The sequence below is a fragment of the Tistlia sp. genome, from assembly GCF_040905785.1.
Lineage (GTDB): Bacteria > Pseudomonadota > Alphaproteobacteria > Kiloniellales > DSM-21159 > Tistlia.
This window is the reverse complement of record NZ_JBBDQW010000025.1, coordinates 3,261-56,792: the sequence shown is the minus strand read 5'-3', so window position 1 is coordinate 56,792 and position 53,532 is coordinate 3,261. Positions and strand designations below refer to the sequence as shown.

Annotated in this window: 60 protein-coding genes and 1 riboswitch (1 of these 61 cut by a window edge); of the genes, 41 read left to right on the top strand and 19 right to left on the bottom strand. The window is 72.9% G+C overall.

The window, feature by feature from the left end:
- The 5 genes from WD341_RS06340 to WD341_RS06320 all read left to right on the top strand — a co-directional run.
- Positions 1-522, top strand: the 3' portion of a protein-coding gene (locus WD341_RS06340) for a phasin family protein (RefSeq protein ID WP_368424593.1). 6 nt of this gene lie to the left of the window's left edge; the window shows 522 of its 528 coding nt (coding positions 7-528); the start codon falls outside the window, past its left edge; its stop codon occupies positions 520-522.
- Positions 523-818: 296 nt separating this feature from the next.
- Positions 819-983 carry a hypothetical protein gene (locus WD341_RS06335; RefSeq protein WP_368424592.1) on the top strand — a complete coding sequence of 55 codons (165 nt, stop codon included), beginning with the start codon at positions 819-821 and terminating at the stop codon, positions 981-983.
- Between the two features lie 303 nt (positions 984-1,286).
- Complete coding sequence (clpS, locus tag WD341_RS06330) at positions 1,287-1,613, top strand: ATP-dependent Clp protease adapter ClpS (protein WP_368424591.1); 327 nt, start codon at positions 1,287-1,289, stop codon at positions 1,611-1,613.
- A gap of 8 nt (positions 1,614-1,621) precedes the next feature.
- Positions 1,622-4,018, top strand: a complete 2,397-nt coding sequence (gene clpA, locus WD341_RS06325; RefSeq protein WP_368424590.1) for an ATP-dependent Clp protease ATP-binding subunit ClpA — start codon at positions 1,622-1,624, stop codon at positions 4,016-4,018.
- A gap of 1 nt (position 4,019) precedes the next feature.
- Positions 4,020-5,183, top strand: coding sequence for a CaiB/BaiF CoA transferase family protein (locus tag WD341_RS06320; RefSeq protein WP_368424589.1), 1,164 nt, complete (start codon positions 4,020-4,022; stop codon positions 5,181-5,183).
- Positions 5,184-5,207: 24 nt separating this feature from the next.
- On the opposite strand, the gene WD341_RS06315 is transcribed toward WD341_RS06320, so the two are convergent.
- The 5 genes from WD341_RS06315 to WD341_RS06295 form a co-directional block, all read right to left on the bottom strand.
- Positions 5,208-6,371, bottom strand: a complete 1,164-nt coding sequence (locus WD341_RS06315) for a GNAT family N-acetyltransferase (RefSeq protein WP_368424588.1) — start codon at positions 6,369-6,371, stop codon at positions 5,208-5,210.
- 119 nt (positions 6,372-6,490) lie between these two features.
- Positions 6,491-7,249 (bottom strand): CbtA family protein, encoded by a 759-nt coding sequence (locus tag WD341_RS06310; protein ID WP_368424587.1) that lies wholly within the window; start codon positions 7,247-7,249, stop codon positions 6,491-6,493.
- 9 nt (positions 7,250-7,258) lie between these two features.
- Positions 7,259-7,441, bottom strand: a complete 183-nt coding sequence (locus WD341_RS06305; RefSeq protein ID WP_368424586.1) for a CbtB-domain containing protein — start codon at positions 7,439-7,441, stop codon at positions 7,259-7,261.
- A 39-nt stretch (positions 7,442-7,480) separates the two neighbouring features.
- Positions 7,481-7,709: riboswitch (cobalamin riboswitch) on the bottom strand.
- A gap of 95 nt (positions 7,710-7,804) precedes the next feature.
- The gene (locus WD341_RS06300) at positions 7,805-9,931 is read right to left on the bottom strand and encodes a CHASE2 domain-containing protein (protein WP_368424585.1); all 2,127 of its coding nucleotides are present in this window, start codon (positions 9,929-9,931) and stop codon (positions 7,805-7,807) included.
- Complete coding sequence (locus WD341_RS06295; protein ID WP_368424584.1) at positions 9,909-10,544, bottom strand: FecR domain-containing protein; 636 nt, start codon at positions 10,542-10,544, stop codon at positions 9,909-9,911. Before WD341_RS06295 ends, WD341_RS06300 begins: the two co-directional genes overlap by 23 nt.
- 637 nt (positions 10,545-11,181) lie before the next feature.
- Here WD341_RS06295 and WD341_RS06290 point away from each other — a divergent pair.
- On the top strand, positions 11,182-11,775 hold the full coding sequence (locus tag WD341_RS06290) for a hypothetical protein (RefSeq protein WP_368424583.1): 594 nt from the start codon (positions 11,182-11,184) through the stop codon (positions 11,773-11,775).
- Positions 11,776-11,927: 152 nt separating this feature from the next.
- Here WD341_RS06290 and WD341_RS06285 read toward each other — a convergent pair whose 3' ends face one another.
- The 10 genes from WD341_RS06285 to WD341_RS06240 all read right to left on the bottom strand — a co-directional run bounded on the left by WD341_RS06285 (position 11,928) and on the right by WD341_RS06240 (position 19,011).
- Positions 11,928-13,082 (bottom strand): hypothetical protein, encoded by a 1,155-nt coding sequence (locus WD341_RS06285; protein WP_368424582.1) that lies wholly within the window; start codon positions 13,080-13,082, stop codon positions 11,928-11,930.
- On the bottom strand, positions 13,001-13,342 hold the full coding sequence (locus WD341_RS06280; RefSeq protein WP_368424581.1) for a helix-turn-helix transcriptional regulator: 342 nt from the start codon (positions 13,340-13,342) through the stop codon (positions 13,001-13,003). The genes WD341_RS06285 and WD341_RS06280 overlap by 82 nt, the downstream gene beginning before the upstream one ends.
- A 156-nt stretch (positions 13,343-13,498) precedes the next feature.
- A complete protein-coding gene (locus WD341_RS06275) occupies positions 13,499-13,654 on the bottom strand; it encodes a hypothetical protein (RefSeq protein ID WP_368424580.1) in 156 nt (51 codons plus the stop codon).
- 8 nt (positions 13,655-13,662) lie between these two features.
- Complete coding sequence (locus WD341_RS06270) at positions 13,663-13,881, bottom strand: hypothetical protein (protein WP_368424579.1); 219 nt, start codon at positions 13,879-13,881, stop codon at positions 13,663-13,665.
- 1 nt (position 13,882) lies between these two features.
- Positions 13,883-14,158: a hypothetical protein gene (locus WD341_RS06265; protein WP_368424578.1), complete on the bottom strand. Its 276-nt coding sequence runs from the start codon at positions 14,156-14,158 to the stop codon at positions 13,883-13,885.
- Positions 14,155-14,712: a hypothetical protein gene (locus WD341_RS06260; protein WP_368424577.1), complete on the bottom strand. Its 558-nt coding sequence runs from the start codon at positions 14,710-14,712 to the stop codon at positions 14,155-14,157. Before WD341_RS06260 ends, WD341_RS06265 begins: the two co-directional genes overlap by 4 nt.
- The gene (locus WD341_RS06255) at positions 14,709-14,942 is read right to left on the bottom strand and encodes a hypothetical protein (RefSeq protein WP_368424576.1); all 234 of its coding nucleotides are present in this window, start codon (positions 14,940-14,942) and stop codon (positions 14,709-14,711) included. The genes WD341_RS06260 and WD341_RS06255 overlap by 4 nt, the downstream gene beginning before the upstream one ends.
- Complete coding sequence (locus tag WD341_RS06250) at positions 14,939-15,136, bottom strand: hypothetical protein (RefSeq protein WP_368424575.1); 198 nt, start codon at positions 15,134-15,136, stop codon at positions 14,939-14,941. The genes WD341_RS06255 and WD341_RS06250 overlap by 4 nt, the downstream gene beginning before the upstream one ends.
- Complete coding sequence (locus WD341_RS06245) at positions 15,136-18,165, bottom strand: ParB N-terminal domain-containing protein (RefSeq protein WP_368424574.1); 3,030 nt, start codon at positions 18,163-18,165, stop codon at positions 15,136-15,138. Before WD341_RS06245 ends, WD341_RS06250 begins: the two co-directional genes overlap by 1 nt.
- 312 nt (positions 18,166-18,477) lie before the next feature.
- On the bottom strand, positions 18,478-19,011 hold the full coding sequence (locus WD341_RS06240) for a helix-turn-helix transcriptional regulator (RefSeq protein ID WP_368424573.1): 534 nt from the start codon (positions 19,009-19,011) through the stop codon (positions 18,478-18,480).
- A gap of 57 nt (positions 19,012-19,068) precedes the next feature.
- Here WD341_RS06240 and WD341_RS06235 point away from each other — a divergent pair, with 57 nt between their 5' ends.
- The 14 genes from WD341_RS06235 (at position 19,069) to WD341_RS06170 (ending at position 27,500) form a co-directional block, all read left to right on the top strand.
- Positions 19,069-19,410, top strand: a complete 342-nt coding sequence (locus WD341_RS06235) for a hypothetical protein (protein WP_368424572.1) — start codon at positions 19,069-19,071, stop codon at positions 19,408-19,410.
- A gap of 4 nt (positions 19,411-19,414) precedes the next feature.
- On the top strand, positions 19,415-19,732 hold the full coding sequence (locus WD341_RS06230; RefSeq protein WP_368424571.1) for a hypothetical protein: 318 nt from the start codon (positions 19,415-19,417) through the stop codon (positions 19,730-19,732).
- Entirely contained in the window at positions 19,729-20,121 is a 393-nt protein-coding gene (locus WD341_RS06225; RefSeq protein ID WP_368424570.1) for a hypothetical protein, read from the top strand. The genes WD341_RS06230 and WD341_RS06225 overlap by 4 nt, the downstream gene beginning before the upstream one ends.
- Positions 20,118-20,429, top strand: a complete 312-nt coding sequence (locus WD341_RS06220) for a hypothetical protein (RefSeq protein ID WP_368424569.1) — start codon at positions 20,118-20,120, stop codon at positions 20,427-20,429. Before WD341_RS06225 ends, WD341_RS06220 begins: the two co-directional genes overlap by 4 nt.
- Complete coding sequence (locus tag WD341_RS06215) at positions 20,429-20,827, top strand: hypothetical protein (protein ID WP_368424568.1); 399 nt, start codon at positions 20,429-20,431, stop codon at positions 20,825-20,827. Before WD341_RS06220 ends, WD341_RS06215 begins: the two co-directional genes overlap by 1 nt.
- Positions 20,828-20,841: 14 nt before the next feature.
- Complete coding sequence (locus tag WD341_RS06210) at positions 20,842-22,053, top strand: hypothetical protein (protein ID WP_368424567.1); 1,212 nt, start codon at positions 20,842-20,844, stop codon at positions 22,051-22,053.
- On the top strand, positions 22,050-22,550 hold the full coding sequence (locus WD341_RS06205) for a hypothetical protein (RefSeq protein WP_368424566.1): 501 nt from the start codon (positions 22,050-22,052) through the stop codon (positions 22,548-22,550). The genes WD341_RS06210 and WD341_RS06205 overlap by 4 nt, the downstream gene beginning before the upstream one ends.
- Positions 22,550-22,993, top strand: coding sequence for a MazG-like family protein (locus tag WD341_RS06200; RefSeq protein WP_368424565.1), 444 nt, complete (start codon positions 22,550-22,552; stop codon positions 22,991-22,993). Before WD341_RS06205 ends, WD341_RS06200 begins: the two co-directional genes overlap by 1 nt.
- Before the next feature lie 79 nt (positions 22,994-23,072).
- Positions 23,073-23,390 carry a hypothetical protein gene (locus tag WD341_RS06195; RefSeq protein WP_368424564.1) on the top strand — a complete coding sequence of 106 codons (318 nt, stop codon included), beginning with the start codon at positions 23,073-23,075 and terminating at the stop codon, positions 23,388-23,390.
- Positions 23,383-23,769 carry a hypothetical protein gene (locus WD341_RS06190; RefSeq protein ID WP_368424563.1) on the top strand — a complete coding sequence of 129 codons (387 nt, stop codon included), beginning with the start codon at positions 23,383-23,385 and terminating at the stop codon, positions 23,767-23,769. Before WD341_RS06195 ends, WD341_RS06190 begins: the two co-directional genes overlap by 8 nt.
- On the top strand, positions 23,766-25,616 hold the full coding sequence (locus WD341_RS06185) for an SNF2-related protein (protein WP_368424562.1): 1,851 nt from the start codon (positions 23,766-23,768) through the stop codon (positions 25,614-25,616). The genes WD341_RS06190 and WD341_RS06185 overlap by 4 nt, the downstream gene beginning before the upstream one ends.
- The gene (locus tag WD341_RS06180; RefSeq protein ID WP_368424561.1) at positions 25,613-26,635 is read left to right on the top strand and encodes a hypothetical protein; all 1,023 of its coding nucleotides are present in this window, start codon (positions 25,613-25,615) and stop codon (positions 26,633-26,635) included. The genes WD341_RS06185 and WD341_RS06180 overlap by 4 nt, the downstream gene beginning before the upstream one ends.
- Positions 26,632-27,234, top strand: coding sequence for a hypothetical protein (locus tag WD341_RS06175; protein WP_368424560.1), 603 nt, complete (start codon positions 26,632-26,634; stop codon positions 27,232-27,234). Before WD341_RS06180 ends, WD341_RS06175 begins: the two co-directional genes overlap by 4 nt.
- A gap of 53 nt (positions 27,235-27,287) precedes the next feature.
- Complete coding sequence (locus WD341_RS06170; protein ID WP_368424559.1) at positions 27,288-27,500, top strand: hypothetical protein; 213 nt, start codon at positions 27,288-27,290, stop codon at positions 27,498-27,500.
- Here WD341_RS06170 and WD341_RS06165 read toward each other — a convergent pair.
- Positions 27,467-28,267, bottom strand: a complete 801-nt coding sequence (locus WD341_RS06165; protein ID WP_368424558.1) for a hypothetical protein — start codon at positions 28,265-28,267, stop codon at positions 27,467-27,469. The genes WD341_RS06170 and WD341_RS06165 overlap by 34 nt on opposite strands.
- Positions 28,268-28,489: 222 nt before the next feature.
- Between WD341_RS06165 and WD341_RS06160 the strand changes: the two genes are divergently transcribed.
- The 4 genes from WD341_RS06160 to WD341_RS06145 all read left to right on the top strand — a co-directional run bounded on the left by WD341_RS06160 (position 28,490) and on the right by WD341_RS06145 (position 31,829).
- Complete coding sequence (locus WD341_RS06160; protein WP_368424557.1) at positions 28,490-29,362, top strand: DNA adenine methylase; 873 nt, start codon at positions 28,490-28,492, stop codon at positions 29,360-29,362.
- Positions 29,359-29,730 (top strand): hypothetical protein, encoded by a 372-nt coding sequence (locus WD341_RS06155; protein WP_368424556.1) that lies wholly within the window; start codon positions 29,359-29,361, stop codon positions 29,728-29,730. The genes WD341_RS06160 and WD341_RS06155 overlap by 4 nt, the downstream gene beginning before the upstream one ends.
- A gap of 178 nt (positions 29,731-29,908) precedes the next feature.
- Positions 29,909-31,024 carry a helix-turn-helix domain-containing protein gene (locus WD341_RS06150; protein WP_368424555.1) on the top strand — a complete coding sequence of 372 codons (1,116 nt, stop codon included), beginning with the start codon at positions 29,909-29,911 and terminating at the stop codon, positions 31,022-31,024.
- Positions 31,025-31,061: 37 nt separating this feature from the next.
- Entirely contained in the window at positions 31,062-31,829 is a 768-nt protein-coding gene (locus tag WD341_RS06145; RefSeq protein ID WP_368424554.1) for a hypothetical protein, read from the top strand.
- A gap of 136 nt (positions 31,830-31,965) precedes the next feature.
- Here the strand turns inward: WD341_RS06145 and WD341_RS06140 are convergent, their stop codons facing one another.
- Positions 31,966-32,778 carry an endonuclease gene (locus WD341_RS06140; RefSeq protein ID WP_368424553.1) on the bottom strand — a complete coding sequence of 271 codons (813 nt, stop codon included), beginning with the start codon at positions 32,776-32,778 and terminating at the stop codon, positions 31,966-31,968.
- Between the two features lie 383 nt (positions 32,779-33,161).
- Between WD341_RS06140 and WD341_RS06135 the strand changes: the two genes are divergently transcribed.
- Both WD341_RS06135 and WD341_RS06130 read left to right on the top strand, forming a co-directional pair.
- The gene (locus tag WD341_RS06135) at positions 33,162-33,827 is read left to right on the top strand and encodes a hypothetical protein (RefSeq protein ID WP_368424552.1); all 666 of its coding nucleotides are present in this window, start codon (positions 33,162-33,164) and stop codon (positions 33,825-33,827) included.
- Positions 33,817-35,796, top strand: coding sequence for a phage terminase large subunit family protein (locus tag WD341_RS06130; RefSeq protein ID WP_368424551.1), 1,980 nt, complete (start codon positions 33,817-33,819; stop codon positions 35,794-35,796). Before WD341_RS06135 ends, WD341_RS06130 begins: the two co-directional genes overlap by 11 nt.
- A gap of 99 nt (positions 35,797-35,895) precedes the next feature.
- On the opposite strand, the gene WD341_RS06125 is transcribed toward WD341_RS06130, so the two are convergent.
- Entirely contained in the window at positions 35,896-36,984 is a 1,089-nt protein-coding gene (locus tag WD341_RS06125; protein WP_368424550.1) for a DUF4238 domain-containing protein, read from the bottom strand.
- 129 nt (positions 36,985-37,113) lie between these two features.
- On the opposite strand from WD341_RS06125, the gene gpW reads away from it, so the two are divergent.
- The 13 genes from gpW (at position 37,114) to WD341_RS06060 (ending at position 47,478) form a co-directional block, all read left to right on the top strand.
- On the top strand, positions 37,114-37,323 hold the full coding sequence (gpW, locus tag WD341_RS06120; protein ID WP_368424549.1) for a gpW family head-tail joining protein: 210 nt from the start codon (positions 37,114-37,116) through the stop codon (positions 37,321-37,323).
- Entirely contained in the window at positions 37,323-39,044 is a 1,722-nt protein-coding gene (locus WD341_RS06115; RefSeq protein ID WP_368424548.1) for a phage portal protein, read from the top strand. The genes gpW and WD341_RS06115 overlap by 1 nt, the downstream gene beginning before the upstream one ends.
- Before the next feature lie 82 nt (positions 39,045-39,126).
- The gene (locus WD341_RS06110) at positions 39,127-40,131 is read left to right on the top strand and encodes a S49 family peptidase (RefSeq protein WP_368424547.1); all 1,005 of its coding nucleotides are present in this window, start codon (positions 39,127-39,129) and stop codon (positions 40,129-40,131) included.
- A 61-nt stretch (positions 40,132-40,192) separates the two neighbouring features.
- A complete protein-coding gene (locus tag WD341_RS06105) occupies positions 40,193-40,804 on the top strand; it encodes a hypothetical protein (RefSeq protein ID WP_368424546.1) in 612 nt (203 codons plus the stop codon).
- A gap of 96 nt (positions 40,805-40,900) precedes the next feature.
- Positions 40,901-41,551 carry a head decoration protein gene (locus WD341_RS06100; RefSeq protein WP_368424545.1) on the top strand — a complete coding sequence of 217 codons (651 nt, stop codon included), beginning with the start codon at positions 40,901-40,903 and terminating at the stop codon, positions 41,549-41,551.
- Between the two features lie 104 nt (positions 41,552-41,655).
- The gene (locus tag WD341_RS06095) at positions 41,656-42,678 is read left to right on the top strand and encodes a major capsid protein (protein WP_368424544.1); all 1,023 of its coding nucleotides are present in this window, start codon (positions 41,656-41,658) and stop codon (positions 42,676-42,678) included.
- Positions 42,679-42,796: 118 nt separating this feature from the next.
- Complete coding sequence (locus WD341_RS06090) at positions 42,797-43,165, top strand: hypothetical protein (protein ID WP_368424543.1); 369 nt, start codon at positions 42,797-42,799, stop codon at positions 43,163-43,165.
- A gap of 26 nt (positions 43,166-43,191) precedes the next feature.
- Entirely contained in the window at positions 43,192-43,857 is a 666-nt protein-coding gene (locus WD341_RS06085) for a hypothetical protein (RefSeq protein ID WP_368424542.1), read from the top strand.
- Complete coding sequence (locus WD341_RS06080; protein ID WP_368424541.1) at positions 43,854-44,291, top strand: hypothetical protein; 438 nt, start codon at positions 43,854-43,856, stop codon at positions 44,289-44,291. Before WD341_RS06085 ends, WD341_RS06080 begins: the two co-directional genes overlap by 4 nt.
- Before the next feature lie 131 nt (positions 44,292-44,422).
- A complete protein-coding gene (locus WD341_RS06075) occupies positions 44,423-44,668 on the top strand; it encodes a hypothetical protein (protein WP_368424540.1) in 246 nt (81 codons plus the stop codon).
- Between the two features lie 93 nt (positions 44,669-44,761).
- Entirely contained in the window at positions 44,762-45,928 is a 1,167-nt protein-coding gene (locus tag WD341_RS06070) for a hypothetical protein (protein ID WP_368424539.1), read from the top strand.
- A gap of 276 nt (positions 45,929-46,204) precedes the next feature.
- Positions 46,205-47,011 (top strand): hypothetical protein, encoded by an 807-nt coding sequence (locus WD341_RS06065; protein WP_368424538.1) that lies wholly within the window; start codon positions 46,205-46,207, stop codon positions 47,009-47,011.
- A 164-nt stretch (positions 47,012-47,175) separates the two neighbouring features.
- Complete coding sequence (locus WD341_RS06060; RefSeq protein ID WP_368424537.1) at positions 47,176-47,478, top strand: hypothetical protein; 303 nt, start codon at positions 47,176-47,178, stop codon at positions 47,476-47,478.
- Positions 47,479-47,505: 27 nt separating this feature from the next.
- Here WD341_RS06060 and WD341_RS06055 read toward each other — a convergent pair whose 3' ends face one another.
- The gene (locus WD341_RS06055) at positions 47,506-48,063 is read right to left on the bottom strand and encodes a hypothetical protein (RefSeq protein WP_368424536.1); all 558 of its coding nucleotides are present in this window, start codon (positions 48,061-48,063) and stop codon (positions 47,506-47,508) included.
- Positions 48,064-48,173: 110 nt separating this feature from the next.
- Between WD341_RS06055 and WD341_RS06050 the strand changes: the two genes are divergently transcribed.
- Both WD341_RS06050 and WD341_RS06045 read left to right on the top strand, forming a co-directional pair.
- A complete protein-coding gene (locus WD341_RS06050) occupies positions 48,174-52,412 on the top strand; it encodes a hypothetical protein (RefSeq protein ID WP_368424535.1) in 4,239 nt (1,412 codons plus the stop codon).
- A gap of 3 nt (positions 52,413-52,415) precedes the next feature.
- On the top strand, positions 52,416-53,532 hold a 1,117-nt coding region (locus WD341_RS06045; RefSeq protein WP_368424534.1), incomplete at its 3' end, for a hypothetical protein.

The window sequence follows — 53,532 nt, the reverse complement described above, 5'->3', positions numbered from 1 at the left end:
GCCAAGAAGACCGCCCAGCAGGACGCCCTGGCGCCCGTCGAAGCCGCCGTCAATGCCGGCAAGGAGACCGCGGAAGCCGTGATGAAGGCCGGCACGGAGGCCTACGCCCGGCAGTACGAGCAGACCGCCACCCTGACCCGCGACCAGGTCGAGAAGACCTCGGCCGCGGTCTTCCAGAGCTACGACGAGCTGGTCAGCCTGAACAAGGCGAACCTCGACGCCGTCGTCTCCACCACGACGACCTTCGCCAAGGGCTTCGAGACCCTGGCCAAGGAGATCATGGGCTTCACCCAGATCAACGTCGAAAGCGGCATGACCGCCACCAAGAAGGTGCTCGGAGCCAAGAACCTGCAGGAGATGCTGGACTTGCAGAGCGAGTACAGCCGCACGCTGTTCGACAGCTGCATCGCCGAGAGCGCCAAGGTCGCCGAGATGTCGATGAAGACCGCCAACGAGGCCTTCGCGCCGCTCCAGGAGCGCGCCCAGGTCACGGTCGAGAGGATCATGAAGCCGGCGGCTTAAGCCCCTCTTCATCCCTTCCGAGCGACCTTGACGGCCCGGCGGTGAGAACCGCCGGGCCTTCTTTCGTTGTCGCCGGGGCCGCGCGCCTTCGCCCTGCTGCGGCGACTCCTTAGGCGTGTTAGCCTTCGCGCCGAAGACACCATGGGGAGCAATGCCCATGTCGGGTTCGCGGAGCGGTACGGCGTCGAGCGCCACGGCGCCGCACGGCACCGGGGGCGCAGGAGCGCGCCGCCGGGTTCAACGGCAGCTGCCTGCCGGAGAGCGGGACTCGCATCTCGTTCCGCGACCGCGGCTTCATGGACGGCGACGCGGCGCAATCCTTCCGCGGCCGCAACACCGGCGCGGTGCAGCCGGGGATCGCCCGGAAAAGCGTGAACGATCTCCCTTCGGCACTGGGAATCCCGGTCGAGGAGACCGATCTAGACCCCTACGACGTACTGACCGCGGAGGAAGGCTCCTGACATCGACAGGTCTCTGCCTCTCTCCGATCCGCTCGATCGACGGCCGGCCGCGCGGCGCCGGCCGGTTGCCGGGCGCGGTCGCGGAGCGGCTGGCCCGGGCCTTCGCGGAGAGTGTGCAGTTCGATTTCGCCGGGCAGTATCTAGCCCACTTGGCGCAGTGAGAGGGGGAAGCCTTGGCCCACCGCCCGGCCGCCCCCTTGACGGAAGGCTCTCCGCCGCAACCTAATTCAACAGGGCGGAGCCGTAGCGCGCGGCGCTCCGCCATGACCAGGCGCCCGGACCCGAGCCGGGAAAATGAGGACGATGAGCGACGACGACAGCAAGCGGAGGGGCGGCAACTCGACCGGCGTAATCGTGCGCACCCGGACCAGTACGAAGAAGCCGTCGATGTACAAGGTCCTGATGCTGAACGACGACTACACGCCGATGGAGTTCGTCGTCCATGTGCTGGAGCGCTTCTTCGGCAAGAGCCGGGAGGAGGCGACGACCATCATGTTGCACGTGCATCGACGCGGAGTCGGCGTCTGCGGCGTTTACACCTACGAGATCGCCGAAACCAAGGTGACGCAGGTCGTGGAGTACGCTCGCAAGCACCAGCATCCGCTGCAGTGCACTTTGGAAAAGGAATGATGCGCTAGATGCTTTCGGCCAACCTCGAGAAGACGCTGCATCGCGCGCTGGCCTTCGCCAACGAGCGGCGCCACGAGTACGCCACGCTCGAGCACCTGCTGCTCGCTCTGGGAGAGGACAGTGACGCCGTCGCCGTCATGAGGGCCTGCGGGGTCGACGTCGACAAGCTCAAGGGCGAAGTCGGCGACTACATCGACAACGAACTCTCGAACCTGATCAACGCCCACGCCGGGGAGGCCAAGCCGACCGCCGGCTTCCAGCGCGTCCTCCAACGCGCCGCGATCCACGTGCAGTCGTCCGGGCGCGAGGAGGTCACGGGCGCCAACGTCCTGGTCGCGATGTTCTCCGAGCGCGAAAGCCACGCGGTCTATTTCCTGCAGGAGCAGGACATGACCCGCCTGGACGCGGTCAACTACATCAGTCACGGCATCGCCAAGGTACCCGGGCACGAGAAGCCCCGGACCGTGCGCGGCGCAGAGGAACAGCCGGAGGCCGCCGCCACGGACAAGGATTCGAAGAAGGGTCGCGAGGCGCTCGACGCCTACTGCATCGACCTGAACGAGAAGGCCCGCAAGGGCAAGATCGATCCGCTGATCGGGCGCGAGCACGAGATCGAGCGCACCATCCAAGTGCTCTGCCGCCGGACCAAGAACAACCCGCTGTACGTCGGCGATCCCGGCGTCGGCAAGACCGCGATCGCCGAGGGCCTGGCGCGGCGCATCGTCGACGGCGAGGTGCCCGAGGTCCTGAAGAACGCGACGATCTTCGCGCTCGACATGGGCGCCCTGCTCGCCGGCACCCGCTACCGCGGCGACTTCGAGGAGCGGCTGAAGGCGGTAATGAACGAGATGGAGCAGCAGCCGCACGCGGTGCTGTTCATCGACGAGATCCACACCGTGATCGGCGCCGGCGCCACCTCGGGCGGCGCCATGGACGCCTCGAACCTGCTGAAGCCGGCGCTGCAGGCCGGCGGCCTGCGCTGCATCGGCTCGACGACCTACAAGGAATACCGCAACTACTTCGAGAAGGACCGCGCCCTGGTCCGCCGCTTTCAGAAGATCGACGTCAACGAGCCCTCGGTCGAGGACTCGGTCAAGATCCTGCGCGGCCTCAAGCCCTACTACGAGAAGCACCACGGGGTGCGCTACACCAACGAGGCGCTGCGCACCGCGGTCGAGCTGGCGCACCGCTACATCAACGACCGCAAGCTGCCTGACAAGGCGATCGACGTGATCGACGAGGTCGGCGCCGCCCAGACGCTGCTGCCCGAGTCCCGGCGCAAGAAGGTGGTCGGCGTCAAGGAGGTCGAGGCGGTGGTCGCCAAGATCGCCCGGATCCCGCCCAAGACCGTCTCGTCCGACGACAAGGAGGCCCTGCGCAACCTGGAGCGCGACCTCAAGACCATGGTGTTCGGCCAGGACCAGGCGATCCAGGCGCTGGCGAGCGCCATCAAGCTGGCGCGCGCCGGCCTGCGCGAGCCGGAGAAGCCGATCGGCAGCTACCTCTTCTCCGGACCGACCGGCGTCGGCAAGACCGAGGTCGCCCGCCAGCTCGCCCACTCGCTGGGCATCGAGCTGACGCGCTTCGACATGTCCGAGTACATGGAGCGCCACTCGGTCAGCCGCCTGATCGGCGCGCCGCCGGGCTATGTCGGCTTCGACCAGGGCGGGTTGCTGACCGACGCCGTCGACCAGCACCCGCACTCGGTGCTGCTGCTCGACGAGATCGAGAAGGCCCACCCGGACCTCTTCAACATCCTCCTGCAGATCATGGACTACGGGAAGCTGACCGATCACAACGGCAAGCACGTCGACTTCCGCAACGTCATCCTGATCATGACGACCAACGCCGGCGCCGCCGACATGGCCAAGCCGGCGATCGGCTTCGGCCGGCAGAAGCGGGAGGGCGAGGACCAGGAGGCGATCAACCGGATGTTCACCCCCGAGTTCCGCAACCGGCTGGACTCGATCATCCCCTTCGCCGGCCTGACCCCCGAGACGCTCCAGCGCGTTGTCGACAAGTTCGTGATCCAGCTGGAGGCTCAGCTCGCCGACCGCCACGTCACCATCGAGCTGACCCCCGCCGCGCGCGGCTGGCTCGGCGAGCGCGGCTACGACGAGAACTTCGGCGCCCGGCCGCTCGGCCGGGTCATCCAGGACCGCATCAAGCGGCCGCTCGCCGAGGAGCTGCTGTTCGGCAAGCTGACCAAGGGCGGCGTCGTCAAGGTCGACATCGTCGACGGCGAGCCGACCTTCCTGTTCGAGGAGGCGCCGGGCAAGCCCGCCGGCGGCAAGCCCACCGGGGGCGGCCCCGGCCGCAAGCCGGACGGACGCAGGAGCGGCAAGGGCGGCAAGGGCGGCGGCACCACGGAGATCGACGACAAGGTTCCCGAGCTGGTCGAGTAGCTTGCTGCTGACGGGAACCCGGGTTCTCGACCTGTCCCAGTGGCTGCCGGGACCGGCAGCCGGCCAGTTGCTCGCCGACCTCGGCGCCGAGGTTCTCAAGGTGGAGCCCCCCGCGGGCGACCCGATGCGCGCCCTCGGCCCCCTGGACGGGGACGGCGTCTCGGCCTGGTACAAGACGCTCAACGCCGGCAAGGCGGTCGTCCGGCTCGACCTGAAGAGCGAGGCGGGGCGCGAGGCCTTCCGCCGGCTGGTCGCGGTGGCCGACGTGCTGCTGGAAAGCTACCGGCCCGGCACGCTGGAGAAGCTCGGCCTCGGCCGGGCCGACCTGGCGGAGTTCAACCCGCGGCTGGTGCATTGCGCCCTCTCCGGCTACGGCCAGAGCGGGCCCTACGCGCAGAAGGCCGGCCACGACATCAACTACATGGCGGTCGGCGGCGGCCTCGTCGCCTCCGGACCCGAGGCGGCCCCGAGCGTCGCCTATCCGCCTGTCGCCGATCACGCCTCGGCCCTGCAGGCCGTGGTGACGATCCTGGCGGCGTTGATCCGCCGCGGGGCCGCGGGGCCCGGCGCCTATCTCGACGTCAGCCTGATGGAGACGGTGCTGGCCTGGCAGGCCCTGCCGCTGACGGCGGCGCTGCGGCCGGGCTGGCAGCCGGAACGGGGGCGGGCGGCCCTCAACGGCGGCGCTGCCTGCTACCGCGTCTACCGCACCGCCGACGGCCGCTTCGTCACCCTGGGCGCGATCGAGGCCAAGTTCTGGCGGACCTTCTGCGAGGCGGTCGGCCGGCCCGACCTGATCGAGCGCCAGTGGGAGGCCTTCCCGCAGGACGCACTGAATGGCGAGGTCGAGGCGGTCTTCGCCGCCGCACCCCTGGTCCACTGGACCGCGCTGCTCGGGCCGCTCGACTGCTGCTTCGAGCCGGTGCCCGAGCTCGCCGAGGTCGCCGACCATCCCCAGGTGGCGGCGCGCCGCCAGCTGCGGCTGCGCGGCGACCCGGCGGCCGCCGAGGGGCCGCGCGTCGAGAGCCTGCTCGGCGCCTGGGTCGACGGCCAGCCGCCGCCCGAGCGCGCCCCGGTCCGCGAGCTTGCGCCGGACGAGGCGCTGGCGGCCTGGTGCGGCGCGCAGCCCGCCGCCGGCTTCTCCGGCCAGGAGACGAAGGTCTAGTCTAGCGCCGCGGCCCGGCGGCGCTCAGGAGTCGCCGCGGAAGGGCGTCCATTCCTCGCGCATCGCCTCGATCTCGTGGCGCACCGCCGGGCGTTCGCGGTCCAGGAAGTCCTCGACGGCACGCTCCAGCGCCGGGTCCTGGATCAGGTGGGCGCTATAGGTCTCCTCCGGCAGGTAGCCGCGCTGCACCTTGTGCTCGCCCTGAGCGCCGGCTTCGACCCGCCTCAGGCCGTGGGCGATGGCATAGTCGATGGCCTGGTAGTAGCAGGCCTCGAAGTGCAGGAACCTGTAGTCCAGCGCGCAGCCCCAGTTGCGGCCGTAGAGGGTGTCGCCGCCGCGCAGGTTGAGGGCGCCGGCGACCGGCCGGCCCTCGGCCTCGGCGACGATCAGCACGACCTTGTCGCCGAGCCGCTCGCCGAGCAGGTGGAAGAACTCGCGGGTCAGGTAGGCGCTGGCCCACTTCTTGTCGACGGTGTTCAGGTAGAAGCGATAGAAAGAGTCCCAGTGGCGCTCCTGGATCGCGTCGCCGGTCAGGGCGGTCAGCTCGATTCCGCTCTCCACGACCTGCCGGCGCTCCTTGCGGATCGCCTTGCGCTTGCGCGAGACCATGCGGCCGAGGAAGTCGTCGAAGCTTTCGTAGCCCTCGTTGGTCCAGTGGTACTGGCGGCCGATCCGCTGCAGGAAGCCCAGGCTGCCGAAGCGCTGCCATTCCTCGCGGGTCGGGAAGGTGACGTGCAGCGAGGAGACCTCGTGGCGGCGCGCGATCTCGGTCAGGCCCGCGATCAGCGCGTCGGCGATCGCGTCGCGCTCGGCCTCGGGCCGGATCAGCAGGCGCGGGCCGGTGACGGGCGTGAAGGGCACGGCGCACTGCAGCTTCGGATAGTAGCGCCCGCCGGCGCGCTGGTAGGCGTCCGCCCAGCCCCAGTCGAAGACGTACTCGCCGTAGGAGTGGTTCTTGAGGTAGAGCGGCACGGCGCCGAGCAGCTGTCCGTTCTGACCTTCCAGCAGCAGGTGCTGTGCCAGCCAGCCGGTCTCCGCGGTGGCTGCCTTGCCGTCCTCCAGCGCGCTCAGGAAGGCATGGCTGACGAAGGGATTGTCGCTGCCTGCGCAGGCGTCCCATTGCGCCGCCTCGACCTCCTTCATGGAGGTCGCGACCTTGATCAGGATCGGCGTCGCGCCGTCGGGCAATGCTGGCTCCCCGGGGAGGGTCGGGCGGCGGCGCGCCGGCTCCCCGAGACAAGTCTAGACCTGTCCCCCGCGCAGGCAAGGACCAGGCTCGCGCGGGCGGCGCAGCCGTCGGCGGAACCTCAGGAGAGCCGCCGGTAGAAGGTCGCAGAGAGCCAGCCGAGCAGGGCCCAGAAGATCGCGCTGACGACGATCGAGGCGGCGGCGAAGTGGCCGGCCAGTTCCGGCGGCACGTTGCCGCCCAGCGCCTCGGGCTGTGGCGCCCCGAGCAGGTGCGGCAGGGCGGCGACCGCGACGCCGAGCGCCTTCGCCGGCCAGCGGGCGGCGAAGACCACGAGGCCGAGGCCGACCGCCGCGGCGACCGCGGCGAACAGCCACCAGAGCTGGCGCGCCTGGAGGTCCGCGGCGAGCGAACCGGGCACCTCCGGCGGCAGGCCGAGGCCGGGCGCCAGGGTGACCACGACGAAGCCCGCGCCGCCCCACAGGATGCCGCTGAGGGTCGTGACCTCGCGGCCGTGCAGCACGAAGCCGGCGACGATCAGCAGGGCGAAGCCGACGCCGAGCAGGAGGTTGGCAGAGAGGGTGTAGAACAGCCGCTCGAGCCCGTCGCCGGGCGCCCAGCTGCTCCCCTCCGCCGACTCGTGGCCCGCGTCGCGGCTCGCGTCGCTGTGGGCGCGCGCCGAGGGCAGCAGCGCTTCCGCGAGGTCGGCCAGCGGTGCCGCCGGCGCGTCCAGCCCCGAATGGTCGTGGGGCTCCGCCGCGCTCTCGTACTGTTCGGCGTGGAGGATGATCGGCGTCGTCGTTACGCTCTGCACTGCTGTGACGAGGACGCCGGCGATCAGGCCGGCCGCCAGGGCGGTCAGCAGTATCCGTCGCAGCATCGGCCTGCCTCAGTGGCAGGGGAAGGCGAAGGAATGCCTGCTGTCGTGCGCGGCATTGTGGATCGTCGCCGGGTTGGCGAAGCCGACGCCGAACACCAGGAACAGGCCCAGCAGGATCGCCACGGCGGCCGGCACCGCGGCCTGGGCTCGCTCCATGGAGCCGGTGCGGGCCGTCTCGGTCGAATAGGACATGTCTCTTCTCTCCCTGCGCCGTCACACCCGACGGCTGAAGTCGTCAAACCCTGCGGCGGCCGGTCTCCTGGCTCGCGGGTCGCTGCGCTCTCGGCTGCCTTCCCGCGGGAAGGAGTCTCCCGCAGTGGCGTGACAGGGCTTCGAGCGCTCGCCGCTCACAGTTGCGGGGGCAGCCGCGGATTCACGGGATCGCCCGGCTCCAACCAGAGCCCGGCGGGCCGCTCACCGCGTTCCCGACACCGTCGCTGCCGACACGCTAGCCCTTTTGACCGGGCTTCGCAAAGCCGGAAAGCGGCACCGCTGCGAGCGACTGCGACCCTTCCGGGGAGAGCGGCCGACGCGGCGCCGGGGGCCCGGCGCGCCTCAGCCGGGCGCGACCACGGCCTCCTCCTCGCCGCCCCGGCTGCGGCCCCAGGCCCAGAGGGCCACGGGCTCGGTGCGGCCGCGCAGCGGCTGCGGGGGCAGCGGCTCGAAGTCCTCGACGGCGGCCTCGCCGCGCGCGCCTACCGCCCGGGCCCGTTGCACGCAGGCGTCGGAGGTCAGGATCACCGCGCCCTGCTCGCGCGCCATGCCCTCCAGGCGGCTCGCGACGTTGACGGTATCGCCGATCACCGTGAACTCGAAGCGGCGCCGGCCGCCGACGTCGCCCAGGAAGAGGCGGCCGTGGTGGACGCCGATCGCGACCGTCGGCGCCTCGGGGTCCTCGACCCGCCAGGCGGCGACCGCCGCCGCCATCCGCTTGGCCGAGGCGAGGGCATCGGCGGCGTCGCTGGCGCGCGGCTCCGGCACGCCGAAGGTCGCCAGGGCGCCGTCGCCGAGGAACTTGTCGAGGGTACCCTCCTCGGCGAAGACCGCCTCCTCGACCAGCGCGTGGAAGCGGCGCAACTGCGTCAGCGAGCGCTCCGGCGCCATGCGCTCGCTGCGGGTCGTGAAGCCGACCAGGTCGACGAACAGGACCGCCGCCTCCTGCTGGCGCGCGATCGGCTCGTCGCGGCGTCCGGCGAGTGTTTCGACCAGCGAGGGCGAGAAATAGCGCGAGAGGTTGGCGCGCTCGACCTCGATACGGCGCCGACGGTTGAACTCGGCCAGGGTCAGCACCGTCCCGCCCCAGACGCCGCCGAGCAGCGCGGTGGCGCTGGGCACCAGCACGCCCAGCCAGAGCTGCTGCTCGACCAGCAGCAGGTGGGCGACGGCGAAGCCGGCGAGGAACAGCAGCAGCACCGCGGGCAGCGCAAGGGTCGGACGCAGGAACAGGCTGGCGAGCAGCGCGAGCAGGCCGCCGAGCAGGGCGGCGACCAGGTCGAGGCCCGCGACCAGCGGTCCGCGCTTCAGGAAGCGGGCGCTCAGGGCGTTGTCGATCAGAGTCGCCTGCAGCAGGTGGCCGGACAGGTTGGCGTCGAAGGGCGTGGCGAAGCCGCGGCCGGCGACCGCCGCCGAGGCACCGAGGACGACGAGCTTGCCGCGGAAGGCCTCGGCCGGCGTCCGGCCCTCCAGCAGCTCGACCAGAGGATAGGTCGGGTAGGCCGCGCCGGTGTGGTTGACGATCGCGCCGAGACGCCGATCGGTTTCCACGGTGCGTCGCTCCATCCGGATGCCGCGGCCGAAGTCGATCTCCGCCGGGCCGCCGCCGTCGAAGACGCGCACCGTTTCGAGCGCTACCGAAAGATAGTACTCGCCGTCGATGCCGAGGGCGGGGAGCTGCCGGCGCGGCCGGCCGTCGTCGCTGAGCAGAATCAGCGCGTGGCCCAGGCCGGCAGCCTCGTTCATGAGGCCGCGGTCGGGCAGGGCGACGCGGCTCGGCCGCAGCGACAGCCGCTCCGGCTGGTCGCCGACGACACCGGTCAGCCGGCCGACCGCCCAGTCGCGCAGCGCCAGGCTTCCCGGCGCCGCCAGGCTGGTCTCGTCGAAGGAGAGGGCGAAGGGCAGCACCACGTTGTCCGCGGCCTGGAGCGCCCGGCGCAGACGCTGGTCGCCCGCGTCGGCCTCGATCAGGCGGTCCAGCGCCAGGGCCGGCTCAGAGCCCTCCGAGAGCAGCCGGCGCAGCGCCGAAAGCTGCTCCTTCAGCTCCGTCGGCAGGGTCGTCGCGGGCTGCTCGAGCAGCAGGTCGAAGAGGATCGCGCGGGCGCCGGCGGCGCTCAGCCGCTCGATCGCCTCGGCCAGGGTCTCGCGGCGCGGCGGCCAGCCGTCGGTCGCCTCCAGGCTCTGCTCGTCGATCGTGACGACGGCGATCTCCGGCGCCGGCTCCAGGGGCCCGCGCAGACGGAAGCGCCAGTCGAGGGTCTGCGCCTCCAGGGTCGAGAGCGGCGCGCGCTCGACCAGCCAGGTGCCGCCGACGGCGAAGACCACGACCAGCAGCACCCCGGCCAGGATCGCCCAGCGCCGGCGCAGCCGGTCGATCGGCCACTCCTCGGGATGCGGGCCGGCGCGCGCCGCCGGCGGCCCTGGACGCTCCGCGTCCGGCCGCCGGTCAGGGGAGGTGGGTGCGCTCAAGAACGTCTTCCACGCGTGCCTGGCCCCAGCGCTTCGGCACGCCCGGCGGGGCGCCGTCGGGCACGTCGGTGCCGAAGCCGGGCCCCAGCAGCACCCCGGCATCGCCGGCGCCGCGCACCGCCACCGCGCCCTCGATCACGAAGACCGCCGTCGAGCCGGGCAGGCGCTCGACGATCCACTCGGTGCCGCGCGGCGTCGAGATCGCCGAGCGGGTGCGGACCTCGATGCGGTCGGCGGCGGCCTCGGCGGTGAAGACCCGCAGGATGCCCTCGATCAGCCGCAGGACCTGGCCGGTGCGCTCGGCGGTGTGTCGGCGGAAGGCGACCAGGCAGCGGCTGTTCGGGCCGATCGTGACCAGGGAGCCGTCGGCGAAGCGCAGGCGCACCCGGCCGTTCGGGAAGGTCAGCACCTCGTCGCTCTCGGCGACGGCCATGCCCGGTTCGAGCGCGATCTGCCTGCCTGCGCGCAACAGGAAGACCTGCCCCTCCAGGGCGGCCGTGACCGCGACCGCCTCCGGCGGCTCCGTCTGGGCGCCGGCGGGCGGTGCGAACGGGGACGTGGCCAGGGAGATGGCCAGGACCAGGAGCAGTGCGAGCAGGTGTCGGCGGTTCATCGTCAGCTCTCCTCCGCGTTCCCGGCTTCGCTCTCGTCCGGGATGTCGTCAAGGCCAGGATAGCTGGGGAAGCCGCCGCTGTCTCGGTAGTGTACCCGTGGTGCAGTCGGGGGCCCTGCCTCGCTTCACCCCGAGCTGTCGAGGGGCGCGACGGACCGGGGCCGGAAGCGCGACCCATGGCACCGTCCTTGCGTCCCTCGACTGCGCCCGCTGGCGCGGGCGCGCTCGGGATGAAGCGAGTTGTGTGCTGGCGGAGAAAGCGTGACCCCGGGCGGGCTGACCTCGCCGTTCGCTCTTGCCTCGCTTCACCCCGAGCTGTCGAGGGGCGCGACGGACCGGGGCCGGAAGCGCGACCCATGGCACCGTCCTTGCGTCCCTCGACTGCGCCCGCTGGCGCGGGCGCGCTCGGGATGAAGCGGGTCGTGTGCTGGCGGAGAAAGCGAGACGGCGGGCCGGCTGACCTCGCCTCAACGGCTCACAGGTACCACTCGTACGATTGGGCTCTTGATATCTTTAGCGTTTTGCTCGCCGGGTCTAAAATACGGGGCCGCTGGTTTAGACACCTAGCGGGTCGAACAGGCACTTATCAACACCTACCGATCCGTGTAGCCTTAAGGCAGATGAGAGGGGACCGGGCATGGTGGAAGAGCAGTTCACACTCTTTATGACCGAGGCGTTCAAGTGGAACTGGCTGGAGAACACGTACTGGATCTCGCAGATACTCCTGTTGGTGATTGCCGGCCTCGCGGCCGGCTGCGGCTACCGCCAGCTGAGGACGATCGAGCTGCAGCGGCGGGCGACGTTTTTGCTTGAGCTGGACAGACGATTCGATGAACCCACTATGGCGGAAGCGAGAGTGCTGTGGAGCGACCTGCAGGACAAAGCACAGGAGATCGTCACTGATCGGGCACCGCGGGTGAACGACGGGGAGCGCATGCAGCAGGTTCAGGCGGAGTTCACGAAAATATTGGGGCAGATGCGGGAGGGAGACGAAGAGGGCTACTCTAAACTAATGAAAATACTCGGTTTTTTTGAAACGGTCGGCCTGATGGTCAGGCACGGGTACGTTCCGCTTGACGACATCGACAAGCTGTTCCGAGGGCCGATCATCGGTATCGACGTGTGCTTTCGCGATCACATCGATGGTCGCCAAAAAGAAGCGGGCGTGCCCGCCGGATTGTACGAGCACGCCCTATTTCTTAGCGGTACCGTGAGGCAGCGCCTCGGTTGAGGTTAGTAGATCGGGATGTACCTATCGGTCATGTGGAGGCCCCTCCCTGATTGTGTTGCACACTAACCCAGCATACCTAGGCTAGCTTGCAATCGTAAGCAAGTTACTAACTTGTCATCCGGTCCTAGCGTTGTAACGCCTGCTCTCGGGAATCATTCCCCGCCTTCCCAACGCAGGATCGCCGCGTCGGCCATGGCGGCCGTGCGGGGGATGTAGGTTTCCAGGATGCTGCGGGTTTGCTCGATCGTGTGGCCGGAGACGGCGGCGATCTGGATGTCGGTGCAGCCGGCCTCGGCCATGGCGACCATGCCGGAGCGGCGCAGATCGCGGTCCTGCAGACGCTCGAGGCCGGCGGCGCGGCGCACCTCGCGCGACCAGGACCAGAGGTTGTGGGCGGTGACCAGCTTGGCCGGCTCGGGCTCGTCGGGGCGGCGCCGGAACAGCGGCGTCGCCGGCAGCGGCGCGGGCAGGCCGGCGGCGCGGTCGCCGGCGCGGATCTCCTCGACGATCGCCACCAGGTCGCGGTGCGCCGGCAGGTCGACCAGGCGCCGGGTCTTGGCCTGGCGCAGCTTTATGCGCCAGCTGCCGTCGGCGCGCAGGAACAGGCGCCCCTCGGCCATGGCGGCGACGTCGCCCGGGCGCTGCACGCTGTAGCGCAGCACGGCGCGGTAGAGCCGGACGTTGCGGGCGTGGGGGTGGCCGCCGGCCGCGGCGTCGTAGGCGGCGAAGTCGGCCGGGTCCCAGATGTCGTCGCGGCGGCGGGTCGCGATCTCGAGCTCGCGGGCATGGTTGGCGCCGGCGCCCCAGCCGAGGTAGGCGGCCAGGCGAAAGAGGTTGGACAGCACCGCCGCGAACTTGCGTTTCTCGCCAGCCGGCAGCAGCTCGACGACGTCGACCACGGCACGACGGCTGACTTGGCCGACCGGCAGATCGCCCCAGAGCTTGAGGATGAGGCGCAGCTGGCGGTCGTAGTAGGTGCGGGTGCCGGGCGCCAGGGCCTTGTAGCGGTCGGTCGCCTCGTAGCGGCGGACCAGCAGCACGACGGCGTCAGGCGCGGGCTCGACCTTGGGCCTCGCGGAGAGGCGCCCCTCGGCCCAGGCGTTGAGTTCGCGGGCGCGGGCGAAGCGCAGGGTTTCGTCGTCGGGTAGGCGCTCCAGCGCGAAGCCCTTGCGCTGCCAGTACCAGTAGACCCGGCCCTTGGGCCCGCGGCGGCGGGTGACGTATTTCAGGCGGATCGCCCCGGCGGGCGCGCGAAGGGCGGGCGCTCGCTGGGTGGGCGGGGCTTTCGCGTGGGGTGGCTTCGCCATTCCTGGACCCTGCTGGCGGCCTCGTCGTGGGAGGCGGCAGCATCGGCCAGCCCGGCGCGCCTGTCCAGCAGCGCGACCACAGCGGGCCGATACCAGCGGCGGCACCGTTTGCCGAAGGTCAGCGGCTCGGGCAGCAGGCCAGCGGCGACGCAGGCCTCGACCTGGTTGTAGGAGATGCCGATGAGTGCCGCGACATCGGCCTGGGACAGGCAAAGCTTGTCCGGCGGGGGCAGGGGGATCTCGGCGGCGGCGAGGGTCATGGGGTCAGTGTTCGCTCCGCCACGCGAGGATGGCGGGGTCCGAGCCGGGGGAGAAGGGTTGGCCGGGCGGGACGATTGGGGGGCGTCCCCCCCCCCCCCCCCCCCCCCCGGCCGTGCCGCCGCCCCGCCGGAGGCAACCGGGGACGGCGGCGCGGGTCACGAAAGGCAGAGCGCGGCGAGCGCGCGGCGGATCCATTCGAAGTGGGCGCCGAGGGCGGCGCCGCCGGCGAGCAGCAGGGCGCCGCCGACGATCCAGCGCCAAGCCTCGGCGTCGAGGGGCGCGGGGCGGCTGGGGCGGCCCCTGGGCGTCATGGCGCGCCTCACGGCGATGGCTCCGGGACCAGGCGGTTGACGACCTCGACCAGGGCGTCGGTCAGGCGGCCGACGAGGGCCTCCTCGAGGGCGCCGCCGGCGTCGACGGTCAGCAGCTCGGCCCCGTCCCGGCAGAGCACCAGGCCGGCGGCCTCGGGGTCGGCCTCGGTCATGGCGGCCTGCAGGCGGTCGACCGCGGCGGCGAGGTTGCGGGGCAAGGCGGTCATGTCACTCGCCCTCGTGCTCGATCGTCTGCTTGGTCGGGTCGTCGTCCGGCCCCTCGACGAACATCCAGGGGTGATCCTCGATGGCCTCGCAGATCATCGCGTCCGGGCAGTTGAAGACCTCGGCGGCGTCGCGAACGGTGACGGTCCGGCGCTGCTCGAGCGCCCACACCTGGACGGCGTTGGCGAACAGCCCGGCGCCGGGCCGGCCGTCGTCGAGGTCGTAGGCGTTGGGATCCTGGCCGAAGAACGGCGGCCGCCGGTCCCTGCCCACGGTCACCGCTCGCCCTCCGGCAGGCCGAGGCGACGGCCGAGGCGGCCGAGGGCGGCCAGGCGCTCGGCGCGCTCGGCGCGGCCGTCGGCGTGGCCGAGCAGCCAGTCGTCGCGGTAGGTGCGCAGAGCCGGCGACCGGCGGTGCCCGGCGGCGGGCTCGGCGTAGGCGGCGGGCGTCTCCGGCGGCAGGCCGTCGTCGCCGGCCAGGAAGCCCTCGGCCATGGCGCGCTGCCGGCGCCGGTTGAACTCGGCGTTGCCCTCGCGGAAGCCGTTGCGATAGGCCGGCGTGTCCTGGCGCGGCGCCAGGCCGTCGAGGCCGTCGCGCCGGCCGCGCGCGCCATCGAGGGCGAGCGGGCAGGCGCCGGCGCCCAGGCGGGTCGCCTGCTGCCGGTCCTGCCGCGCGCGCAGGCGCTCGGGCAGCGGCCGGGGCGGCAGCAGCCGCTCGGCCCGGGCCTTGGTTTGCGGCAGCGCGCCGCGCGGCGCGGGGTCGGGGGCCCTGGGGTCGGAGGCCGCGAGGTCGAGGACCGTGGGGTCGGTAGGGGCGGCTGCGTGCTCGGTCACAGGGCGATCTCCTGCGGTTGGGTGGCTCCGGCCCGGTAGTGGCGCCGGAGGGCGCCGTGGGCGGCGAGGGCGAGGGGGCGCGGCGCCAAGGGGTCCCCGGCGAGCTGGTGCAGGTAGAGGCGCGCCGTCTCCAGGCTGGCGGGGCGGCGGTGGCGGCCGGCGAGGACGCTGGCGGCCTCCCAATAGCGGCGGGTCGCGTGCTCGACGGTGGTGGTGGCGGCGAGGATCATCGGCGGACCTCCGTTGCGATGACGAGCAGGGCGGCGACGACGGGCGTGCCGACCGCGAAGAGGCCGACCAGGGCGCCGGACTGTTCCAGGGTCAGCGGCGTCCAGCCGAAGAGGACGCAGGCGCAGGCGACGCCGAGCGCCGCGACGATGCCGGCGGAGAGGCCGATCAGGCCGAGCAGGACCGCGCCCTCCATCACCCGGCCCTCCCGGAAGAGGACCCGGCGAGCGCCTCGTCGAGATCCTCGAGCAGGCTGCTCGCCGTCTCGTCGGATGCGCCCTCCTCGCCGTCGTCGTCGCCCTGCAGGAAGCGCGGGCGGACGTCGCGCTCGAAGTCCTCGGCCGAGATCCGCGGGGCGGCCTGCCGGCGCGGCGCGGCCGGGGCGCCGAGGCCGAGGGCCGGCAGCTCGGCCGCGGTGGCGAAGTGGAAGGGCGCCGGCAGCCACTCGCGGGCCCGCGCGTCGGTCGGCAGGTGCTCCAGGAGCATGTCGACCGCGTCGGCCTTGCGGGTCGAGCCGGTGACCTTGACCACGCCCAGCTCGGCGGCGATCGCCTGCAGCTGCGCCTTGCTGCAGCCCGTGAGGTACTCGCGATCGAGGGTGTAGGGCTGCGGCTCGGCCGCGGTCGGGTCGCTCCAGGCGTGGCGGACGTCGACGGCCAGGATCCCGGCGAGCGCGACGACCAGCTCGTCGTCGCCCGGCTCGCCGTCGTAGTGGTGGGCGCTGGTCACCTGGGCGGCGACGGCGGCGCAGAACAGGCGGTTGAGCTGCTCGGCCGGCAGCGCGACCAGCCGGCGCAGCAGGGCGACCGAGGTTTCGCCCCCAGCGAAGTCGCCGGCGCCGCCGGCGAACCGCAGCCGCCCGTGGTCGAAGTCACTCAGCGCCTCCAGCTTGGCGACCCCCTCGAGGGCGGGCGCCAGCTCGGCGAAGACCGCGCTGGTCGCCGGGCTGGTGTAGATGTTGCCCGGCACTACCTGTTCGTCGTGGCGGATCCACAGCGCCTTACGACTGTTGCCGTACTGGCGGACCAGCTCCAGCACGACCAGGGCCTTGCAGACGTCCTGGCGCTTGCGCGTGGCGTCGCGCAGGGCGTGAGTCTTCACGCGCTTGGCGATCAGCAGCGCGCCCTTGGTCGGCATGAGCGCGCCGAGGTCCGGTGCCTCGGCCGAACCGGGTTCGGCGGCGGCCTCGCCGGCCGGCGGCGCCGGCAGCTCCGTCAGGTGCTTCGCACCCTCGGGCAGGTGGGGTTCGAGGATGCCGAGGACGGTGGTGCGCGAGCGATGGCTCCACCAGGTCGCCTCGCGCACCTGCTGCGCCGCGCGCGTCGCGGCCTCGGCGATCGCCGCCTCCCGCGTCGGGGCCGGCGGCAGATCCCGGGTCAGGCGCGGCTGCGTGGTGCCGAAGCCCGCGGCCCGGTAGCCGGCATCGGCGCGCCAGCCGTCGTCGAGCTGAACGACCTCGAAGGTGGCGGCGTTGGCGGCGTCGGAGCCGGCGGGGCAGATGACCTCGCCCGGCTTGATCCGGCCATTGCCGTCGACCCAGCCGGCGGGCGCGTGCTCACTCAGCCAGCGGTCCAGGTGGTAGGTGAAGTCGACCAGGCCGAGCAACCGCTCGGCGAGCGGGAAAACCGCCGCCGTGTCCTCGGCGTCGTAGTCGGCGAGGTCGCCGGCGAGTTCCTTGGCCGCGTCCTCGATCGCCTCGTCGGCTGTCTCGCCCAGGGCCTGGGCCTGAGCCTCGAAGCCGCCGGCCTTGGCCGCCAGGGCGCAGGCGACCGAGGCGCCGACCGGGGTCAGGGTGGCGACCAGGCTGGCGCCGGCGTCCTCGAAGAGCACGCGCCGCTCGGCCTCCGGCGCGGCCGCCGGCTCGGCGCCCCAATTCGCCAGCGCGCCGACGGACTTGAGGAAGAAGCCCGAGACGCCGGGGTCCTGGCCGATGTAGAGCCGGCCGAGCGTACGGCAGAGGCCGGCGAGGTCCTCGGCCTCCGCCGGGTCGTCGCCGAGGTCGAGGAAGCCGCGGATGGCGGCGTCAAGCGGACCGACCGTCAGCTGATTGAGGACGAGGGCCGTCGCGGCCAGGACGGCGTCGTCCCGCGCCTCGGCGCGATCGATTTCCTCGTCGCCCTGGAAGATGGCGAACTCGACGCCGAACTCGCCGCGTGCCGCGCCTGGCGCATAGCGGCGATAGACCGCCTCGACGTGCCAGATCCGGCCGCGGAACAGGCTCTTGAGCACCGGCGCCGCGACCTCGGCGTCGGCCTCTGCCTGCGCCGGCGCTTCCGGCGAGAGGTCGACGTCGCGGCGGTCCGTGATGGCGAAGCGGGCGGCGGTGAAGGAGAGGTCGCCGGCGTCGTAGAGGACGCGCAGCTCCGCCGACAGCTTGTCGTTGATCGCCAGGTGCTGCTGCACCTGCCGCTCGTTCAGGCCCAGGCGGCGGGAGATCGCGGCGCCGTCGAGGCCGTGGTCGTCGCGCAGCCTGACCAGGGCGGCGGTCAGCTCCCACTGCGCCAGGTCCTCGCGTTGCACGTTTTCGACGATGGCGGCGACGGCCTCGCCGAGCGGGTCTGCCGGGTAGAGCTGCACCGGCACCAGGGCGCCGGGCAGCACGCGCTGGAAGGCGGCCTTGCGCGTCTTGTCGGCGGCCAGGATGCGCAGGGCGCGCAGGCGCCGCTCGCCGGCGATCAGACGGTAGAGCGTCGGCTGGCCCCCCTGCTCGCCCCCCGGCTCGGTGGCGACGGCCCACAGCGGCGTGCGCAGGCCCTCCTCGGCGATCGAGTCGGCAAGCTCGGCCAGCTTGGCCTCGTCGAAGTGGCGGCGCGGGTTGGCGCCGGCGGCGATCTCGTCCAGCGGCACGCGCAGGAAGCGCGCGGCGGTCGGGCCGTCGGGCGCCAGGCCGAGGAAGCCGTCGAGCGGCAGCTGCAGGTGCTCGGCGAGCGCCACGGCCGTTTCGGTGGCGAGGGCTCCGGTCGCGCCGGCGGCCAGGAAGCGCGATAGGTTGCCGTGGTCGATGCCGACGGCGCTCGCGAAGCCGCGCAGGCTGAGGCCGTCGCGCTCCATCGCCTGGCCGACCAGGCCGCGCGCGCGGTTCCAGTCGACCGTCGCGCCGGCCGGCTTCGGCTTGGCGGAGGCCGCCTTGCTGGACTTGGTGGGCTTGGGGGACTTGGCGGGCTTCGCGCCCTTGGCGGCCGAACGGGGTTCGGCGGCGGCGGCGGGAGTGGTCTTGTCGGCCATGCTCGGGTGCCTCCGGAGCGGCCGGCCGGGGACGGGAGGGTGCGGGGCTGGGGAGCCGGGTTGGCAAAGCGACAGGGTACGCTGCCCGGCGGGTCCGACTGCCTCGCGCCGCTCCCGTCCGGCGGCCTGGCGTTGCCGGCGGCCCCGATGGCGGCCGGCGCTGGAACGAGCCAGCGGCGGAACATCACCATATCGGTGCATCTATAGTCAAGGCGCTTTCAACCGCAACGGTGAAGGCGCGCGCCTAGCCATCGCTTCGAATGGCACGGTCAGGCCGGCGAGGCGGCAATCGGGCGGTTGGGGGTTGGCGCGTCAGGCGCTGTGGCGATCGCCCAGGACGGTATCGCCGTAGCGCAACAGAAAGCGGCGGTGGTGCTTGATATGCTCGCCGAGCAGGTGCCGGCGGGTCTCCGGCAGGGCCGACTCGCGCGCCAGGTCGGAGAAGGCGGCGAAGGCCTCTCGAGCCAGGTCGCGCGGCGCGATCTTGATGCCCAGCTCCTGATAAAGCAGGCGCAGCGCCTCGGAGGTGTCGGCGAAGAATTCCTCGTCGTCGCCCGGCGCGCTGGCGGCCGGCGCGTTGCCGGGGACGCCGGTCGCGTCAGGGAAGAAGTCGCCGGGGCGGACGTTGAGCGCCTCGGCCAACCGGTTCATCCAACCCTGGGTCAACTGCCGGTCGCCGATCTCGAGTCGCGAGATCTGCTGCGTCGAGGTGCCGAGCATCTTCGCCAATCGCGCCTGCGACAGCCCGGCTCGATTTCGAAGCTCTTTCAGTCGGTTGCTGGCCATGCCCCACGATGGAGCAGCCGCAAGCCGCCGAGCAGGCGCAATAAAGGTGATGTTGCCCATTGACAGAGTATCACCAAACTGGTGCATATTTGCTCCCTACAAAATGTGGGGTGCCAAATGCCGGCGACCGCTGCCGATCGTACCGCCTACCACCAGTGGGCATCTGACGCCGGGCTGAGCGATTCCGAGATCGCCCGGCAGATCGGCGTCGCGCCCTTCACGGCTGGCCGCTACCGCGACGGCAGCCGAACGGCCCGCCCAGAGATCGCGCGGCGTCTCTTCCTGGTGTCGGGCGGCAAGGTCGACGCCAACGGCATGGTGCGCCTGCCGAGCCTGGCGCAGTTCGGCGAGCGTCTGGCGGCGCGCGGCGTCGCCGAGGCCACCATCCGGTCCGTCTTCGTCGAGCTGCTGGCCGAGGTCGAGCGGGAGTCCGCGGCGGCCGGCCAGGACGGGGGCTGAGGCCATGGATCGCCCCGCCGCCCCGCCTGCACCTGTCTCGATCGGCAATCGCCCGCGCGTCGTGCGCCTGGCGCTGCGTCACATCCGTCGAACGACCTACGGCCAGGCCGAGGGCGGCGACCGGCGGCTGGCCGACCGCCTGGGCATCGCGCCGAACGAGCTGGCGCGCGTCGAGCTGGGCGCCGCCGCGAGCGAGGCGACGGCGACCAAGCTGCGCGACTGGCTGGCCGAGCAGGGCGTCGAGACGCGCCTCGATGATTGGCTGCAGGCGCAGCCGGTGGCGGCGCCCGCAAGCACCACCAAGGAAGGGGAAACGCGATGACCAGGCTTTTCGGTCTATCCGCGGCCGCGAGCATGGCGCTCGCCGCGGCGGCGACGGTGTCCGGCCGCGTCGACACGCCGCCGCCGGCGCGCGGGTCGAGCATCCAGCCGTCGCGCCGGCGACGCACCGGCAAGGCGCGGCGCGTCCGCCGCCGGCTGCCTCGCCGCAACTACGCCGGCGCCGGCCGGCGCTCCGCCGAGGCGCGCCAGCGCTACCTCGAAATCTGCCTCGAGCAGGTGAGCTGCCGCATCACGCGAAACGACGGGCGCGTCCTGACCGGCGACGCCGCGGTCCATGAGCTGTTCCGCCTCAAGTGCAAGGCGCGGCGCGAGAAGGTGGCGGCTGCGGCCGCCGCCCGGAAGCGGGCGCGGCAGGAGCCAGCGAAGTGAGCGCCCCGGCCGCTGCGCTGCTGCGCCGGATCGCGAGCCGCTTGCCGCTCGCCGGGGCGGGCTGCCAGGTCTGCGGCGACTCGACCTTCAACCACCTGCAGTGCGCGGCCGCCGCGCTCGACGGCGCGCCCTGCCAAACGCTGGCGCCGGTCGTCGCCGAGCTGCGCGCCGACGACCGCGAGGCCGAGACGACGCTGGCGGCGATCGCACAGGCGGCGGGGCGGGGCGTCTGCTCCGACGCGGGCGCCGAGCTGCCGCCGCGTCGCCTGGGGCCGCTGGCCAGCTTCCTGCCGCGCGGTGGCCTGTGATGGCGGCGCCCGGCACCTGGCCCTGCCCGGTGAAGCTGGATCCGGCGCGCTGGCGCCAGCTGGACGACGCCGCGCAGCGGCGGATCCTCGGGCTGCCGGCGGCGCCGATGCCACCGCCGCCGTCGCCGGCGCCGGTGAAGGAGTCGCCGCCGCCGCCGACGCAGGGCGCGACGGCCGAGGCGCGGGTGCTGGAGACCATGCGCGCGCTGAAGGCCGAGGGTCGGCGGGCGGCGCCCGGGGCGGTGGCCCTGGCGCTCGGCTACTCGGAGGCCAGGACGCCGACGTGGATCCGCCGCGCGTTCGAAGGGCTGGTCGTCGCCGGCAAGGTCGCGCCGCTGCTGCGCCGCGACGGGTTGCTGTTCGATGCCGAGGTCCTCGGCCCGGCGGGGGACTCGTGATGCCGCGGGGGGCGATGACGCGGGGGGCGACGCCGCGGGGGGCGCTGCCGATCGCCGAGTTGCCGGGCTTCGTCGGCCTGCTGTGCAAGGGCACCTCGATCGAGACGGCGGCGCTGGCCTTCGGCCTGCCGGTGCGGCGCGCCGAGGCGGTGCGGCGGGACCTGCTGCGGCTGGGCCTGGCGGCGCTGCTGCTGCGCGAGGAGTGCGAGGACGGGCCGGGCGAAGAGGGCGCGGCGCCGTCAGCGGCCGGCGAGCGGGTCGAGCGGCTGCGCGGACCAGAGGCCGCGGCCGTGAAGCCGCGCCGACGACTCCGCGAGCAGGTAGCGGCGGGCGAGGTCGGGCCGGTCGGTGAGATAGGTGCGGTAGACGATCCCCGCGCCGGCGCGGAGCAGCGCCTCGGCGAGGTCGTCACCGACGACGTTGCGGCAGACGGCGACCGGTCGCTTGTGGGTGACGGCGCCGGTCGCGGTGCAGACGACGCGGCCGCCGGTGCCGTCGCGGCGACGGACGCCGCGCACGGGGTCGAAGCCGATCGCGTCGTCGAGGGCGGTGCGCCCGGCCAGGCCGAGGCGGTAGTCGCGCATTTCCGGCGCCGAGAGGGCGAAGAGGCGGACGCGGACGCGTCGGCGCGGGCCCCGCGCCGGCGCGTCGAGCAGCGCCTCGAGGCTGTCCGCCCCCTGGACGAGCGCGAGGGTGTCGCCGTCGAACGCGATCGCCCAACCGCCGAAGAGCGTACCGGCCGGCAGGCGACCGCCGGGCGGGATCTCGACCTCGGCCGGCGCGGCGAGCGGCGGCCGATAGGGCGCCCCCTCCTCGGCGAGCGCTGGGGCGGCGACAGCCTGGGCCAGGCCGAGCAGCGCGAGCGCGAGCGCAATGCCAAAGGGGCGAGGGGCACGGGTCATCCCGCCACGGTAGCAGAGCAACGGACGACCAAGGAAGCCGCCGAAATCGAGGCATGGGTCGCCGCGGGCCTGATCAAGCGCTACGAGCCCGCCGCCTCGGCGGCGCTCTACACCGGCTGCCAGCTGGTCGCCTACCTGGAGGCGCACGGGCACCGGGTCGGGACGGTCCACGTGCGGCCGAACCGGCCGCCGACCGTCTCGGTCGACGGGTTCCGCCGCAGCCATCGCTGGGCGGTCGAGGCCGCCAACCGGCACCGCGTCGCCGAGGGCCTGGCGCCCTTTCCGCTGCCGGCCGAGCCGGACGCCGAGGGGGTGGGCCGGTGAGCGCGCGCGTTGGGGGGCGGGTGCCGCGGCGCCTGCCCGGCCTGACCGAGCGGATCGAGGCCGGCGGCTTCACGGTCGCGGCGACGGTCTGCCTGGACCCGGCGGACGGGCGGGCGGTCGAGATCCAGCTCAACCGCGAGGGGCGGTCGCAGGGCGTCCAGCTCGACCTGCTGCTCGACGAGCTGGGCCTGCGCCTGTCGCGGGCGCTGCAGGGGCGCGACCCGGTCGAGGGCACGGCGGCGTGGCGCGCGACGGACGCTGGGGGGCCGTGGTTCGGCCTGTCGCACTGGCGCATCGATCTCGGGCGGTTCGACCTGGCGCCCGACTGCCGCGTCTACGTCGTGGCCCTCGGCCAGGCCGGCTGGCGCGACCTGCAACTGTTGACCGACGCCGAGGCGCCGATCGGCGCCCGGCGCCTGGTCGCCGGCCTGGGCCCGGCGCTGGCGGTCCTGCTGCGCCGGGCGAGAAACCTGCCAACCGAAGGGGAGCAAGGGTGATGAAGGACGTTTGCCTGATGAAGCAGGGCCTGGCCCTGGGCGCGCTGCGGCGCGCCAACGTCGACCGGTTGCCGACCTTCAAGAATCGGCACGGCGAGCCGGCGCACAGCCAGCCGGACGGGTCGGACTGGAGCCCCGCGCAGTGGCTGCAGGCGACCGTCGGCGAGCTGGGCGAGTTCGCCAACATCCGCAAGAAGTACGAGCGCGGGGACCTGTCCCATGCGGAGTACAGCCAGCTCGCAGCCAAGGAGCTGGCCGACGTCCAGACCTATCTCGACCTGCTGGCGCTGCGGGCGCTCGACTTCGCCGACGGCACGCCGCACCCGGCCGGCGTCGACCTGTCGGACGCGACGATCGCCAAGTTCAACGAAGTCAGCGAGCGGGTCGGCTCGCCGGTGCGGCTCGGCGAAAGCCGCGCCTACCGGGTTCCGGACGTCCGGTGATGGACGACCCGGTCCTCGCCGCGATCGCCGCCGAGGGCCTGGCGCGCATGGGGCAGCAGCAGACGGAAGGCGACGGCGCATGAAGAGCTTGTCGGTGTCGAGGCGGACGGTCGACCTCGGGACTGGAGAGGTGACCGAGGGCACCGCCGCCTTCGCGATCCTGCCGCCGCCCCCTGACGCCTGCCAGGTCTGCGGCAGGCGGCCGGCGCACCCGGCCGCCGAGCCGCACGACGCAGGGTCTCTCTACTACCAGTACGCCTTCCGCGCCGAGCACGGCCGTTGGCCGACCTGGAAGGACGCGCTAGCGCACTGCGCGGAGCCGGTGCGCGCGGCCTGGGAGCGGGCGCTGCGGGCCCGCGGCGCCTGGAGCGAGCCGGAGGGCGACGCCAATGCCTGACGCCGCCGCCCTCGCCGACGTCCAGGCCGTGGTTGCCGCGCTCGCCGGGCTGCGGCTGCCGGCGACGAACCTGACCGAGGCCGAGGTGGTCGCCGCGGTCGAGGCGCGGCTGCTCGAGGCGGGCCTGCGCTTCCGCCGCGAGGTCAGCTTCGGGCCGCGCTGCCGGGCCGACCTGTGGCGCGGCGGCATAGTGATCGAGGCCAAGCGCGCCTTTGCCGACCGCACCGCGCTGCTGCGCCAGCTGTCGCGCTATGCCCTGCAGCCGAGCGTGCGCGGCCTGGTCGCCGTCGCCGAGGCGGGGCTGCCGGCGCCCGGGCGCCTGGCGGGAAAGCCGCTGGCCTGCGTCGCGCTGCATCGCGCCTGGGGAATCGCGGTTTGAGCGCGGGAGAGAGCTACGGAGCGGAGATCCGCGACGCCGCCGAGGCGCCGCTGCCGCAGCACCTGGCGCTGCCGGCCGGGTGCTTCGGCGGGGAGACCTGGGGCACGCTGGAGCTGGTCGAGGGGCCGGAGGGCCCGGTCTGGGAGATCGAGGGCCACCCCCAGGCGGTCGGCTTCGTCAAGCGGCTGTTCCTGTCGGCCCAGGGCCGAGGCGCCGGGCAGGCGCGCTTCCCGCGCTCGGCGCGCACCGACCAGGACCTGATCTGGCTGCTGCAGCGCTACCCGCTGCGCCCGAAGCAGCCCGAGCAGCTGCTCGGCACCTGGCGGGCGGCCTGCGACTACGAGCGGCGGCGCGCGGCCTTCGCGGCGGCGCCGCGCCGGGCGGTGGCGCCGGTCGGCTTCCAGGGCACGCTGTCTCCGTTCAAGAAGGAGGGGCTGGCCTGGCTGAAGGCGCACGCGCGCGGCCTGTTAGGCGACGAAATGGGGCTGGGCAAGACGGTCCAGTACCTCGCCTTCCTGGCGGCGGTCGAGCCGTGGCCCGCGGTCCTGGTCGTGCCGCCGCACCTGCTGACCCACTGGTCGGCCAAGCTGGAGGCGTTCCTGGGCATCGCGACCGAGACCGGGCGCGGCGACCCGAGCGAGACGCGGCTCAACTTCACGGGCAAGGCCCGGGCCTGGCGCCTGCAGGGCCGGCGCAAGCCGGGCGAAGGGCCGGCGGCGGCCGACCTCTACCTGCTGCACTACGGCCTGCTGGACAGCTGGCAGCCGGCGCTGAGCCAGCTGCGGCCGCGCGCGCTGGCCTTCGACGAGTGCCAGGAGCTGCGCCACCACGCCAGCCTGAAATACGCCGCCGCCAGCAAGCTGGCCGAGGCCGCCGAGCACGTGCACGGCCTGTCGGGCACGCCGATCTACAACAAGGGCGTCGAGATCTGGAACGTGCTCAACGTCCTCGATTTCCACTGCCTGGGCGACCGCGAGTCCTTCACCCGCGAGTGGACCGGGACCAACGGCGGCGAGGCGATCAGCGAGCCGCGGGTGCTGGGCAGCTACCTCAAGCGCGAAGGGCTGCTGCTGCGCCGGCTGAAGGCCGACGTGCTGAGCGAGCTGCCGGCCAAGCGCCGGGCGGTCGAGAAGATCGAAAAGGACGAGAGCCTGTTCGACCGCCTGGCCGCCGAGGCCTCGGCGATCGCGGTCGAGGCGGTCGGCGAAAAGGACGGCTTCGCCCGGTCGCGGATCGACGGCCGCGCGGTGACCGCGATCCGCAAGGCGACGGGCTTGGCCAAGGCCAGCTTCGTCGCGGACTTCCTGCGCGCCCTGCTCGAGGCCGGCGACCCGACCTTGTGCTTCGTCCACCACCACGACGTGACCGACGTCCTGATGGGCGCGCTCGCCCGCTTCAAGCCGGTCGCGATCGACGGCCGGCGCAGCGGCGAGGAAAAGGCGGCGGCGCTGGAGGCGTTCCGCTCCGGCGAGACCGACCTCGCCTTCGTCTCGCTGCGCGCGGCGGCCGGCCTCGACGGCTTCCAGGATCGCGGGCGCTGCGTCGTCTTCGCCGAGATGGACTGGTCGCCGGCGGTGCACGGCCAGGCCGAGGACAGGCTGCACCGGCACGGGCAGCGCGACAGCGTGCTGGCCTACTACCTGGTGACCGACGACGAAGACTCGAGCGACCCCTTCATCCTCGACACCCTCGGCCTCAAGGCGCAGCAGTTCGTCGGCGTCATGGCCGACCCGGACCGGGCCGACGACCCGGCGCTGGCGGGCCAGGCGATCGCCGCGCACAAGGCGAAGCTGCTGGCCAACCTGCGCGCCCGCGCCGAACGCCGTTCGGCGGGAGGGGCGGCGTGACGCGGCCCGCGATCCGTCATGCCGGTGAGAACCGCGCCGCGCTGCAGGCGCAGCGGGCGCCCTCGGCCCTGGCGGTCGAGAGCGGGATCGCGGCGGGGCTGGCGCCAGCGTTCGCCGAGCGGGCGGCGGCGCGCGACCTCTACCTGACGCCGCCCTGGGGCGGGCGCGCGCTTTGGCACTACGCGCTGCCGGAGCTGCGCGGCGCGGTCGTCGCCGACCCCTGCGACGGGCTGGGGCACCTGTCGGGCGCGATCGCCGACGTGGCGGACCGCGTGTTGGTCAGCGACGTCGAGCCGTGGCGGCCGGGCGTCGGCGTCGCTGACTTCCTGGCGCCGGGCGCCTGGGAGGGGTTGGCCTTGACGGCCCTGGGCGCGACGGGCGTCGACTGGATCGTCGCCAACCCGCCCTATGGCGCGGGCCGGCCGGAGGCCTTCCTCGAGCGCGCGCTCGAGCTCGGCCGCGCCGGCCTGGTGCGCCGGGGCGTGGCGCTGCTGGTCCGCGCCAGCTGGCGCGAGGGCCAGGCGCGCCACGCGCTGTTCGAGCGGTCGCCGCCGGCGGCCTGGTGGCACTTCGCCGAGCGGCTGCCGATGGCGCTGGCGCGCTTCACGGGCTCGACGGCGACCGCCTACGCCTGGGTGGTCTGGCAGTTCGGCCCGGACGGGCGGCCGGTGGCGCCGCCGGGCGGGCATCCGATCAGCGCGGCGATCCCGCCGGGGGCGCGCAAGCTGCTGCAGCGGCCGGGCGATCCGGACGCCGCCCTGCCCTCGCCGAGCGCCGAGCGCCAGGCGCGGGCCCGCGCCGAGCTGTGGCGCGTGGCCGCCGCCGAGGACGGCACGGTGCTCTATCGCCCGGCCCGGCGCGGCCAGGCCCGGCGGCTCGACCGCGACCAGGCGGTCGCCGAGGCGCTGCGCCTGCTGGCGCCGGGCGGCGAGAGCGACACCGACCTGGCCGCGGCCCTGCTGGCCGCCGCCGACCACGCCCGGCAGCTGGCCGGGCAATCCGAGGAGGACGAGGGATGAGCGGGAGCGAAGACGCCGGCGCGGCGCCGGCGACGGTCTGCTGGCGGGTCCATGCCCTGCACATGCTGGCCGAGGAGATGCGCTGGTCGAGCGCCCCGGGGTGGGCGGACCTCGGCCTCTACGTGGAGACGCTGCTGAAGATCGTGCCGGATGCTGCCGGGCTCGGCGGCGGCTGGGCTGTCGGCCACGGGATCGAGGACATCGCGGCGCTGCTGCCGGGCCAAGGGAACCCGGCGGAGGGCTGGGCCTGGTCGACGGGCGTCGGGCCGCGCTGCGACCGGCCGCTCGACGTGGCGGTCGCCGAGATCTTCAACCGCGACGGCGCCGGCATCCGGGTCGAGGCGGTGGCGACCGAGCCGACGGTCGCGCTGCTCGCTGCCGTCTGCATGGTCTGGGCGGCGGTCCTGGTCGAGCGCGAGGCGCGCGAGAGGGCTGTGGCGATGGTCGGCGCGCCGACCGAACGCTGCAGGGTCTGCGGCTGCACGCTGCTCGAGGCCTGCGCCATGCCGGACGGCGGCGGGTGCTGGTGGGCCGAGCCGGGGCTCTGCAGCGCCTGCGCGCCCGAGGCGGCGACGGCCGACCGCGGGGGCGAGGGGTGAGCGCGCCCGGGCTCCTCGACCGCGCCTGCGCCGGGCCCGGATGCGGCGCCCGCGTGCCGGCCGACCGCGACTTCTGCCGGGCCTGCTGGGACCGGATCCCGGGGCCGCTGAAAGGCGCCCTCTGCCGCGGCCTGGCGCCCGACGCGCCGCGGCCGCCGGCGACCGGCGAGCGGGCGCAGCTGCTCGAGCGCGCGCGCTACGAGATCACCCGGGCGCGGCACGTGGCGCGGGGTCAGGGGTCGCTGTTCGGGGGATCCGGCCAATGATCGCTGGGCGGAGCTACGGGCAGGCCCGAAAGGCCCCAGAACGAAACCCCTGGGGGAATCGCGGCAACGAGCGCTGCCAACCCCGCGCTATCGGATGCCTCTTCTTGGGTCGGCGCGGACATCAGTGCCGCCAACACTGCTTCCTGCTCGGCAACCAGCTGTTCAATATAGTCCCGGAATCCTTCAAGGAAGGCGGCCGGGTCGTTCTCTGCGGTATCGGCATCGCACGGCTCCCAGAGCGCCATCAGGTAGCTGTGGCTGCTAGCGATCTCTGCCGGCAGCTCTGCCATCTGTTCTGCAGAAAGCGTCGTCCAGCGCGTTTTGCCAACGGCAGGGCCGGCGGATCTTGCGACCGATCCAAGCGCCATCGCGTGCGGAGTGGACTTTTCGCCGGCAATGCCGACTCTAATTCGGACGACGTTTACTGCGCTCGCCGCCCTTCTCAGGTCGAACATAGCCCGGCCAATCTCATACCGCAGCAATCGCAACAGCGCGGATTGATTCTGCAGTGCGGCGGCTTGGCGGTCCCGGCTTTCCCTATCGAGTTGCTGGCGCAGCACCGTCACCGTGACGAAGATTCCGAGAAAGGTGAACGCTGCCCCAAGCATGACAGTCGCCCCGGCCTGCAGGAGCCCCGCCTCCTTCGCGAGTTCCCAGGCCTTCGGAGCTGGCGACCAAAGGGCGGCAAGGGCAAGAGCGATCCCAGCAACCGCGCCAATGCCGGCGCCGGCCCAACCCTGCGCGCTCGGCCACCACTTCGGCGTCATCGGCCCCTCCCCCTTCTAACTCCCTCGCCTCGGCCCGCGGGCCGGGCGGGGGCCGGGCGCGCCAACGCCCTTAGCCGCGGGATTGCGCCCCGCACGACTGCAGCTGGCCAGGCCACCGCCGTCCCGCCCCGTCCGGGCGCCCGGACGGGTGCAACGGTTGCACGAAGAAGGGCGGCTGTCGATTCGCCCCGCGTGCGCCTGGCGCCACCGTGCGGAGATCCCATGCCCAACCCATTCCGTCCCGAGTACCCGACGAACGCCGTTCGGCCGGTGCACCCGCCGGCCGCCTACATCGGCGGCAAGCGCCACTTGGCCGACCGCCTGGCGCAGCGGATCGACCACGCGCCGCACGTGACCTTTGCCGAGGTCTTCCTGGGCATGGGCGGCGTCTTCCTGCGCCGCACGCGGCGGCCGCGGGCGGAGGTCGTCAACGACTGGAGCCAGGACGTCGCGACGCTGTTCCGCGTCCTGCAGCGCCACTACGTGCCCTTCCTGGACACGATCAAGTGGCAGATCACGGGGCGCGGCGAGTTCGAGCGCCTGGTCGCGACCGACCCGGAGACCCTGACCGACCTGGAGCGCTCGGCGCGCTTCCTCTACCTGCAGCGCACGGCCTACGGCGGCAAGGTCACCGGGCGGACCTTCGGGGTCGACGTCCGCGAGGCCGGCCGCTTCAACGTCACCCGCCTGCAGCCGATCCTGGAGGCGATCCACGAGCGGCTCGCCGGCGTCGTGATCGAGCGGCTGCCCTGGGCCGACTTCCTGGTGCGCTACGACGCGCCGGGCACCCTGTTCTATCTCGACCCGCCCTATTGGGGCAGCGAGGGCGACTACGGGCGCGAGCTCTTCGGCCGCGCGGACTTCGCGCCGCTGGTCGAGCAGCTCGGCCGGCTCAAGGGCCGGTGGATCCTCTCGATCAACGCCACGCCCGAGACGCGGGCGCTGTTCGCCGACTTCGAGCTCGAGACCGTCGAGACCCGCTACTCGATCGCGCGGGAGTCCAACGACCAGGTCGCGGAGCTGATCGTCTACGGGCCACGGCCCTGGCGCCGGGAGATCCAGGCCGGCGCCTTGCCATTGGAGGGAGGGGGATGACGGAACGGCAAGATCGTCTGCCGGCGGCGCTGTGGTGGGGCGTGGCGGCCGCCTGGCGGCGCCTGGCGGAGTCGGCGGACTTTGCCCTCGGCGTCCAGGACGCGGACGGCCTGGCGCCGCCGCGGACGGAAGTCGGGCTGGCCTACGAGCTGGGGCGGGCCGCGCTGTTCGAGGGCGACGTCGGGCAGCGCCAGGCCCTGGTGCTCGCCTGCTGCGGCCGCCTAAACCTCTGGAAGAGGGACGTCCGCCGCGCGGCGATCAGGCGGGTCAGCCGGCCGCGGGTGCGAGTGACCGCCCCGTCGCCCGGCCGGCCGGCGCGTCTGGTCGGGGTCGCCTTCCGGCTGCAGCGGGAGGTGGCGCTGTGGTGAGCGGGAACAAGGCAGCCGGCCTGGCTAAGGGGGTCTCCCTGACCCCATTAGCCGGCGGTCGAGCGGTGGCGAAAGGCGCGGGACCGCTGGCACCGGCCCCGGCCGGCGGCGGCGCAGCAGGGCTCGAGGCTGGCCGTACGGGGGTCAGGGAGACCCCCTTAGTAGAGGGCGCACGGCCGTGAGCGTCTATGCGCTGGGGACGGTGCTGCAGCAGTGCTTCGGGCTCAACCCGACGCAGAAGATGATACTGGTCGCCATGGCCGACTGCGCCGACACCGAGGAGGGCAACATCTTCCCCTCGGTCGCGACGCTGGCGCTGCGCACGGGCTATTCCGAGGAAACAGTCAAGCGGGTGCGGCGCGACCTCCGCGTCGAGCAGGTCCTGGTGCGCGACGCCGAGGGCGGCCAGGGGCCGGGCTCGACGGCGACCTACCGGATCGACATAGACCGGCTGCTCGCCGTCCACGGCGCGCCCAAAGAGGGCAGCGTGCAGGCGCGCGTGCTGGCCGAGATGGCGACGCGGGGGCGACAACCACGCTTGTGTTCAGGCCACCCGCTACTAGCAAATAAGGGTGTCGCTGGTGACACCCTTAGCGGCGAAAAGGGTGTCGCTGGTGACACCCTTAGCCCGGATAAGGGTGTCAGCGACTCGGATAAGGGTGTCGCTGGTGACACCCAAACCCTCAGTAAGAACCAAGAGATAAACCCGGGCGCGTGCGAAGCCCTTCCAGTCGCCGCGGCTGGCGGCGGCGACAAGCAACAAGCTTGTGGGGCGGTCTGCGCCCCGCCGGGCGGCGTCGGCGACGGCGGCGAGGACGGCGGGTCGCTCGGCAGGGCGGCGACGGCGGCGCGGGTCGATCCCAGCTCCCTGCGCCAGCGCTGGCTGGGCCGCCTCGGCGAGATCCAGCGCGCCCTCGGGGACCCGGCGCGCTTCGCCGCCTGGGTCGCGCCGTTGATCCCCTGGCAGGAAACGCCCTCCGACTTCCCCGACGTCGAGCTGCTGCTGCTGCGGGCGCCGAGCCTGTGGCACGCCGAGCAGCTGCGCGCCTCGCAAGCCCGACTGCTGCAGGTGGTCGAGCGGGTGTGGGGCGGCCCGGTCGAGGTCCGGCCGCCGGGCGCGCTGGGCGGCGAGGGGCTGCCGCGGGAGCGGCACGAGGCGATGAAGGCCGACGCCCTGGCGGCGGCCGGGCCGTCGCCGCCAGGGACCAAGCCGGGGACGAAGCCGGCCGGGCCGGCCGAACGCGGTTCGGCGGGGCGCCAGGGGTCGGCACGGGGGATGGCGGGGCGGCGATGAGCGCGGTTCCGAGGCAGGCAAGCGAGCGAGGGGTGCGATGACGACGACGGCGGAGAAGCGGAAGCGTCGCGAGGCGAGGACGGCCCGGCGCCGCGAGGAGGCCGAGCTGCAGGACGATCCGGCGCGGCCCGGGATCGAGGCGCGGCGCCAGACCCTGGTGCTCGATGCCAAGGCGCGCGGCACCTGGTCGCCGGCGCTGGAGCGGAAGCTGGTGCCGCTGTGGGAGCGCGTCGACGCCGAGCGCGTCGAGCGGCGCAAGCGGGCGAGCCGGGCCGAGCGGGAGGCGGCACTGGAGCGCGGTCTCGGCCTCGAGCGGCGGGACGGGGTGGTCGTCTCGCGCGCTGGCCTCGACGGGCCGACGGACGAGCGGGCGGCCCTGACGGTCGAGGGCGAGGCAGCCGTCGATCCGCCGGCCGGCGGCCGGCCGGCACGGGCGCTCGACATCCTCGACGCCTGGGAGCGGCAGGGCGCGATCGGCCGGCCGGCGGCCGACGCGGCCCGGCGCTTCCGCGAGGACTTCCAGCTCGGCGGCCTGCTCGCGCTGAAGGCGGTCGACCCCAACGCGGTCGGCGGCGGCGGGATAAAGGACCTGCCGGGCGGCATCGAGGAGCGGCGGCGGGCGCTCCGGATCATCGATCGGCTCGGCGGCATGACCTCGCCGGCGGGGATGGCGTTCTGGCACGTGCTCGGCTGCGAGGCGACGCTGGAGGAGGCGGCGCGGCGGATGCCGGGGCCGATCGCCTGGGACCGCGACATGATTCGCGCCGCCGCACTGGCGGGCATCGGGATGCTCGGCGCGCGCTAGCGGAGTAGAGCCCTGCAGGGCCCGCCATGCCGGCTGCGGGGAATAGGCGGCACCTGTGGAGGGATAGACGCTGCGGCCCTACCGGGGCGCCCTGATTGCCGGGGTCATCCATAGCCCTGTGACTTCAGGGCCCTGATTACGAGCTCGGCGTTGGAAGCACGATGAGCGGGCTGCCTGTTCCCTGGCGCTCCCGAATGAGTACCTCGCGGTCGAGCTCGTCGCGGTCCACCGGATCGCTCTCGGCCCACTCCAGCAGGCGGTCGGGCTCGTCGATGACGGGCTCGAGCGGCAGGTCGTAGACGAAGTGCATGTAGATGAGCGACCGCGCGATGTCGCCCCGAGCGGTGTCCGTCGGCTCGATGAAGGCCTGGCGGGTGCCGTAGGTGCGCTCGAAGTCGGGACAGAACTCGGCGAAGGTCGGATTGTTGGTGCCCTCGCCTTCGAGCAGGCCGTAAGGGTGATTGCTGCGGCTCGAGTTGATACGGCCGCTCGCCGGCCAGAGGTTGTGCATGTCCGAGATGGCGGCGAGGCAGGTGTCTTCCCGGGCGACCGCGTCTGCCTCGGGCGTTTTGCAGCCGCGGTCCTCGAAGCCGAGGGCCTCGGCGATCCGGTCCGCCGGATAGACGTGCTCCCAGGTGAGGATTCCACTGTCGATTCGACGGGCGGCGGCCTCGTCGGCCGTGAACTCGATGCGGCAGTAGAGCTCGACGCCACCGTCGACGTAGAGCGCCCACAGTTCGTCCCTGACGCGCGAGCCGTAGCCGGTGAAGGCAGTCTGCGGTGCAGGCCATGGAAGTTCAGCCAGGGCTGGCCAAGTCAGCTCGCGTGCGTCGTCCTGCCGGTGCGCGGCGCTCTCCGGAGCGGACGTTGCGGGCACGCGCGCGCCCTGCTCAGCGGGTGCGCAGGCAAACGCAGCCAGCGAGACCAGGATGAGAACGAGTCTGCTCATGCGCCTGCGCGCCCCCTTTGCGGAAAGGGGTGACTGTGTCGCGGCAGATCGAGCTTCGCAACGTGCGATCAGCCGGATTCGAAGTTCGGTCAGGGCCGGCCAGGGGGTTGACACGGCGCGGGCGCGAAGTGCATGCAATCAATCAGTCGTCAGATCTGCGCCCGGCCGGGGAGACCCGCGCCGGGCGCCGTCGTTTCGGCCCGCCGCGGATCCGACGATCCCTTCCCGGCCGGCCCGGCCCGAGCCCGCCGTCTCTCTCTCCGCCTTCCGCCCGTCCAGCGGGTCCTTCCCGGCCCGAAAACATAAACGGGTCGGATGCGCGTTTTGTGTCGCTAGATGGCGGCTCAAGAGGGAGCCTCAAAAAACTCAAGAGGGGGGATCAAATGGCGCTCCTCTCGGACTTGAGCCCTCAAGTTCTCGGCAAGTCGGACTACGCCCGGCGGATCGGGGTCGACCCCTCGCGGATCACGCAGCTGATCAAGGACGGGCGGCTGCGGCCGGCGCTCCGGGGCGAGGGGCGTAGCGCCAAGATCGCCGTCGAGGAGGCGGACCGGATCCTGGGGCGGTCGCTGGACATGGTCCAGGCGACGGTCAACGGGCGGGCCCGGATCGAGGCGCCGGCGGAAGAGGCGGAGGAGGCGCCAGCGTCGGGCAAGGCGGTCTCGCACAAGAGCCAGTATGAGCTCGAGCGGCTGCGCACCCTGCAGTACGACAACGCCCGCAAGTTCCGCGAGGAGGAGGCGGCGAAGGGCCGCTACCTGCTGAGTGAGCAGGCGCGCCGGGCCCAGGCCAAGGAGCTGGGCGACCTGGTCGCCGCCTTCGAAAGCTTCCTGCTGGAGCATGCGGCGAGCGAGGCGCGCCAGGCCGAGCAGGACGACGCCGCGGCGGTGACCCGGGCCCGGCAGGCATTCCGCGCCTGGCGCGAGCGGCTGTCGGCGCAGGCGAGCGCCGAGGCCGAGGCGCTGCCGGCGCTGGTCGAGGATCCGGACTGGCAGGATCCGGAAGAGGACGAGGCCGACGACGCCGGGGGCGACGACGATGCCGCTTGACGGCGCCTGGCTGGCCAACCCGGCGCGCGCCGCGAAGCAGGTCCTGGCCGAGGTCCTGGCGCCGCCGCCGCCCGTCGACTACGTCTCCTGGGCGGCGCGCCACGTGCGCTTCGGCGCCGAGAGTCCCTTTCCCGGTCCCTACGACCCGGGCCGGCACCCGTGGGAGCGCTTCATCCTGGAGGCGCTGTCGCCGGACGATCCCTGCCGCGAGGTCACCGAGAAGAAGTCGGCGCAGATCGGTGGCACAATCGTCGCGCTGATCTTCACGGTCGGCAGCCAGGACCTCGACCCCGGGCCGTTCCTCTACACCCACCCGACCGCGAACAACGCGGTGCGCTGGAGCCGGACCAAGTTCACCGCTTTCCTGGACCATGCCCGGCCCGGCCTGCTGGCGACCCGCTCGCGCGACGGCGCCGCCTCGGCGACCCTGAAGGCCCGCTCGGACGGGCGCGGCTTCGTGGCGATCGCCGGCGCCAACTCGGCGGCGACGCTGTCGGAGATCTCGGTCTCGAAGCAGGTCCAGGACGACCTGGCCAAGTGGCCGGACGACAACGAAGCCGGCGACCCCGAGGGCCAGGCGAACAGCCGGAGCGGTGCCTTCCGCTTCGCCAAGATCCTCAAGGTCGGCACGCCGGGCATCTGGCCGGGCTGCCGCGTCACGCGCTCCTACCTGGCGGGCACCCAGGAGCAGCTGCACCTGGCGTGTCCGCACTGCGGCCACGAGCACCCGCTCGAGTGGGCGAACCTGGAGCCCTACATCGATCCGGCCGATCCGGATTCGGCCCACTTCGTCTGCCCGGACTGCGGCGGGGCGATCGAGCACCGGCACCTGGCCGGCATGCTGGCCAAGGTCGGGCCGCACTCGATGGTGGCGCGCAACCCGAAGGCGCGGCAGCGCAGCTTCTACGTCTGGGCGGCATACGCGCCCAGCACGACCTGGGCCGAGATCGCCCGCAAGTGGCTGGCCGCCAAGGGCGAGCCGCTGAGCGAGCGGGTGTTCTTCAACGACGTCCTCGGCCTCGCCTACGAGGTCAGCGGCGAGGCGCCGGACTACAGCCGGATCCAGGAGCGGGCCGACGACGTCGAGACCGGCTACCAGCCGGGCCTGGTGCCGATGGGCGGCCTGCTGCTGGTGCTGGCCATCGACGTCCAGGGCGACCGCGTCGAGGTCCACGTCAAGGCCTTCGGGCGCGACGGCCGGCGCTGGACCGTCGAGTACAAGATCGTCCCGGGCTTCATCGCCGAGGAGCGGGTCCGCGCCGAGCTCGATTCGCTGCTCGCAAGCCGCTGGCGCTGCCAAGCGGACGGGCAGCTCGGCGTCGACCTTCTGGCGATCGACGGCAACGCCTACACTGAGGACGTCTGGGCCTGGGTCAAGGGCAAGCCGCGCAGCAAGGTCGTCATGGTCCGCGGCCACCGCAGCGACCTGGCGCCGCCGATCCAGAAGGTCGGCAGCGACCGCGCCGCCTCGGACCGCAAGCGCCGCAAGGCCTGGCACCCGCGCACCTTCAACGTCGGCACGGCGGGCCTGAAAATGCAGCTCTACAAGGCGCTAGAGCGCGACGAGCCGCTGGCGCGCGGCTACTGCGGCTACCCGCGTGGCCTGCCCGAGGACTTCTATCGCCAGCTGACCGCGGAGCGGCGAGTCAAGGTCCGCACCCGCGACGGCTCGGAGCGCTGGCAATGGGTCAAGACCGAGAGTCAGCGCAACGAGGTGTTGGACACAGAGGTCTACGCGGCCGCTGCGGCGATCTACCTGGGGTGGTCGCGCTACACCGAGTCCCAGTGGGACGATCTCGAGACCCAGCGCTTCCCGCACGGGCCGGACGGGCCGCCGAGCGACCTTGAGGACCTGATGCATGCCGCGGCGATCCCGGCTAGATCGGCCGAACCACGTTCGGCGCCAGCGTCACCCGAATTGCCGAAGCGCGCGCGACGGTTGGCCCAGCTAAACAAGGCGAGCGATTGAAGCTTCGCTGGTTGGATGAAGAAGGGCCTGTCCGAATACCGACGGCGTCGCTTGTCGAGGTGGCGCCGCCCTTGGACTGGCGCCTAGCCGTACGAAACGCTAGGTGGATCTGCTTCGTCGTGAGAAGTGTGGAGCCCGCACATACCCAGCGGCCGACCCATTTGAGAACACGCGCGGATTCGGGCGAATCTGAAAGGCTGAAGCCCACCTGCGGGGAACCGGCAATACCCTGTTTAGAGATACGATTTTTTGCATGGGCCGTGCTTTTTCTTCTTCAGTGGCTAGCCGGTAGCGGCGGCCCTCATAAGCCAGATCTCGACCGGCGTCGTCTCTAACAAATGCCGCAAGCGCCGCATTGTTGTCAGGTCGAAGTTCCTTACCCTCTTTCACGGCATCAAGAAGAAGATGACGGCTCGACCAATTTGAGAAGTATACATTCTTGTGAGCATTAAGTATCTGAAGGTCGTTGATTGCCCGAACTTCTTGGTCGTTTCTCAAAGTCTTATAGATTTCATGCCTTCCCGGACAAACATAGGTAGCGCCATCATAGAGGCACATTTCCATGGTCGGAGAGAGAGGCAGAAAAAGCATGGCCCCAGACGAGGCGAAGCCGAAGTTATGGCTTTGACACTGCCGCCACAGCCACATGTTGGCCACGACCGCGGGATTATCTGAGGTCACGAATTCTGTCCGGCTTTTATTCCTGAATATGCATAACTTCAGGTCGCGGATGTAATCGAAGCAACTAAATGCGATTGAAAGCGCGCTCAACGATGCTTGCCAGTTCGCCCTGTGTGGGGGCCTATACTGCGCCCAGTCGCCCACGAACGTAAGGTCATGACCCCCAGCGATGGCAGTTTGGGTGAAATGAACCATTGCCTCTGTCCGGCAGAATTGCACAAGAGCAAACAATCGCAATAGTTCTATGTCATCGCCCTTCGGCGTTTCACCGGCGGTGAGTTTCTGGATTATTACACCATATCTTGTTTCCAAGAATCCTAAGCTGGTGTCGATCCTATCGTCGGGCCCGTAGAAATAATTACTAGAGCATTGTCCTTTGCATGAGGCGCCCTCAACAAAAAGCTCACGCTCAATATTTATTAGATGAATACTCTTGCCCCTGCCTTCTACCGAGAACGGCTTAAGGTGTGCCTTCGGAACAAAATGGTGATTCTTATTTCTCGCCATCGACGGCCCGTCACTCCGATTGAGACTGAGCAGACACCCGCAGCCTCGCAGATCATCCGGTGAGGTCTGCCGGCCGCCCCGGCGGTCCTTCAACCTTACCGGGCTATTCCTACTAGAAGGAGGCCGCCCATGGCCACTGTCGTGGAGCGCCTGGCGGAGGCCGAGGCGAAGCTACACGACCTCGAGCTCGGCCAGGCCGAGGTCGAGGTGCGCGACGCCGACGGGCGCAGCGTGCGCTACACGCCGGCGACGGCGGCGCACTTGCGCGCCTACATCGCGCAGCTGCGCCGGGAGGCCGGCGGCGCGCGCCGCGGCCGCGCCATCGGGTTCCGCTTCTGATGGCCACCTCCGGTTCCGCGCGCCTGGTTCATCCGACGACCGGCCAGCCGCTGGGCGGCGGGCCGGTCGGCCGGCCGCGCGCCTCGCTGGCCGAGGGCCGCTACGGGCCCTACGACGCGGCCGACCCGGCGAGCCAGGAGCTGGGCTCCTGGCAGCCCGGCAGCTACACGATCGACGGCGCCCTGGAGGGTGCGCGGCAGCGCCTGGGCAACCGGGTCGACGACCTGGTGCGCAACGACGGCTGGGCGGCCGGCACGGTCTCGGCCTTCATCAACTCGGTGGTCGGCGCCACCTTCCGCTTCTCGTCCAAGCCGAACCGCCGGGTGCTCGGCCTGTCGATCGAGGAGGCCGACCGCCTCGGCCGGCAGATCGAGACCATCTGGAACGAGATCGCCTTCGGGCCTGGGCAGTGGCTCGACGCCGGCCGCCGGATGGACGGCGCCGGCCTGGTCGCGCTCAACGTCCGCCACCGCCTGATCGACGGCGACTGGTTCCAGCGCGTCGCCTGGCGCGACCGGCGCGACTATCCGGCCGCGCCCTGGCGGACCTGCATCCAGACGATCCATCCGGAGCGGGTCTCCAACCCCTTCGACGCCGGCGACGAGCTCTATCGCCGCGGCGGCGTCGAGCTCGACGGGCTGGGCGCCGCCGTCGGCTTCCACGTCCGCCACGTGCACCCGGGCGACGAGGGCCTGGTCGGCGCCGAGCTGGGCTGGGCCTACGTCGCCCGCGAGCTGCCCTGGGGACGGCCGCAGATGCTGCAGGGCTTCCGCGTCGAGGAGGCGGGGCAGGCGCGCGGCGTCAGCCCCTTCGCCCCGGTCCTCAAGCGGCTGAAGATGAACAGCCGTTACGAGGCCTACGAGATGCAGGCCGCCGTCGCCAACGCGGTCCTGGCCGCCTTCATCGAGAGCTCGCTGCCGGCCGAGGTCGTGGCCGAGGCGCTGGAGGACAAGAGCGCCGCCTCGCTCAACACGCTCGACGACTACCGCGCCGGCTACTACGAGGCCGCGCCGATCCGTCTCAACGGCATCCGCATGCCGGTGCTGCCGACCGGCGACCGCGTCAACTTCCCGACCTCCAGCCGGCCGAACAAGGAAGCCAGCAACTTCGTCGGCCTCGGCCTGCGCAACCTGGCGGCGGCGACCGGGCTCAACCCGAGCCAGATCAGCCGCGACTACAGCCAGACCAACTACAGCAGCGAGCGGGCCGCCATGCTGGAGGCCGGCAAGACGATCGCCTGGGAGCTGGCGACGCAGGGGCGCCTCTTCGGGACGCCGGTGCTGCTGGCCGTGCTCGAGGAAGCAATCGAAGCGGGGCGGGTCGAGCTGCCGAGGGGCGCGCCCGGCCTGTACGAGGCGCCGGGCGCCTACCTGGCCGGCCGCTGGCTGGGCGCGCCGCGCGGCTGGGTCGACCCGACCAAGGAAGCCGGGGCGAGCCAGATCCGCATGGACGCCGGGCTGTCGACGCTGGAGGCCGAGACGGCCGAGCAGGGCCTGGACTGGCAGGAGGTCCTCGAGCAGCAGGCGCTCGAGCAGCGCGAGCGCGAGCGTCTCGGCCTGCCGGCGCCCGGCGAGGTCACGGTGCGCGAGCAGGCGAGCCAGGAGGACGGCGGCGGGGCCTTCGAGTACCGCCGCGGCGGCGACCCGTCCGGGAGCGGCCAGGGGCGTCGGCCGCAGGGCCGCTCCCGGATCCCGAACAGTCCGGCGCGCCGGCGCGGCTGATCACCTCACCCTCCCACGGCCTGGCGGCCGCGGGCCCCGCCCTCTCCCCGAAGCGGAGAGGGGCAAGCGCGGAGCATCGAAAATGACGGCTACCCAGCTGCGGCGCGTGGCGTCGCGGATCTTCGACCGGCCGCAGCTGATCGAGCCGGGTACCGGCCGGCGCGTGGTCGAGGCGCTCGACGGGCGGCTCGGGCCGGCGTCGTTCGACCTGTCGGGGCTCGACCAATCGGGAGTCGGGGCCGAGCTGCAGGTCGAGCGGCCGGCGCCGGGCTCGACGCGCGAGCGCGACCGGCGGGCGAGGCGGCGCGACGCCCTGCTCGGCGCGCTCCGCGCGAGCGCCTGGGAGGATGACGACTGCCTGCGCGAGCCGGAGGAGCGGCCGCGCAAGCCCTTCGCCTTCGACGCCGGCAGCGGCATGGCCGTCGTGCCGGTCGAGGGCGAACTGGTGCACCGCTTCGGCCACCTCGACCCCTACAGCGGGATGACCGGCTACGACGGGCTGATCCGTAAGTTCCGGGCCTGCCGCACCGACGAGGAGGTCGCCGGCGTGCTGGTCGACGGCGACAGCCCGGGCGGCGAGGTCGCCGGCTGCGAGGCCTGCGCCGAGGAGCTGCGGCGTCTGGCGGCCGAAAAGCCGGTCTGGTGGATCGCCAACGAGATGACCTGCTCGGCGGCCTACTGGCTGGCGAGCGCGGCACACCAGATCGTGGCGCCGCCGGCGGCGCAGATCGGCTCGATCGGCGTGCTGCTCATGCACGTCGACATGAGCGCCTGGCTCGATGCGGCGGGCCTCAAGGTGACCTTCATCCAGGCCGGCGCCCACAAGGTCGACGGCAACCCCTACGCGCCGCTGCCGGACGCGGTGCGGGCCGACCTGCAGGCCGAGATCCTGAAGCTCTACGGCCGCTTCGTCGGCGCCGTGGCGACCAACCGCAAACTCCCCGAGGCCCAGGTGCGCGGCACCGAGGCGCGGGTCTACCTAGCCGAGGACGCGCTGGAGGCGGGGCTGATCGATGCCGTTGCCTTCCCGCTCGACGCGGCCGCCGAGTTCGCCCGCCAGCTGATCGCCGAACGCGGTTCGGCCTGACGCCCGGGCGCATCCCCGCCGGCAGCCCGCCGGCACCCCCAAGCTGAGAGAGGTAAGCGCAATGAGCATCCTTCAGACGCTCGGCCTCCGCGGCGGCCAGCGGGCCGAGGCGGAGAGCGACGCCGAGACGGCCGCGGCCACGGACGACGAGACCGACGCCCAGGGCAAGGGCAAGGACAAGGACAAGGCCGAGGGGGCGGACGCCGAGGCCGAGGGCCGGGCCGAGAACGACGAGGAGGAGATGGCCGACGACGAGGACGAGGAGGAAGCCGCGGCCGAGGAGGACGAGGAGACGGCCGCCGCCGCTGCCAAGGTCCGCCAGGCCGAGGCCAAGGTGCCGAAGGCGTCGCGTCGCGCGGCGCGGACCTATGCCGCCGCCTGTGTCGCCGCCGCCCATGCCCGCGCGGCGAGCGTGCTGTCCAGCAAGGCGGCGCGGGGCCGCGAGACGATGGCCCTGACGCTGGTCTGCGACACCAGCCTGACGGTGGCCCAGGCCGTGAAGCGGCTGGAGGCGATGCCGAAGGCCGGCGCCAGCCTGGCCGATCGGATCGAGGGCGCCGGTCCCGGCGCGCTCGGCCCGGGCGGGCGCCTCAAGGGCGCGGCCGCCGACGCCGGCGGCTGGGACTCGGCCTTCGAGGCGGCCAACGCCGCCGCGGGCGTGGCGCGCAAGTAGCGGCCCGGCCGGACACCTCACCCTCCCGCGCTGGCGCGCGGGCCCCTCCCTCTCCCCTGAAGCGGAGAGGGGTCTATCGCAAAGGAGTTGAGACCAATGGCTCTCATCGAAGAGGACTTTCACGCCGGCGCGTTCCTCGCGTCGGAAGCCAACGGCACGCGGAGCCGCCGGGCGATCACGGTGGCGAGCGGCCAGACCCTGAAGGCCGGCGCCGTGCTCGGCAAGGTCGAGACGCTGGACGAGGTGACGCGCACGGCCGACGCCGGCAACACCGGCGACGGCGCCATGACCCTGGCGGAGCCGGCGGCGGCCGACGGCGCCGCGGCCGGCGACTACCGGGTCCTCTGCATCGAGCCGGCGAGCAACGCCGGCACCTTCGCCGTCTTCGACCCGGCCGGCGTCCAGATCGGCACCGCCACGGTGGCGGTCGCCTTCGACGGCCAGGTCAAGTTCACGATCGCCGACGGCGCGACCGACTTCGTCGCCGGCGACGGCTTCACCGTGACGGTGGCCAACGAGGGCGAGACCTGGACCGAGCTGGACCCGGACGCCACCGACGGCAGCGAGGTCGCGGCCGGCCTCCTCTACGCCCCGGTCGACGCCACGGACGCCGCCCTGCCCGGCGTCGCCGTGGTCCGCGAGGCGGAGGTCAAGTCCGCCTGCCTGGTCTGGCCGGCCGGCATCACCGACGCCCAGAAGGCCGCCGCCCTCGCCGAACTCGAGTTCCTCGGCGTCTTCGCCCGCTAGCCCCGGGCGGCCCTCCTCCAAGCCCATAGCGGACCGCCGGCCTCGCTTCCCTTTTCGGGGGCGGGGGTCGGGGTCCTGCGCGCATTCACGAAAGGACCCCGACAATGGTTTCGATGGACGTCTTCAAGGGCGACGCCTTCTCGGCAACCTCGCTCACCGCCTCGGTCGACAAGGTCGGCTACGTGCCGACGCTGCTCGACTCCATGCCCGGCCTGTTCATGGACAAGCCGATCCGCACGACCGACGTCTGGATCGAGGAGCGGGACAACGGCCCGGCGCTGATCCAGACCTCGGAGCGAGGCTCGCCGATCGCCGAGAAGGAGGGCGACAAGCGCAAGGCGCGCTCCTTCCGGACGGTGCGCCTGGCCCAGAAGAGCCGGATCATGTCGGAGGAGCTGCAGAACATCCGCGCCTTCGGCCAGGAGACCGAGCTCAAGCAGCTGCAGACCGAGATCGCCCGGCGCCAGGTCCTCATGCGCAACGACATGCAGCTGACCCGCGAGCACCACGCCCTGGGCTGCCTGCAGGGCCTGGTGACCGACGCCGACGGCTCGACCCTCTACAACTGGGCGACCGAGTTCGGCCAGACGATCCCGGTCGAGGTCGACTTCGACCTGGACGCCCCCACGCCGGCGTCGGGCGTCGTTCGCAAGAAGTGCAACGCCGCGGTCCGCTCGATCCTGCGCGGCCTGAAGGGCCTGGGTGGCAACCAGGTCGAGGTCATCGGCCTGGCCGGCGACAACTTCTGGGACGATCTCACGGCCCATTCCGAGGTCCGCGAGACCTACCTGCAGACCCAGGCGGCCGCCTCGCTCCGCGAGGGCAACGCCTTCGAGTCGTTCCGCTACGGCGGCATCACCTGGATCAACTACCGCGGCACCGACGACGGCTCGACCGTGGCGGTGGGGACGGACAAGGCCAAGTTCTTCCCGCGCAATGCCGGCATCTTCCAGCGCGCCTGGGCGCCGGCCGAGCGCTTCGAGTTCGTCAACACGCCCGGCAAGCAGCTCTACAGCTGGATCGTGCTGGACCGCGACGACAACGCCTGGGCGGACGTCAAGCAGTTCGCCTATCCGCTCTACGTCTGCGTCCAGCCGCAGGCGCTCTACCGGGCCAAGCGCACCTGAGCCTTCGGGCTCGCGCGAGACCGAGGCGGCCGGGCGAGATCCCGGCCGTCTCGCCGGAGCCACCCTCCTCCCGGGCGGCTGCGGCGAGGCGGCCCTTCACCAGCGAGCGAGGACGAGCATGGCGAGCTGGGACGAGCGCAGCGCGCGGGTCGCGGCGTCGGTGGCGAAGGTCTTCCGGCGCTCGGCGGCGGCGACCTACAGCCACGCCGGCGCCGCGGCAACGGCGCTGCCCAACGGCGTCAAGCTGCACAACCCGCGGCTCTCCGGCGAGGCCGGCGGACGCGGCCTGGCCGGCGAGTTCGGCGGCGGCCTGGAGCAGGACCTGCCGCGCGCCGAGATCCCGGTCGCCGACCTGGCGGCGATCGCGGTGGCGTCGCCCGCCAGGGGCGACCTGCTGAGCGTCGCCGGCGACAGCTTCGCGGTGCGCGCGGTCGAGCGGAACGCCGACGAGACGGTCTGGATCCTCGGCCTGGCGCCGCAGGGCTGAAGACCACCAGGGCGAGGGTCGGGCCGATGACGCTGCGCGCCACCATGCAGAACGAGGGCAGCCTGCTGCGCATCGTGCGCGAGGAATCGGCCTCCCTGACCCGGGCTCGGAACCGGACGATCACCGAGACGACCGAGGCCCTGCGCGACGGCTACCGCCGCGCCGTGCAGAGCGGCACGCCCGGGCGGCGCCTCTCCAGCGCGGTGCGCTCGCGCCTCTACAGCGCCACCGACGCCGAGGGCGGCGCCGAGGTCGAGGCGGGCATCGTCTACTCCAAGGCCAAGAAGCGCGGCGCCGACGGGCAGGTATTCGACCTGGTCGAGCTGCTGTCGCGCGGCGAGACGGTGCGTCCGACGCGCAAGAATTGGCTGCTGATCCCGAACCCGGGCCACGGCGTGACGCGCGCCGGCAACTACAGCCGGCGCGGCCTCAACCGGGCGCTGGCCAAGATCCGCGCGGCCGCGGCCAACCCGGAAGCGCACCCGGACATCTACTTCCAGGAGCTCGACGGCGGCCGGCGCCTGCTGATCGTCGAGAAGAAGAAACGCGGTCGCCGCTCGACGATCCTGGGCGTCCTGGTGCGCCAGGTCCGGATCCCGAAACAGTACGACCTGGAGGGCGTCTTTCGCGGCATCGAGCGCGGCTTCTCGCAGCGCCTGGCCGAGCACTGGCAGCGGGAGATGGGCCGATGAGCGACGCCTTCAGCGAGGTCCTGGCCGCCTTCGGCGCCGCCGCGGCGACGGTGCCGGGCATCGCCACGCTGGCGACGGATCCGCGCGACCCGGTGCCGCCGGCGCGTCTGCCCGCGCTGGAGCTCCGCTCCGGCGGCGCCGACCCGCTGGAGGCGGCGACCGGGCGCGACGGCTGGGCGTGGGAGCTGATCGTCACCCTGGCCGTCGGCGCCGACGTCGCCGACGACCTGGGCGCCCTGCTGCGCCCCCTGACGGTGGCCACGGCCAAGGCGCTGCTCGCCGACCCGACCCTGGGCGGCAAGGTCGCCGACCTGCGCTGGACCGGCTGCAGCGCCGTCACCGGCACTAGCGAGGGCAGCTACGTCGCCTCAATCGACCTGCTGTTCACAGCGGAGTTCGAGACGGCCGAGGACGACCCGACGCAGCTGATCTAGCGGCGTACGGCCGCCAGCGGCCGCACCTCACCCTCCCACGGCCTCGCGGCCGCGGGCCCCGCCCTCTCCCCGAAGCGGAGAGGGACAAGCGCGCCGAACGCGGTTCGGCCCCTAAACCCGAGGAGAGTTCGATGCCCGATCCGAAGTCGGGGCGCCGCGTCATGCCGGCCCCCAGGTCCGCGCTCTATCCGACCGACACGCCGGCCGAGGCGCGGCGCAAGGCCCAGGCGGAGCAGGCGGCGAAGGACGAGGAGGCCCGCAAGGCCCGCGAGGCCAAGGCGGCCGCGGCGAAGCGCGGTGCGGCCAAGCCCAAGGCGGCTGCCTCCAAGCCCGCGTCGATCCCGCCGGCGGATCCCACCGCCGATTCCGCCGGCTGACCCGGCGCCCTGATCCCACCGCCCTGAACCCCGGCGCCCTGATCCCGCCTGGGCGGGCGCGCCCGGCGACGGCCCCAAGAGAGGAGCGAGTCCATGACCGACTATCTGAGCCAGAACCGCCTGCTGACCGCCAAGGTGGAGACGACGGCGGGCACCGACGCCGAGCCGACGGCGGCGGCCAACGCGGTCGCCTGCGAGGCGCTGCGCGTCACGCCCGACTTCGCGGTCGACCAGGCCGAGAACGAGCACCGCAGCAGCCTCGACGCCGGCGAGCCGACCAGCCTGGGCGGCGGCATCACGCTGCCGGGCTTCGGCGTGCGCCTGAAGGGCTCCGGCACGGCCGGCACCGCGCCCGAGGCGGCGCCGCTGCTGCGCGCCTGCGCCCTGGCCGAGACGGTGACCAGCTCGGCGATCGCCGGGACGGCGTCCGCCGGCGGCGCGCGGACCCTGACGCTGGAGGACGCGAGCGCGGTGCAGATCGGCATGCCGATCACCCTGACCGGCGGCACCTCGAGCGGTGACACCCGCACCATCGTCGCGATCGACGGCGATGAGGTGACGGTCGACGCCGACTGGACCACCGAGACCGACGCCACGAGCGCCTACTCGATCCCGGTCAACGTGCTCTACGGCGGCGCCTCGCTCGACCTGGTCAACGCCACGCTCTACCACTACCTCAACAGCAAGGTCTCGGGGCTCGACTCGATCCTGACCAAGGTCGCCGGCGCCGCCGGCAACATGAGCCTGACCCTGCAGCGCGACCAGGTCTCGCTCATGTCCTTCGACCTGCGCGGCCTGCTGGCGGCTGCGGTGGCCACGGCGACGCGGCCGACCGATGCCGCTTTCGATCCGACCAAGCCGCCGCCCTTCCGCAACGCCGCCTGCTCGCTGGGCGGCGTCTCGACGCGCCTGCGGACCTTCACCCTCGATCTCGCCAACACGGTCGAGCAGCCGGACGATCCGACCGCCCTCTACGGCGTCGGGCCGGCGACGGTGACCCGCCGCCAGACCGGCGGCAGCCTGGCGCTCTACAAGGAAGCGCTTTCGACCCGCAACGTCCTCAGCCAGTTCCTGGACAACAGCGAAAGGGCGCTGGCGATTCGCTACGGCAGCGTCGCCGGCAACCGGATCGCGATCACGATCCCGCGCCTGGTCTACAGCGGCAACCCGAGCGACACGGACATCGGCAACTACGCCGGCGAGTCGCTCCCCTTCCGCGGCCTGGGCCCCGACGCGGCGGCCTTCATCTGTCACTGGTAGGGCGCCGGGCCGGCGGCGGCGCGAACCGACCGGGGGAGGCGCGACGGCCGTCGGCCGCCGCCCTCCCCCCCCCGGGCAGAGCGAGCCGCCGAGGCGCAGCCAGGCGGCGAGGGCGCCCGCGACGAGGGTCAGGCTTCTGACCAGGTCGCCGTCGAGCTTGAGCGTGAGGTGTAGTTCCATTCTCGGGGCCTCCAGGTTGACGCCGTCCTCCGGCACAAGAGAGCGCCGGCCGGCGCGCGTCGCAAACACCCCGGCCGGGGCGTAAAGGGATCTTTCATGGAAGCGAAGAGCGAGACGCCGGCGGCGGCCGGCCAGGAGCTGGCCGTCGGCGGCACGGCGACTGTGACGCCGCGCAAGGGCCAGAGGTTCCAGGTGACGGTGCCGGGACGGGTCGCGCGGGCGCAGCTGGAGCGCGCGCTGCGCGCCTCGGGGGCGCAGCCGCTGGAGGTGGCCCGGCGCGGCCGGCTGTTCCGGGCGGCCGTCGCCCGGCTGCTCTCGGGCCCGGGCGACGCCGAGGCGCGCCGCGCGGTGCTCTCGGCCCAGGCGACCTTCGCCGTGCTGGCCAAGGCGGCGCAGCGCCTCGAGCCGGTGTCGGAGGCGATGGGCCGCCGGGCCCGGGAGATCGGCGAGGCCGAGACCGCCGCCGCGGCCGAGGCGACGCTGCGCGAGGTCACCGGCCTGGGCTGGGAGGCGCGGCGCGCCGCGCTGCTCGACAAGGCCGTCGCCGGCGAGCTCGGCGCCTACCGCCTGCTCGCGGTCGAGATCGACCTCGAGCTGGCGGCGGCGGCCGAGGCCTACGGCGACGCCGAGGCCTCGCTCGCCGGCGGTTACCAGCCGCTGGCCCAGGCCCTGGCCGACCACCAGCTCTGGCAGGACCTGTTCGCGGTCGAGGCGGTGCGCCGCTTCCTGGCCGGCTGGTCCGGCCTCGACCGAGCCGGACGCCCGCTGCCGGCGCTGGCGCACGGCCCCGACGGCCTGGTGCCCGAGGCCCTGGTCGAGCTGCTGAGCGACGGCGACCTGCAGGCGCTGGCCGCGCGCCTCAACGCCCTGCTCTACCTGCGGGAGGGGACGGCAAAAAACTGAGACTCGCCGTCGTCTGGCTGGCACGACCCGGCCTGTTCGACGACTTCGCCGAGGCCGCGGCCGGCCCCGGCGCGGTTGACGGCGGCGAGGATCCCGACGGCCTGTCCGGGGGCAGCCCCTGGGACGACGAGGAGGACGACCCCGGAGACGGCCCGGGCGCGACGATGACGCCCGAGCGGCCGCTGCGCGGCGAGGCGATCGAGCTCGATGACGCCGGCTGGTCGCTGGTCACGGTGCACCCGCGCTGGCTGGTCTCGGCCGAGATCCAGACCTTCCTGCAGCTCTGGCAGGACTGCGACGGCCCTGCCGAGGGCGCCGGGCGCCTTCCCTTCGCCGGCGGCGCGGCCGAGCAGCCGGTCCTGGCCATGGAGGCCTTCGCGGTCCTGGCCGGCCAGCTGGCCCGAGTCCGCAGCGCCGAGCGCAAGGCAGCCGAGGCGGAGGCGAAGGCGGCGAGGGGGCGCAGTTAGGGCGAACGCGGTTCGGCGCTGGCGCGGCTAATCCGCGTCGGCGGGAGCAAAGTAGCGCCGCGCCTCATCCGCGTTGTCGAAGGTCCGCCAGCCGGTCGCCGTCTTAACGGCGACGCGCCCGTCGGCATGGTAGGTGGCTTCGCGGCCCTCGATCTCAAAGGGCAGGCCACCGCTTCCCTCGCTGGTCGAAGGAGTGAAGTAGCGGCCGGCCTGGGCGTCGTCCGAGAAGACGATCCAGCCGTCCTCGCCCTTGACGGCGATCCGCTGCGTGTCGAGCCGCACCGCCTCGCGACCGTCGAAGCGGCAGTCCGTGCCCCAGGGCTTGAAGTTGAGCGTGCGGTCGTGGCCTGCCTCGACTTTGGGGCCCAGCGACCCGCGGATATCGGCGAGCAGGCCGATGACCGCCGAGCCGGCAGCGAAGAGCAGGCCGCAGAGCAGGGCCTGTAACCCCATCGTCCCGAGCAGCATGGCGGCGATCCGGTCGTCGCCCCACAGGACGGCCGCCAGCACGATGGCGCCGCCGCCGATCGCGCAGGCCAGGAACGAAACGAAGGCCATCAGGCCCTGAGTGGCTGGGCGTGCCATGGCAGCCCCCTTTCCTCTCCCCTCGGTCGCAGAAGCCTACGCGGCTTCTACCGCGTCCGGCAATCCCGTCAGACACCGGCGCCCGCGCGCCGGCGGCCCTGGAGGCGCCCATGCCGCAGCAGCGCAGCATCTACGCCCGCGTCTCGGTCGAGAACATCGAGCAGGCGCTGGCGAAGCTCCGCGCCTTCGGCAAGGGCGGCGAGGAGGTCTTTCAGCAGCTGCAGCGCGCCTCGCGACAGAACGACCTCGACTCCTACGGCCGCGAGCTCGACAAGCTGCGCGCGCGGTTCAACCCGCTGTTCGCGGCCGGCCAGCAGTACAAGGCGCAGCTCGAGGAGATCAATCGCGCGCTGAAGCTGGGCGCGATCAGCGAGGCCGAGCACGCCGCGGCGCTCCAGCGGACCAAGGCGGCCTTCACGACGCAGGTCCAGGACCTGCGCGGCGTCACCCGGGCGCGCCAGGAGGCCGCGCGCGCGGCGCAGGCACAGGCGGCGGCCGAGCAGGCGGCGGCGGCGCAGCAGGCGGCCTCGCAGCAGGCGCAGGCGGTCGAGCTGGCGCGCCTGCGCCAGCAGTATGTGCCGCTGGCGGCCGCGCAGCAGCAGTACCGCAACCAGCTGGCCGAGCTCCGGCGGGCGCAGCAGCTCGGCGCCGTCAGCGAAGGCGAGTATGCCGCGGCCCTGGCCCGGACCAAGGCCGCCTTCGCCGGCCAGGTCGTCGCTATGCGCGCCGCGGGCGGCGCCGCGCGTCTCGGAGGCCGCGGCTACAACAGCCTCGGCGGCGCGGTCCAGCAGGCCGGCTACCAGGTCGGCGACTTCGCGGTCCAGGTCGGCTCCGGCCAGTCGGCCATGGTCGCCTTCTCCCAGCAGGCGAGCCAGCTGCTCGGCATCTTCGGGCCCTGGGGCGCCGTCGTCGGCGCCGGCGTCGCCGTCGTCGGCGCCCTGGCCACCGGCTTGCTCCGCTCGGGCGAAGCGTCGAGCGAAGCCGAAGAGGCGATGGACGCCTACCGGGAGTCGCTGGCCAAGGCGAACGAGGTCAGCGCCGACGCCGAGCTCGCATCGCGCCGCCTGGCCGACTCGCACAAGGACGAGGCCGTCGCGGCGATCGAGGCGGCGCTTGCCGTCGAAGAGAAGACGACGACGCAACTGCGCTCCGATATCGAGGCGTTCCAGCGCGACCTCGAGATGCTGCAGGCGGGCCCCAATCCGTCCGGGCCTGCGGTCGCGCAGGCGCGGGCGATGGTCGATAAGCTGACGGCCTCGTACGACGAAGCGATTGGCCGCGCCGAGACGCTGCACTCGAGACTGTCGATCATCCGCGACACGCTCGCGGACACGACCGAAACCGCCTCCCGCTCGGCCCGGGAGACGGCGCAGAGCGAGATCGCCCGCCTGGAGGCCGACGCCGCCAAGGCCGGGCTCGATGGGCTGGCCAAGCTGGAGGCCGAGCGCGACCTGGCGCTCGCCGACTACAAGACGCGGCTCGAGGAGGAGCGGATCTCGGCCGAGGATCACGCCCGGGCCGTGGCGGCGATCGAGCAGCGCTTCCAGGCCGAGAAGGCGGCGCTGGAGGCGAAGGCGGCGGAGCGGGCGGCGCAGGCGGCCGAGCGCGAGGGCGAGCGGCGGACGGCGGCGCACGCGCGGCGGGTCGAGGCGATCGAGCGCCTGGAGGACCGGGCGCTGACCGCCGGCCTGGAGGGCGTGGCCAAGCTGCAGGCCGAGCGCGACCGCGACCTGACGCACTTCCAGGAGCAGCTCGACGAGAAGCTGATCTCCACCGAGGAGTTCGAGCGCGCCCGCCAGGCGATCGAGGCCAACTACCGCGCCGAGCGCAACCGCCTGGAGGCCGACGCCGCGGCGAAGTTCGCCGAGGAGCGGCTGAAGGAGATGGAGGCCCAGCGCGAGGAAATCGCGCGGGCCGCCGGGCGGGTGGGCGACCGGGTCGCGGAGTTCCTGGGCGATTCCTTCTACGACCGCCTGAAGGGCGAGGGCGTCGACGTCTGGGAGTCGTTCCGCGATATCGCGCTGCGGACGGTGGCGGACCTGGGGGCGGAGCTGATCCGCCAGCAGATCGTCGTGCCCCTCGTCCTGCGGGTGGCACAGTCGCAGCCGGGCCTACTCGCCGGCCAGGGCGGCGGTCAGGCCGGTGGCGGGCTGTTCGGGGGCGGCGGCGGCATGCCGAGCATGCCGGGCGGCGGGCTGACCGACTTCTTCGGCTTCGGCGACAGCATCAACAGCTTCGGCGCCGAGCTGGGCTTCTCGCCCGGCATCGCCTCGACGATGCCGACGGGCGCGCCCCTGGTGGGCGCCAACGGCATGCTGACCGGCGGTGGCGCGACCTCGGTCGTTCCGGGCCAGGTCGCCAATGGCAGCCTCATGGGCACGACCTCGCTCACCGGGTTCGTGGGCGCCGCGGGCGCGGGATTCGGTGCCGGGATGCTGGCCAACAGCCTCCTCGGCGGCAACAAGAAGGGAGGCACGATCGGCTCGGCCGGCGGCGCCCTCGCGGGCGCGGCGATCGGCTCGGTCGTCCCGGGCATCGGCACGGTCGCCGGCGCCCTGATCGGCGGCCTGCTCGGGGGCGCCGGCGGCGGCCTCTTCGGCCCCGGCCCGTCCGTGGGCCCGAACGCCTCGGCGGGGCTCGGCCTCAGCAACGGCTACGTTCACGGGACGAACGCGACGGCCGACAACGGCGGCGACCTCCGGGCCGCGCTGGAGGCGGCCGACGGTCTCGCGGAAGGCCTCAACGCCCTGCTGACCGCCGCCGGCACGACCATGACCGCTATCGGCGACCTCAAGGTCGGCAGCTTCGAAAGCATGGGCGGCGCCTTCGTCCAGTCCTCGGACGAGCGCGCGCTCGCCGTGCTGCGCCAGTACGGCCAGGACAGCAAGCAGACGGGCCACGGCGAAGGCGAGGCGTTCTTCCTGGGCGAGGAGATCGAGGAGGCGGCGCTGCGGGCCGCCCTGGCGACGGCCGAGTTCGAGGACCTCTCCGACACCATGCGGACGGTCGTCACGGTCGTCACCCGCAACAAGATGAGCCTGGAGGAGATCTCCGGGGCCTTCGGCTTCGCGGGTCTCTACGAGGCGACGGTCAAGGCCGAGCGGCCGCTGTCGGACCTGCAGCAGGGCCTGGCCGAGCTGGTCGAAGCCTTCAAGGCCGGCGCCGAGCAGTCGGCGGCGCTGTCGCTCGACGTCGAGGCCTGGGCGACCGGGACCCGCACCGCCTTCGACCGGGGCGTGCGCGACGAGATCCTGGGCAGGACCAACCCGCTGGCCCTGATGCTCGAGGCCTTCGAGCGCGACGCCCGGGCCCGGGTGCGTACGACGATCGAGCTGGGCGCCGACCTGGTCCAGGTCGAGCGGCTGATCGGCCTGCAGCGCGAGGAGGTGCTGCGCGACGCCGGCGTCAATCTGGCGGAGGCGATCCGCCAGACGCTGCTCGCCGCCGACCTGGGCGGCCTGTCGCCGCTGACCGCCGGCGAGAAGCTGACGGCGGCGCAGGCGGAGTTCGACCGCCTGGCCGCGGCCGGCCAGGCCGGCGACGTCGGTGCGGCGCAGGCGGCGCTGGCGCACCGCGGCGCCCTCCTCGAGGCGGCCGCGGCGGTACACGGCAGCAGCGAGGGTTTCCGCTCCGTCTACCGCGCCACCGAGGCGGCGCTCGAGGGCCTGCAGGGCGCCTTCGAGACGACGGCCGCCCTGGGCGAGACCACCGCCGAGTTCGTCGAGCGGATCGTCGCCGAGGTCCGCGCCGCCGGCGCCGCGCCGATCGCGCTGCCGGAGTCGAAGCCGCTGCCCGCGGCGCTGCCGCCGACGCCGGCGGCTGTCCCGCCTCCGGCGCCGGAATGGCAGATCGTCCGCGGCCGGTACGTCACGCCGGGCGGCAAGCCGGTCAACGACCCCGTGCTGGGCTGGATCTACCACGGCACCGAGGCGCCGGGCGCCGTCGGCCGCGCCGCCGGCGGCCCCGTCTTCGGGCCCGGCGGTCCGACCGAAGACCGCATCCCGGCGATGCTGTCGAACGGCGAGTTTGTCTTCCGCTCCGCGGCCGTCCAGGAACTGGGCCTGTCGCGCCTGCAGGCGATGAACGACCATCCGGGCCGCTTCCGCGAACCCGGTTCGCAGGGGTCGGCCGAACGCGGTTCGGCGGCCTGGGGTGCGGTCCTGGCGCGGCTCGACGGCATCGAGCGGGCGATCGTCGGCGTCGGCGACGACCTGGTCGAGGTCGGAGGGCGCCAGATCGAGGCGCAGCAGCAGGGCGCCGGCGGACTGTCAGCTCTGGCGCGCGAGTTGCGCCAGGACCGGCAACTCGGCCGGGCGGCGGGCCGGCCGTCTTCGCGGCCGGGGGGCTGAGCGATGCCGGGCTTTCGCGCGCACATGGCCGGCGCCGCCTGCGGCGGCGTCGATCCGCTCGGCCACGTCGACCGGGCCAACTTCGTCCGCTACGCGCCGGCGGAAACCGTGCTGGTCCGCGAGGGCGTCACCCTGGTCGAGCTGCGGGCCTGGCAGGGCCGGCCCGGCGGCGCGGTGACGCCGCCGGTCGCGGCTTGCACCCGGGCGCGCTGCGCGCTGCCGATCGGCACGAAAAGCCCCGGCCTCGAGGTCACCTTGCGCTTCTCCGATCGCGGCTGGACGGGAGAGCCGGACGATCCGGACCGGCCGAACCGGCGCTATCCCGGCCTGATCGCCGAGTCGGTGGTCGTCGAGCGCGCGGGGCCGGTGCTGCCGGAGGCGCCGCGGCGCGTCGTCACGACGGCGCGCATCGTCCTCGCCAACCTCGACGGGCGGTTCGACCGCGCCGACCGGACCTGGACGATCGCCGGCCGCCGGATGGTCATCAAGCGCGGCCCGCACCGGCCGAGGCCGCGGGCGCACTGGCGCGACTTCGCCGACGTCGCCGTGCTGCGCGCGGCGCGCTGGCATGTCTCGCACCGCGAGGCCGTGGTCGAGCTGGAGGACACGGCGCAGCGCCTGCGCGTGCCGCTGACCGAGCGAACCTATCTCGGCACCGGCGGGGGCGAGGGCCGTGCCGACATGGCCGGCCGGCGGATGCCCTTCACCCTGGGCTGGGTCGCGGGGGTCAAGCCCGACCTGGCCGACGCGAGCAACGGCAAGTACCGTTACGCCGACGGGTCGCTCGCGCTGGCGATCGAGGCGGGCGGCGATCGGGGTCAGCTCTTCACCGTCCTCGGCGACACGGCCTCGGAGGCGGCGCTCGACGGGCTGACCGTGCTTCAAGGCGAGATTGCCTACTGCTCGGTCGAGGGCGTGCTGCGGACCGGCGGCCTGGTCGACGGCGCGGAGTTCCGCGTCACGGTGCGGCCGGCCGGCGAGGGGTCGCCGGGAACGCACGCGGAGATCCTGGAGCATCTTTGGCGCGAGGTCGCCGGCCTCGACGGCGACGAGTACTGGCCGGCCTCCCTGAAGCGGCTGCCCGCCGGCCCGGCCGGCTGGCACGCGCCCGGGCGGGGGG

Excerpts from the sequence above, each read along its gene's own strand:
- WD341_RS06335 (WP_368424592.1), top strand. The coding sequence starts at position 819 with ATGGACGGCGACGCGGCGCAATCCTTCCGCGGCCGCAACACCGGCGCG.
- clpS (WP_368424591.1), top strand. The coding sequence starts at position 1,287 with ATGAGCGACGACGACAGCAAGCGGAGGGGCGGCAACTCGACCGGCGTA.
- clpA (WP_368424590.1), top strand. The coding sequence starts at position 1,622 with ATGCTTTCGGCCAACCTCGAGAAGACGCTGCATCGCGCGCTGGCCTTC.
- WD341_RS06310 (WP_368424587.1), bottom strand. The coding sequence starts at position 7,249 with ATGCTGCGACGGATACTGCTGACCGCCCTGGCGGCCGGCCTGATCGCC.
- WD341_RS06305 (WP_368424586.1), bottom strand. The coding sequence starts at position 7,441 with ATGTCCTATTCGACCGAGACGGCCCGCACCGGCTCCATGGAGCGAGCC.
- WD341_RS06295 (WP_368424584.1), bottom strand. The coding sequence starts at position 10,544 with ATGAACCGCCGACACCTGCTCGCACTGCTCCTGGTCCTGGCCATCTCC.
- WD341_RS06290 (WP_368424583.1), top strand. The coding sequence starts at position 11,182 with ATGGTGGAAGAGCAGTTCACACTCTTTATGACCGAGGCGTTCAAGTGG.
- WD341_RS06285 (WP_368424582.1), bottom strand. The coding sequence starts at position 13,082 with ATGGCGAAGCCACCCCACGCGAAAGCCCCGCCCACCCAGCGAGCGCCC.
- WD341_RS06280 (WP_368424581.1), bottom strand. The coding sequence starts at position 13,342 with ATGACCCTCGCCGCCGCCGAGATCCCCCTGCCCCCGCCGGACAAGCTT.
- WD341_RS06275 (WP_368424580.1), bottom strand. The coding sequence starts at position 13,654 with ATGACGCCCAGGGGCCGCCCCAGCCGCCCCGCGCCCCTCGACGCCGAG.
- WD341_RS06270 (WP_368424579.1), bottom strand. The coding sequence starts at position 13,881 with ATGACCGCCTTGCCCCGCAACCTCGCCGCCGCGGTCGACCGCCTGCAG.
- WD341_RS06255 (WP_368424576.1), bottom strand. The coding sequence starts at position 14,942 with ATGATCCTCGCCGCCACCACCACCGTCGAGCACGCGACCCGCCGCTAT.
- WD341_RS06250 (WP_368424575.1), bottom strand. The coding sequence starts at position 15,136 with ATGGAGGGCGCGGTCCTGCTCGGCCTGATCGGCCTCTCCGCCGGCATC.
- WD341_RS06245 (WP_368424574.1), bottom strand. The coding sequence starts at position 18,165 with ATGGCCGACAAGACCACTCCCGCCGCCGCCGCCGAACCCCGTTCGGCC.
- WD341_RS06240 (WP_368424573.1), bottom strand. The coding sequence starts at position 19,011 with ATGGGCAACATCACCTTTATTGCGCCTGCTCGGCGGCTTGCGGCTGCT.
- WD341_RS06235 (WP_368424572.1), top strand. The coding sequence starts at position 19,069 with ATGCCGGCGACCGCTGCCGATCGTACCGCCTACCACCAGTGGGCATCT.
- WD341_RS06230 (WP_368424571.1), top strand. The coding sequence starts at position 19,415 with ATGGATCGCCCCGCCGCCCCGCCTGCACCTGTCTCGATCGGCAATCGC.
- WD341_RS06225 (WP_368424570.1), top strand. The coding sequence starts at position 19,729 with ATGACCAGGCTTTTCGGTCTATCCGCGGCCGCGAGCATGGCGCTCGCC.
- WD341_RS06215 (WP_368424568.1), top strand. The coding sequence starts at position 20,429 with ATGGCGGCGCCCGGCACCTGGCCCTGCCCGGTGAAGCTGGATCCGGCG.
- WD341_RS06210 (WP_368424567.1), top strand. The coding sequence starts at position 20,842 with ATGACGCGGGGGGCGACGCCGCGGGGGGCGCTGCCGATCGCCGAGTTG.
- WD341_RS06200 (WP_368424565.1), top strand. The coding sequence starts at position 22,550 with ATGAAGGACGTTTGCCTGATGAAGCAGGGCCTGGCCCTGGGCGCGCTG.
- WD341_RS06195 (WP_368424564.1), top strand. The coding sequence starts at position 23,073 with ATGAAGAGCTTGTCGGTGTCGAGGCGGACGGTCGACCTCGGGACTGGA.
- WD341_RS06190 (WP_368424563.1), top strand. The coding sequence starts at position 23,383 with ATGCCTGACGCCGCCGCCCTCGCCGACGTCCAGGCCGTGGTTGCCGCG.
- WD341_RS06175 (WP_368424560.1), top strand. The coding sequence starts at position 26,632 with ATGAGCGGGAGCGAAGACGCCGGCGCGGCGCCGGCGACGGTCTGCTGG.
- WD341_RS06165 (WP_368424558.1), bottom strand. The coding sequence starts at position 28,267 with ATGACGCCGAAGTGGTGGCCGAGCGCGCAGGGTTGGGCCGGCGCCGGC.
- WD341_RS06160 (WP_368424557.1), top strand. The coding sequence starts at position 28,490 with ATGCCCAACCCATTCCGTCCCGAGTACCCGACGAACGCCGTTCGGCCG.
- WD341_RS06155 (WP_368424556.1), top strand. The coding sequence starts at position 29,359 with ATGACGGAACGGCAAGATCGTCTGCCGGCGGCGCTGTGGTGGGGCGTG.
- WD341_RS06145 (WP_368424554.1), top strand. The coding sequence starts at position 31,062 with ATGACGACGACGGCGGAGAAGCGGAAGCGTCGCGAGGCGAGGACGGCC.
- WD341_RS06140 (WP_368424553.1), bottom strand. The coding sequence starts at position 32,778 with ATGAGCAGACTCGTTCTCATCCTGGTCTCGCTGGCTGCGTTTGCCTGC.
- WD341_RS06135 (WP_368424552.1), top strand. The coding sequence starts at position 33,162 with ATGGCGCTCCTCTCGGACTTGAGCCCTCAAGTTCTCGGCAAGTCGGAC.
- WD341_RS06130 (WP_368424551.1), top strand. The coding sequence starts at position 33,817 with ATGCCGCTTGACGGCGCCTGGCTGGCCAACCCGGCGCGCGCCGCGAAG.
- WD341_RS06125 (WP_368424550.1), bottom strand. The coding sequence starts at position 36,984 with ATGGCGAGAAATAAGAATCACCATTTTGTTCCGAAGGCACACCTTAAG.
- gpW (WP_368424549.1), top strand. The coding sequence starts at position 37,114 with ATGGCCACTGTCGTGGAGCGCCTGGCGGAGGCCGAGGCGAAGCTACAC.
- WD341_RS06115 (WP_368424548.1), top strand. The coding sequence starts at position 37,323 with ATGGCCACCTCCGGTTCCGCGCGCCTGGTTCATCCGACGACCGGCCAG.
- WD341_RS06110 (WP_368424547.1), top strand. The coding sequence starts at position 39,127 with ATGACGGCTACCCAGCTGCGGCGCGTGGCGTCGCGGATCTTCGACCGG.
- WD341_RS06105 (WP_368424546.1), top strand. The coding sequence starts at position 40,193 with ATGAGCATCCTTCAGACGCTCGGCCTCCGCGGCGGCCAGCGGGCCGAG.
- WD341_RS06100 (WP_368424545.1), top strand. The coding sequence starts at position 40,901 with ATGGCTCTCATCGAAGAGGACTTTCACGCCGGCGCGTTCCTCGCGTCG.
- WD341_RS06095 (WP_368424544.1), top strand. The coding sequence starts at position 41,656 with ATGGTTTCGATGGACGTCTTCAAGGGCGACGCCTTCTCGGCAACCTCG.
- WD341_RS06090 (WP_368424543.1), top strand. The coding sequence starts at position 42,797 with ATGGCGAGCTGGGACGAGCGCAGCGCGCGGGTCGCGGCGTCGGTGGCG.
- WD341_RS06085 (WP_368424542.1), top strand. The coding sequence starts at position 43,192 with ATGACGCTGCGCGCCACCATGCAGAACGAGGGCAGCCTGCTGCGCATC.
- WD341_RS06080 (WP_368424541.1), top strand. The coding sequence starts at position 43,854 with ATGAGCGACGCCTTCAGCGAGGTCCTGGCCGCCTTCGGCGCCGCCGCG.
- WD341_RS06075 (WP_368424540.1), top strand. The coding sequence starts at position 44,423 with ATGCCCGATCCGAAGTCGGGGCGCCGCGTCATGCCGGCCCCCAGGTCC.
- WD341_RS06070 (WP_368424539.1), top strand. The coding sequence starts at position 44,762 with ATGACCGACTATCTGAGCCAGAACCGCCTGCTGACCGCCAAGGTGGAG.
- WD341_RS06065 (WP_368424538.1), top strand. The coding sequence starts at position 46,205 with ATGGAAGCGAAGAGCGAGACGCCGGCGGCGGCCGGCCAGGAGCTGGCC.
- WD341_RS06060 (WP_368424537.1), top strand. The coding sequence starts at position 47,176 with ATGACGCCCGAGCGGCCGCTGCGCGGCGAGGCGATCGAGCTCGATGAC.
- WD341_RS06055 (WP_368424536.1), bottom strand. The coding sequence starts at position 48,063 with ATGGCACGCCCAGCCACTCAGGGCCTGATGGCCTTCGTTTCGTTCCTG.
- WD341_RS06050 (WP_368424535.1), top strand. The coding sequence starts at position 48,174 with ATGCCGCAGCAGCGCAGCATCTACGCCCGCGTCTCGGTCGAGAACATC.